Origin of the sequence: Nocardia thailandica NBRC 100428 (assembly GCF_000308795.1) — a bacterium.
Classification (GTDB): Bacteria; Actinomycetota; Actinomycetes; order Mycobacteriales; family Mycobacteriaceae; genus Nocardia; species Nocardia thailandica.
Map to the genome: position 1 here is coordinate 1 of NZ_BAGK01000206.1, position 45,666 is coordinate 45,666.

Here is a 45,666-nt window from a genome sequence, read left to right on the forward strand (position 1 = left end):
CGGCGCGGTGCAGCGCGGCGACGGCCTCGATGCTGCGGTCGACGCGCTTCTCGACCGAAAGCCGCCCGCAATGCACCAGCAGCGGCAGCCCGGGCACACCGAGGTCGGCGCGCAGGCGGCCGTCGTGTTTGCGCGGGCTGAACAGGTCGAGGTCGACGCCGAGGGGCACCAGCTCGACGTTGGGCGCGCCGATCCGCTCGAATTCGGCGCGGGCGAAGGCGGTCGTGCAGACCACGCGGTCGTAGTCGGCAGCGGTGCGGCGGTTGGCGACGTCGGCGAAGCGGCGGGCGACGGCGCCGGGCAGGACCTGCCCGAGGAGCCGGTCGAGGCGTTCGTGGGAGATCATCACCCCGACCACGTCGTTGCGGCGCGCCCAGCGCCCGAATCCGCGCAGGGTGAGCCGGTCGGACACCTCGAGCACGTCGGGTCGCAGCCCCGCCAGCACATCGGCGACGCGGCGGGGGTCGGCCGCCCGGTAGCCGCCGGTCCAGGGAATGGCCACGGCGGGCAGGGTGATCCGGACGGCGCCGGTGGGCAGCACTTCCTCGCTGCGCCGGGGGCCGGGCACGATGAGCACCACCTCGTGGCCCGCGGCGGCGTAGCCCTCGCCGAGGTGGTGCAGCGCGGTGCGCAGGCCACCCGATCGCGGGCCGTAGAAGTTGGCGAGCTGCACGATGCGCACGCCGCCGATCGTGCAGACCCACGGAACCGTGGGACCGAACGCGACGTGAACAGCGGCCGAAGAGGCGGCTAACCGCGGTCAGCTGGGCGCGACACCACGGCCCGCGCGGGGCAGGTCGAGGTCGAGGGCGATCCGGCCCTCCCGCAGGTGCGCCTCGACCTCCTCGCCGGGCATGGGCCGGGCGATGAGGAAGCCCTGGGCGCGGTAGCAGCCGAGGCCGACGAGGGTGCGCGCGGCCATCGGCGTCTCCACGCCCTCGCCGACGACGCCGAGCCCGAAGGATCCGGCCAGGCCGATGATGGACTTCACGATGGCGAGGTCGTCGCTGGAATCGCCGAGCCGCTGCACGAAACCGCGGTCGATCTTGACCGCGTCGACGGGCAGCGCCTTCAGGTGCGACAGCGAAGAGTAGCCGGTGCCGAAGTCGTCGATGGCGATCTGCACGCCCATCTTCTTCAGCCCGCGCAGGGTGACGCGCGTCCGCACGAGATCCTGCACGACGACGTGTTCGGTGATCTCGAGGCACACCGAGGACCCGTCGATGCCGAACAGGCGGAGGATGTCCTCGATGCGCTCCACGAAATCGGCGCTGACCAGCTGTACCGGCGACACGTTGATCCGGATGACGACGTTGGCGGCCAGCCCGCGGCGGCGCCAGTCGGCGAACTGCGAGCAGGCCGACCGGATCACCCAGCGGCCCAGTTCGCCGGCCAGGTTGGTCGCCTCGGCGACCGAGACGAACGCGCCCGGCGGCAGCAGACCGCGGGTGGGGTGCTGCCAGCGCACCAGCGCTTCCAGGGCGACGATCCGGCCGGTCCGCAGGTCGACCTCGGGCTGGTAGTGCAGGACCAGCGATCCGTCGGACACCGCGCTGCGCAGGTTCAGCTCGACGTCGTCCTGGAGTTCGAACTGCGCGCGCATGGCGTCGGTGAACACCGCGACCCCGTTGCCGCCGCCGGACTTGGCCGACAGGAGCGCGTGGTCGGCGCGGCGCAGCACGTCCGAGACCGACGCCTGCCCCGGCACGCCGAGGGCGACACCGACGCTCACCCCGCGGCTCACCGATTCCTGGCCGACGGAGACCCGCCGGCCGATGAGCTGCTGGATGCGGGTGGCCTCGAGTTCGGCGGCGACGGCGTCCATCGGGGCGGCGGGCACGATGACGAATTCGTCGCCGCCGAGGCGGGCGATCATGTCGTCGGCGCCGAGGTTCTGCTGTAGTCGCTGGGCGAGGGTGCGGATGAAGTTGTCGCCCGCGCTGTGGCCGAGGAAGTCGTTGAGGGCCTTGAGCCGGTCGAGGTCGAGGAAGAACGCGGCGACCGGGCCCTTGTTGCCCGCGGCGAGCCGGTTCTCCATGTATTCCAGCAGGGCGCGGCGGTTGGCCAGGCCGGTGAGGTCGTCGTGCAGGGCGATGTAGCGCAGCTTCTCCTCGGCCACCACGCGCGCCTGCAGCTGGGCGAAGAGGGCGGCGATGGCCTTGAGGACGTTGAGTTCCCTGGCGTTCCAGGTCCGGTCGCCCTGTTTGACGAAGCCGAGCACGCCGGTGGATTCCCCGCGCGAGACCAGCGGCACGCAGGCCATGGCCACCTCGGGGATGCCCGAGCCGCGGCGCACCGTGTCCTGGTAGTCGGCGCTGCCGCGGTCGGGGCGCACGATCAGCGGTTCGGTGGCGTATTCGAGGGCGCGGAACACCGAGTCGGCGTGTTCGAACTCGACCACGCGCAGCGGGTCGGGGTCGGGCACGTCGGCGCGGTGCGGCCATTCGGCGACCAGGACGGTCGCGCGGCGCTCGCGGTCGGTGTGGCGCAGGTAGCTGAAGTCGACGTCGAAATGCTCGACCAGCGAGGCCAGGACCCGTTCGCTCGCGGCCACCATGGTCGTGGCGTCGACACCCATCAGCTCGGAGGCGACCTGTGTCACCAGCGAGTCGAGCGTCTGCCGAGGCACGATGTCTCCGATCCTGCTATCCGTCGGTCCTGCTGCCGGGCACCGGCAATCGCCGACTGCGCACACTCGCAGCCGCGGCGAAGCTCAGACGAAGAACCAATGCCACGCTCTCATCCACAGGAACTCCCAGCAGATCCAGGAAATGCCCCTGAATGGTGGCAAGTGTATCTGTGAACTCGGGAGAAACGATGCGCAAATCCTCGCGCCGCCCGGCATACAGGAACACCGGGGACACCGGCTGTACCGCCAGACCCAGCCGCTGAGCGGCCAGCCAGACCCGCTCGACGGCCGCGCCCGCCCTGGCGTATCCGGCCAGATCCGGCCGCCCGCCGCCCGTCGCGAAGGTGACCGCGACCAGCGCGGAACTGGCCCTGACCCGGTCGGCGGTGAAGTCGCCGAGCGCCCGGCCCGCCTGCCAGTCGCGCAGCCGGGCCATCACGTCGGCGCGCCTGCCGACCTGGATCTCGGCGAGTTCGTCGGGGGCGGGCTCGAGCGAGCGGATATCGATCCCGGTGCGCAGATCCTCGCCGGGCCACCGCAGTTCGCCGTAGAGCTGGGCGTGCAGTTGCGGGGTCAGGTAGCGGACGCGGTCGCTCTCTCCGAGCAGGTCCGCCGCGGCCGCGAGGTCGGGCGCGGCGGTGAGGACGCGCAGGTTCGCGGACTCGGCGGCCGCGGCGGCGGCGAGGACCGTGCCCGCCTCGGGCGGCAGCGGCCGCGCGTCGCCCAGGTGCCTGCTGGTCTCGCGGGCCAGGGCGGCCGGGTAGTCGGCGGCCAGCGCCGCGTCGGTACCTTCGCCTAGGCGCAGTTCGGCGGTCAGCGGCGCGGCGCGGTCGCCGGTGACGAACCGGGTCTCGCCGAGCAGCCCGTGCGCGGCGGCCGCGGCGCGGGCGTTGTACAGGGCCGCGCCGACGGCCACGGCGCTGCCGCGCAGGCCGATGTCCATGGCGCTGGTGCGGCTCGGGTCCAGGGTGACGCGCACGAGGCCGGGCGGGGTGTCGAGCCGCCACGGCTGCACGTTGCCGCCGGAGGGTGCCCGCTGCGCGCAGGCCAGGATCGCGGTGACCGGGTCGGCGGGTTCGGGTTCGGGGGCCAGGTCGGCGGGTTCGACGGTCAGCACGGTGTCGTCGGGGATCACCGGTTCGGCCAGGGAGTCGAGGTCGGCGTCGAGGTCGACGCGAGTGCGGCCCGAGGACAGTTTGCGGCCGAGGCCGAGCCTGCGCACCGCCGCCGCGACGACGGCCGCGCCGAGGGCGACGTCCCCGGCGAGCTGCGGCCAGGTGGTGACGGTCTCGTCGATCTCGGCCAGGCTGGCCGCCATCCGGTCCGAGAGCCGGTCGGGGTCGAGGATCCGCAGCACGTGCGGCGCCTTCTCCCTGGTGGTCAGGCCGCGCAGATCCGCGCCGGTGGTGGCGCCGAGGACGCCGTGGAACGGGGCGCGGCCGGGCTCGAGGTCGTAGCGCTCGACGTCGAAGAGCCCGCCGTCGCTGGTTTCCATGAAGACCGGCAGGCCGCGGCGGCGCGCGGCCTCGCGGACCGCGAACTTCATGTCGAGGGAGTCGCATTCCTCGATGACCAGGGTCAGCCCGTCGAGGAACTCGTCGACCGAGTCGATGTCGACGCCGGTCGGCTGGATCTCCACCGGCAGGTAGGGGTCGAGTTCGGCGATGCGGCGGGCGGTCACCACACACTTGTTCACGCCGATGTCGAACAGGCCGCCGGGCACCCGGTTCAGGTTGGACAGGTCGAGGGTGTCGAAGTCGGCCAGCCGCAACCGCCCGCAACTGCCCTCCTGGGCGAGCGCGAAGGCGATGGCGTGGCCGACGCTCTGGCCGACGATGCCGATCGTGCCGCTCGCGAGCCGGCGCTGCTCGTCGAGGGTGAGCTTGTTGCGGTTGCGGTCGAGGCGGATGGCCCGGTAGGCGGGCTCGGCGAGCACGCCGACGAGCGTGTGCCGCCACGGGTAGTGGACCCAGCGGTGGTCCTCGGGGTCGATGTCCGCGGGCACGCCGACCAGTTCGCTCAGCTCGCGCTGCATGGCGCCGCGCAGGTCGCGCACGCGGATGCCCGCGGCGGCCGAGAGCAGGCGCAGGCGCGCGGCGTCGATCGGATCGGCGGGGTCGAGCACCTGGGCCCGGTACTCGGTGTCGGTGTCGTGCTCGGTCATGCGCCGATCCGTCCCTCGTAGGCGCCGCTTGTGGGCGCGGGTCTGCCGAGGGCGGCGAGCCTGCCCGCGAGCTCGGCGCGTTCGGCCGCGACGAGGATCCGCTGCAGCGGCTCGGCGTCGTCGGGGCGGTGCAGGTCCCACCACATCGGCACGGTGCGGTACCGGTCGTCGGGGTAGGGCACCGGCGGCACGCCGGGCTGGACGCGCGCGCCGGAGCTCGCGTACCGATCGACGTTGCCGTCGCCGGTGGTCACGAAGCCGTAGCGTGCCCCGAGCAGCCAGGTCAGGTGGACGACGGCGCGGGCGAGCGTGGCGCCGAGTTCGGGTCGCCGGGTCGCGGCGCGGTCGGCCCAGACGGCCTTGACCTCGACGATCCCGGCGTCGACCCGCTCGGCCACCGCCCGCGACAGCTCGGCGTGGCCCGGCCTGCCCCGCCAGGCGGCCAGGCCGTGCACCCGGTCGGGTCCGGTCACGGGCCGCTGCGCTCGCAACCCGGCCACGACCACGTCCCCGCCCGCCTCGCCGCGGGCGCACACGGCGGCGAACAGCGCCGTCCCGTCGCCGTCGGCGAAGCGCTCGTATTCGAGTGCGGACTCCACGCCATACCTGCGGTATACCCGCTGGGCGCCTGCCAGATACTGCTGCCACAGCCAGGGCCGGGTGTTCGGGGTGGATACCCGGATCACGCAGCCGGTGTGCAGATCCCGGTACCGCAACACCACCGCATCGCGCGCTGATTCGACCGCCATCGAGTTCCTACTCCATACCGCGGGCATTGCGGCTCCCGCATCCAACTCGGCGATCCCGTGCGCCGGCCGCCCGGCCGGCGCACGGCGCCAAGGGCAGTATCCGTCATAGGCGCGGAATTCGTAGCACGAATTCAGCTAACGTTGAGCTATTACACACGGATCGAGACGAACAGTTCCACGGTCTCGGCGCCCCGCCAGACCTCGATCTCCTCGCGATAGGCCCGCACGATCTCGGCCGACGCGGTGGCGTCGTCGACCTGTGCCCAGACGTCCTCGACCGGGTCGTGATAGTCGCCGTTCGGTTCGAAACGGGCATAGACGCCCTTGGGCACGGCGACCATGAGGTCGCCCACCGGGACCAGCTCGGGCGCCGCGAACTCCCGCGACACCAGGGCGTTGTAGGTGCCCGCCGGGTCGGGGACGTAGACCGTGTGCAGCGGGCCGGTCCCCTCGGGACGGTCGCGCAGCCGGTCCTTGAGGAAGTCGATGAGGTCGCTGTTGCTGACCTTGAAACTCGGGTGCACGCGGGGCACGGCGAGGCCGCCGTAGAGGGCGGCGCCCCGGACCACGATCGAATAGGTCATCGCGGATCGACCGCCAGGTAGAGGTCGATCTTGTACGCGTGCGGGTAGCACTCGAAATCCCCGGTGTAGGTGCGCCGGATCTGCTTGTGCTCCTCGGCGTAGCCGATCTGGGTCCACAGGTCGGTCATCACGCGGGGGAAGTTGCCCACGGAGGAGAACTTGGCGTAGGTGCCGCGCGGCAGCCGCGCGACCAGGTGACCCCGGGTGACCTGGTCGAAGGACGCGCACTGGTACCCGACGATCTGGGTGTTGTAGGTGCCGAGTTCCCCGGTGTAATCGGTGTAGGCGCTGGCCAGCGGTCCGCCGAGATCCTGATGCAACACCGAGGCCCAGGCGGCCTCCAGGTCGCGGTCGCGCAATTCCCCCAGCGCGCGCTTGGGACTACGAACCGGCAGACCGGCGACCCAGGTCTCGTCCCGCTCGACGATCTCGAACTGCATCGGTGGCTCTCTCGGAGGGGTCGGTCGGAAAGGCCATGCTATCAACATCACCCGGCATACGGCGGCGTGGACACCGGCGCGTGACGGCACCTGAGCTGGACCGATGTCCACTATGAATACCCACGCAGCGCTCCGAATTGTCCGGTTCACCGGACTGGTCTAGGCTCCCGCGCTCGTGGGGACACACACCGCGCTCGAATCGCGCACGACCGCCTTCCGGTGGGGCGGCATCGTCGTCGCCGGGGTGCTCGCCGGCTACGCCGCCGTGCTGCTCGCCAACGCACGGCACTTCTACACCGACGACACCGAGGCCCAGTACGTCCCGATGTGGCAGCTGCTCGGCTCCGAGCTGCGCGCGGGCCGGTTCCCGGCGATGGTGCCGTGGGAGTGGATGTCGGGGAACTACAGCCTCGAGGAGGCCGGGCTCTACAACCCGGCGCAGCTGCTGGTGTACGTGCTCGCGCCCTCCTTCGACGACCTGGCCGCGTACGCGACCGCCGTGAAGCTGGTGTTCTCGATCGTCGCGGCGCTCGGGGTGTTCCGCATCTGCCGCGCCTACGGCGCCCGCGCGCCGTGGGCCGCCGTGGCCGGCATCGCCTTCCCGTTCAGCGGCTGGTTCCTGTTCTTCGACCAGGCCAGCTGGTTCACCTCGCACACCGGCACCGCCTGGATGATCAACGCCTGGGCCTCGGCGGTGCTCTACGCGCGCGGACGCAGCGGCCCGGTGCCGCTGTTCGTCTTCCTGTATCTGGCCCTGACCATCCAATACGCCTTCCCCGCCGTGGAATCGGCGTTGATGATCCTGGCCGTCGCCACCGGCGAGTACGTGTATCGCCGCTCCTGGGGCGTGCCGCTGCGCATCGCCGCGGTGTCCGGGCTGGCCGCGCTGGCCTCGCTGCCCGCCAACCTGCCGGTACTGCTGTCCTCCCAGGTGACCTGGCGCGGCGACTTCACCATCCGCAACGACCCGTTCCTGACGGTGCCGTGGTCGGAGTCGCTCAACGCCAGCCTGCCGAGCACGGTGCCCGCGTTCACCGGCTGGTGGGGCCACGTGCAGCCGTTGCCGATGGTCTACATCGCCTGGTTCCTCGTTCCGGCACTGGCTTTCATCGACTGGAAGGCCGCGGCGCGGCAGCTGTCGCAGTGGAGCGGCATCGCGCTGTTCGCGGTCGGCATGCTGCTGTGGACCGCGGGGCCGGGCGCCATCGGCCCCCTGCGTTGGCCGGCCCGGGTGCTGCCCATGGTCGCCCTCGGCCTCCTGGTGCTCGTGTGCGTCCTGCTGAGCCACTACGGCGTCTTCGCCGCCACACGGCGCCGCTGGGCGGCCGCGGGGGTGCTGCTGGCCCTGCTGTTCGTCCGGTCCTTCTCGGCGGCACCGAAACACGTCGTCGACCACGTGATCGCGGTCGCCGCGGTCGCCGCGCTCGGGGTCGCGGTGCTGTGGCTGGCCGACCGGCGCGGCATCGCCGCGGCCTGCCTGCTCACCGTGGCGGCGATGGTCCCGATCGCCTACGTGCAGGTGGCGGTGGCGCCGAATACGCCGATGTCCTACGGCTTTCCGGAGAAGCGCTCGGAGATGCGCGCCGCGTTCCCCGACTTCGCCGGTCGCACATTGCAATTGGCCGACCGCACCTTCGTCGCGCCGCAGGACCGCACCCTGGCGGGCGCCTACGGCTCCCTGGCGCTCGGCAGCTACGCCAAGAACCTCGACCTGCGGTACGTCAACGGGTACACCCCGGTCGGCCACGCCGCCTTCGCAGGCCTGCTGTGCATGGACTGGGCGGGCGGCACCTGTCCCGACGCCTACCGCCGCGCCTTCGCCACCGAACCCTCCACCGGCGCCACCATCGTCGACCTCATGAAGATGGACCGGGTCGTGTTGCAGCGCAGCCAGTATCCGGACGCGGGCGACCACCCCGCCCCCACCGGCTGGCACTTCGCCACCTACCCCGGCCACGAACGCCAGATCTGGGTGCTCGAACGCGACGGCGGGCCCCTCTCCGCCGACCGCGACCTCATCGCGCACGAATCGGGGGTCATCGCGACCCGCATGCCCGACGACGGCCTCACCAACCGCGCCACCGTCACCTCGACGACCGGCGGCAGGCTGGTGCTGGCGCGCCTGGCCTGGCCCGGCCACACCGTGACCCTCGGCGGGCGGGAACTGCCGACCTACACGGTCGCGGGCACCTTCCTGACCGTCGACATCCCGCCGGGCACCAAGGCGGCCGAGCTGGTCGTGCGGTGGCGTCCGCCGGGCCTGACCGCGAGCGTCACCGCCGTGCTGGTGAGCCTGGCCGCGCTGCTCGCGCTCGCCTTGTACCACCGCCGCGAACGCGACGAGCCGACCGCGCCGGTGCGCCGGGAGCCGCCGCTGGTGGACGGCGCGCCCGAGGCCGGGACACCGGAGCCGGTTCCGGTCTGATCAGGAGCGCGACTCCGCGCCGAGGGCGTCGGCGCCGATGCCCTGGGCGAGCGGCTCCGGCGCGGGCGCGCCGCCGTCCAGCGACTGCAGGAAACGCACGATCATCACCGCGGGCATGACGAAGATCGCCCACATGATCTGGTGGTCGGTGGTGCCGGTCAGCACGAGGTAGCTTCCGTAGATCAGGAACCCGGCGCCCCACAGGCCGTTGAGCACCCGGAAACCGGTACCGAGCACCTTCGCCACCGCGGCCAGCACGATCAGGACGATCCCGCTCAGCAGCAGCAATACGAGATAGGTACCGAACACCGAACGCCCCCAATGGGTTTGTGACTCAATCTGATACGCCGGGGACCATATCAGTCACTCGCGCTTGCTTCCACCGACGCCGTCAGGCGCCGATCGCCGGCGCCAGGTGCGGCCACGACTCGTGCAGGTCGGTCTGGAACTGGCCCCAGGTGTGCGCGCCGAAGGGCCGCTGCACGTGGACCGCGGGGACGCCGGCCTGCGCGAGCCGCCCCGCGAACGCGGCGGTGCACGCGGCCGCCACGGCCTCGACCGGCGGCATCGGCGGCCCGCCCTGGTCGATGGCGCCGGGCACGCCGCTGGCCGCCGACAGGAACACCGCCTTGCCCGCCAGCCTGCCCGCGTTGGCGAACGCGGCGTGCGCCTGCCAGCCCGGACCGCCGGGCGCGCCCCAGATGTTGCCCGGGTTGCCGCCGCCGCGCACCGCGACCGCGCTCACCAGCGCGACACCGGCCGCGTCCGCCGACCACGGGCACCCGCTCAGCGCGGCCACCGCCTGGAACCGGCCGGGCGCCTGGATGGCCAGATCTATCGCCGCCCCGCCGCTCATCGAGACCCCGACGACGGCGTTGCGGCCGGAGGTGGCGAACCGGTCGTCGATCACGCCGGGCAGCTCGTCGGCGAGGAAGGTCTTCCACCGCGCCCGGCCGACGGCGGGATCGTCGAAGGCCCAGTCGGTGTAGAGGCTGTACGCGCCGCCGACGGGCATGACCACGTTGACGTTCTCGTCCGCGAAGAAGCGCCGCACATCGGTGTTGTCCCACCACGAGATGGCGTCCTCGCCGCCGCCCGCGCCGGTGAGCAGGTACAGCGTCGGCGCGCCCGGACCGCCCGCGGGCAGCACGCGATGGGTGATCACCCGGTCCATCGCCGGGGAGTACACGTCCACCTGCACGGCCCCGCCACCCAGCGGTAGCTCGCCCGTCACCCGCGCTCCGGGCTCGGCGCCCGCGCTCACGGCCTGCCCGGCCACGCCGAGCACGGCACACACCACGGCAAGCACCCTCGCGGCAGCATTCACCCCCTCTGCATACCCCCGCCGCCCGGCGGCCAACCCGGGCGCGCGCGGGCCGGTCCGGTTCAGGCGTCCCAGTCGACCCGGGCGGCCATCGCGAGCAGCTTCGCGCGGCGGTGCGGGTTCGTCTCCCCGATCCAGGCGATGAGCCCGTAGACGTGGGCGCGGAAGTCGGGGCGGCCGTCGCGATTCTGGGCGGCGGCGCCGTTGCGCAGGCAGTTGTGCAGCAGGGCGCGGACCGCGTCGTAGCGGTCGCGGGGCACGGCGGGCCCGGCGTTGACGACCAGACCCGCCAGGACCTGGCGCTGGTGCGCCCGGCGGACGCGGATCTTGCCCGGATGCACCGCGAACCCCTCGTCCCGCGCGATGGCGGTCACCGCCCACGCCAGGGCGTCGGCGTCGGCGGGTCCGGAGAACGCCAGATCGTCGGCGTAGCGGGTGTAGGCGAGGCCGTGCGCGCGGGCGTACCCGTCGAGCCTGCGGTCCAGGGCGCGGGCGACCAGGTTGGCCAGCCGGGGCGAGGTGGGGGCGCCCTGCGGCAGGTGGCGCGCGCCGAGCAGGGTGCGCTGGGTGTGGTCGAGGCCGCGCAGTTCGGCCACCGGCGCGGCGGTGGTGCACAGTTCGCCGAGCACGCGGGCGACGGCGGGCGCGTACCCGCAGGCCGCGAAGACCGCGCGCACCCGGGCGGCCTCGATCGAGGAGAAGAAGTCGCGCAGGTCGATCCGGACGACGACCGCGGCGCCCGCGTGCGGTGCGCCGAAAGTGGCCGTGTTGCGTCCCTTCTCGAAGCCGTGGCAGGCCGGGTGGGCGGGCACACCGGCCAGCGCGTGCCGCAGGATCCGCCGCTGGATCTCGCGCAGCCGCACCTTCGGCGCCTCGACCAGGCGCACGCCGGTGGACTTGGGCAGCCGCCGGTACCGGTAGTGCGTCAGCGGCCGCGCCGACCGGCGCAACCACCCGCCACGATCGGCGAACCACTCGAGTTCGGGCTGCGTGAGGTTCAGCAGGGCCGCCAGCGCCGCCAGGTCGTCGATCGGCGTCGCGCCGAACCGCATTCGCCGTCGCGCCGGCTCGAGCGCGACAGTACTGACCGTCAGCACCGGCAGTTCGGCCAGGAGCCGGCGCAACGTCGCGGCCCCGTCGAGCGGTTCGCTCGGCATCAGCCCGACCACCCGCCCGGCCAGTTCCTCGGCTCGCCCGGGCTCGATCACCTCGGCGAAGACCTCGGCCAGAGCCGCGCGCTCCCAACCGATCTCGGCATCGGCGTAGTGGGCCGCCAGTTCGGCGGCCAGCCCGCCGGACACGGCGTGACTCATGCGGGGAGGACGGCGACGGTGGCGTGGCGACCGAAATCTCTCGTCCGCGGTGCCGCGAGGCACTCGGTGCGTGCGCGCCGGCTCCGGACGCTGTACCCGATCGATGTGTCGTTCCCAGGGGTTGCCCCTGAGGTGGGTCCTACCGACCCGCTCTCACCCCGCCACCGTCGCACGACGACCATAGTCGCACATATGTACGAACCGCGCAGAGCGAGACGCCAGCGGCCCCGAAGACGCCGAAACGAGAACCGGCTCATGCTCTCCATGAGCATGAGCCGGTTCTCGCGTGGAGTGGAGCTAAGGGGAATCGAACCCCTGACCTTCTCGATGCGAACGAGACGCGCTACCAACTGCGCTATAGCCCCGTGCGGCTCTGGCGAACCGCGCTGTGACACTGTATCAGGCGCCGCGCCCGGACACCCAATCGGTATCCTGAGCTGCGGTTTTCCCACTGTTGCCGAGCTATTCGCCGACGGCGCGGCGCATGTCGCCGACCTTGCTGCGCAGGGCGCGCGCGGTGGCCGGATCGAAGGCGTCGAGGTACTCGAACACCGGGTCCTCGTCGTCGGTGTCGAGCAGGGTGGAACGCCGGCGCAGGGCGCGCGCGGTGTCGCGGTCCATGGTGCGCCGCGCGGTGGCCGCCTCCGGGGTCACGGCGGGCTCGCCCTGGCGCTGCTTGCGCACCAGGCGCGCCGCGCGGCGGCGGCGGATGTCCTCCTCGACCCGCACCTGCCTGCGCAGGTAGGCCAGGTACCCGCCCAGCACGGCGAGCGCCAGGCCGAAGGCCCACCAGAACATGGGGTTCAGCAGGAACCCGAACACGGCGAACAGGGTGGCGCCGATGATCAGGCCGAGCACGGCGCGCTGCCGGAAGGTGTAGCGGGCGGCGCGGGCGATGGCGTCGGCCTCGGGGTCGTAGCCGCCCCGGCCGCGCCTGCTCGGCACGAAGTCGTCGTCGTCCAGGGTGGCGGTGGCACCCGCGGTGGCAGTGGCAGTGGCAGTGTCGATGTCGTCGAGCAGCGCGGGCGGCGACGCGGCGGGCGGCACCCGGGCCGCGGTGGCGGCGACGGGCTCGGCGGGCGCCTCGTCGGCCCCGGCCGGATCCGCCTCGGCGGCAGGCGTTTCGATGTCCGCGGCGTTGTCGCTGTCGTCGGTGTCGTCCGGCGCGGCGGGGGCGGCGGTGTCCAGTTCCACGTCGGTGGTGTGCTTCTCGTCGTCGAGGTCGTTGGTGGGGTCGTCGGCCGATGGCGTCATCCGGTCCTCCGAATCATCGGGGTGGGGGCGCTTGCTCAACACGCGGGGACGGTAGTCGGGATCGCTGTCGTGACCGCCCGCCGCCCTGATGCGTATCCGTCGTTTGGACCCGCCGCGATGCAGCACCCGGGTCGCGAGCGCGGCATCGGTGGTCCGCCGGATCCGGGGGTGACGATCGGCCAGGATCGGGAACAGGACGAAGACCCACAGCACGACCAGTCCGATCCACAGGACCGAATTCGGCATCGCGGTCATCACCTCCCGTTCCCGCCTGGGGTTTCGTCCATCCATCCACGGCACGGGACCCGCTGTCACCCAGCGCATCCCGCACGTGCTCGCCTTGCGGGCGTCCGGTGCCGGCGGCACCGGACGCACCACCGACGTCCGTAGGTTAATTCGGGCAAGCCTGCGTTTCCGGCAGGCGCGCCGTGCACACCTGCCTCATGAGTAACAGAAAACTCACGGCTGCGCCGCCCGACCCTCCTGAATCAATCGTTCCACCACCGTGGTAACGACCTCCTCGACGGTGATCCCGACGAGAATATGGTCACGCCAGGCTCCGTCGACATCGAGATATCGGCGCAGCAGGCCCTCTTCGCGGAAGCCGACATTGCGCAGCACCGCTTGACTGGCCAGATTCTCCGGCCGCACGGTCGCCTCGACCCGATGCAGGCCGACCTGCCCGAAGCAGTGGTCGAGGCCGAGCGCCAGCGCCGCGGTCGCGACGCCCTGGCCGCCCAGATCCTTGGCCACCCAGTACCCGATCCACGCCGACCGCAGCGCCCCGCGCACGATGTTGCCGATGGTCAGCTGGCCGCTGAACTGGCCGTCGACCTCGATCACCAGCGGGATCATCGCGCCGCGCCGCGCCTCGGCCTTCAGGCTGCCCCACAGGGCGGGCCAGTTGGAGGCGTGATTGCGCGTCTCCCACGGCCCGCGTCCGGTGGGCTCCCACGGTTCGAGGTGGGCGCGGTCGCGCAGGCGGATGCGGCTCCACGCCGCGGCGTCGCGCAACCGCACCGGGCGCAGCGTGACCTGTCCGGCCGCGACCCGCAGCGGACCCAGCCGTGCCGGCCAGCCCGGGTGCTGGGTCGCCCGGAACACGTTCATCGACTCCATGGCCGCCTCAGCCGCGCTGAGCCAGGAACGCGACCCGTACCTCGTCACCGGTCCGGAAGTCGGTGTCGTCGGGTTCGACGACGATGAGGCTGTTGGCCTCGGCCAGCGTCGCCAGCAGGTGCGAGGAGGCGCCGTTGCCGGAGCCGAGCGCCTGCACCAGGTAGTCGCCGGTGGTCTCGTCGCGCAGCAGCTGCGCGCGCAGGTAGCTCTTGCGGCCCGGCAGAGAGGTGATGGGAGTGATGGTGCGCGCGTTGACGATCCGCCGCATCGGCTGACGCCTACCGAGCGCGATCCTGATCAGCGGGCGCACCATGACCTCGAACACGACCAGCGCGCTCACCGGGTTCGACGGCAGCAGGAAGGTGGGCACCTCGTCGCGGCCCAGCCTGCCGAAACCCTGCACCGAGCCCGGATGCATGGCGATCCGCGCGACCTCGAGCTCGCCGAGCCCGTCGAGGGCCTCGCGCACCTGCTCCGACGCCCAGCCGCCGACCGCGCCCGCGATCACCACGACCTCCGAGCGCACCAGCTGCCCCTCGACCACGTCGCGCAACCGGCGCGGGTCGGCGCTGACGATGCCGACCCGGTTCACGTCGGCGCCCGCGTCGCGCGCGGCCGCCGCCAGGGCGTAGGAGTTCACGTCGTAGACCTGGCCGGGGCCGGGCGTGCGATCGATGTCGATCAGCTCGCCGCCGATGGAGATCACCGACAGCCGGGGCCGCGGGTGCACCAGCACCTTGTCCTGGCCGACCGCGGCCAGCAGGCCGACCTGGGCCGCGCCGATGATCGCGCCCGCGCGCACCGCCACGTCGCCCGGCTGCACGTCGTCGCCGACGCGGCGGACGTAGTCGCCGGAGCGCACCGGCTCGAACACCTTGATCCGGGCCCGGCCGCCGTCGGTGTAGTCCAGCGGCAGCACCGCGTCGGCCAGGGTCGGCAGCGGCGCGCCGGTGTCGACCCGGACGGTCTGGCGCGGCTGCAACCGGATCGGCTGCCGCGACCCCGCGACGACCTCGCCGACCACGGGCAGGGCCAGGTCGATCAGCTCGCCGTCCTCGTCGCGGACGTCGGTGCCCGCGGCGGCGACGTCGACGCTGCGCACCGCGTAACCGTCGATCGCGGCCTGGTCGAAACCGGGCAGCGCGCGCTCGGAGATGACGTCCTCGGCACACAGCAGGCCCTGGGCCTCCGAGATCGCCACCCGGACCGGCCGGGGCGCCACCGCGGCGGCGGTGACCTTGATCAGCTGATCCTCAACCGAACGCATGGGTGTGTGCTGTCCTTTCCGCGGCCGAGGTCGGACCGGGCATCCGGCCCCCGGCCCACTTCGCAGTTCTTACGCGTGGTCGGACTGTGGGTCCCAGTCGGCGCTGAGCCGATGTTCGAGCCACTCGCGCAGCTGCGGGCCGTATTCCTCCCGCTGGAGGGCGAAATCGACCGCAGCTCGAAGATAGCCGCCCGGGTTGCCCAAATCGTGGCGCGAACCGCGGTGAACCACGACGTGTACCGGGTGATCCTCGGCGATCAGCAGCGCGATGGCGTCGGTCAGCTGGAGTTCGCCGCCCGCGCCGGGCTCGATGCGGCGCAGCGCGTCGAAGATCGCGCGGTCGAGCAGGTAGCGACCCGCCGCCGCGTAGGTCGAGGGGGCGTCGGCCAGCGCGGGCTTCTCCACCATCCCGCGCACGCGGAGCACGTCGTCGGACCCGGGACCGTCGACGGTCTCGACGTCGAACACGCCGTACGCGCTGACCTGGTCCTTGGGCACGTCGATGGCGCACAGCACGGTGCCGCCGCGCTCGGCGCGCACCCGCCGCATGGTGTCGAGGACACCGCAGGGCAGCACGAGGTCGTCGGGCAGCAGGACGGCGATGGCGTCCTCGTCGTCGTCGAGCACGCGCTCGGACTGGGCCACCGCGTGGCCGAGGCCGAGCGGCTCCTCCTGGACGACGGAGGTGACGTCGAGCAGCGCGGGCGCCTTGCGCACCTTCTCGAGCAGGTGGAACTTGCCGCGCTCGGCGAGGGTGCTCTCGAGCACGAGGTCCTCGACGAAGTGGGCGACGACGCCGTCCTTGCCGGGCGAGGTGACGATCACCAGCCGGTCCGCGCCGGAGTCGGCGGCCTCGGCCGCCACCAGCTCGATACCGGGAGTGTCCACGACGGGAAGCAGCTCCTTGGGCACCGTCTTGGTGGCAGGCAGGAACCGCGTGCCGAGCCCGGCCGCGGGCACCACCGCGGTACGGAAAGCGGACTTTCCGGCGTTTGCTGTCATACCCATACCCTATCCATTCCTGTGCCGGTCCGAAGTCGAGCCATCACGATCCGGCGTCGGCAAGAGCTTAGGGTGAACACTGTGGAGTTGCCCGGTGACCGCAGCAAATATGCCTGGCGTGAGCACGTTCTCAGGAGCCGAGCGCAGGTCGATCCCGCGACACACGCGAGCGAGGCCGCGGCGCTGGCCGCCGCCGCCGTCACGCTGACCGGGGCGGGCGTCACCGTGTGCGCCTATGTCCCGGTGCGCGGCGAGCCCGGGTCGCTCGCGATGCTCGACGCCCTGAATGTGCCGGGCGCCACGGTGTTGCTCCCTGTCACCGGCGCGCCGGGCCCGCTGCGGTGGGGGCGCTACACGGGCCCGGAATCGTTGCGCGAAGCGCGATTCGGCCTGCTCGAGCCCGACGGACCGGACCTGCCACCGGAGACGGTGGCGACCGCGGGCGTCGTCCTCGTGCCCGCCCTCGCGGTCGACCGGCGCGGCGTGCGCCTCGGCCGCGGCGCGGGTTACTACGACCGCACCCTGGGCGCGGCGGGCCCGGACACCCGGCTCGTCGCCGTCGTGCGCGACGCCGAATTCGTCGATCGCCTGCCCGAGGAACCGCACGACCGGCGCATGGGCTGGGTGCTGACCCCGGCGGCCGGGCTGCGCCCGCTGACCCCGGCGGCGGCGGAATGAACGGGCGATTGGCGACGTTGGCACTGTCGGCGGTAGAGTGCTAGATCGACGAGACCTGCGGAGGATCCTGTGCCCACTTATTCGTACGCGTGCACCGAGTGTGACAATCGCTTCGACGTCGTGCAGTCCTTTTCCGACGATGCGCTGACCGTGTGCCCCCAGTGCTCGGGAAAGCTGCGCAAGCTGTTCAACTCGGTCGGCATCGTCTTCAAGGGCAGCGGTTTCTACCGCACCGACAGCCGCGGCGGCGCGTCCACCGCCTCCGAGCCCGCCAAGTCCTCCTCGGACGGCAACGGCTCGGCGTCGAGCGGCGCGTCCAGCAGCACCACGACCACCACCAGCACGGCCGCCGCCAGCTGATCCGGTAGGTGTCCACAGCCGCGAGGTTGTCCACAGCGGGCGATCGGAACGGCGATCGGTGAGCCGACGGCTCCTACGCTCGCCGCATGACCCGAAGTCTGGCCGACCTCGGCCGCGGCGGTGGCTGGCGCGCGGCGCTGCACAATCGCCCGTCCTGGGCCGATACCGTCGTCCTGCGGCGCGCGCTCGCCGCCCTGCTCGCGCTGGCCGCGGTGGCGCTGTTCCTGCGTGACGACCCCGCGGGCGCCCGCCGCGACGTCGTCGTCGCCGCCCGTGACCTGACCCCCGGCCGCCTGCTCGCCGCCGACGATCTGCGCGTCGTCGCCCATCCGGCCGCCGCGCTCCCGCCCGGCGCCGTCACCGACACCGGCGCCCTGGTCGGCGCCACCCTCACCACCGCCATGCGGCCGGGCGAGGTCTTCACCGATCTGCGCGTGGTCGGCCCGCGGCTGGCCGCGGCCGCCGCCGGGACCGAGGACGCCCGCATCGTGCCCATCCGCCTTGCCGACTCCGCGGTCGCCGAGGTCCTGCGCGGCGGCGACAGGGTGGACGTGGTCGGCGTCGAGGACGCGGGCAGCCCCGGCGGCGCGAAACCCGCGCGGACCCTGGCCGCCGACGCGGCCGTCGTCCTGGTCATCACGCCGGGCGGGCAACGTCCCGGCGCCGAACGGGTGGTGCTCGTCGCCATGGCCGCCGAGCACGCCACCGCCGTCGCGGGCGCCTCGCTGCGCACGGCGCTCACCGTGGTCTTCCACTGAGGTGAATCACACGATGCTCACTTAGCGAGACATTTGCCCGACCGCTGGTTAGCATCACTTCGAACCGGCACGACTGTCATCGCAACATTCGCACAGGAGCCAGCTCCGCGGAGCGACCGGCTCCGGGACGAAGGAGCTCGGCACATGCTCAAGGGTTTCAAGGACTTCCTGCTCAGGGGAAATGTCATCGATCTGGCGGTGGCGGTCGTCATCGGTACCGCGTTCACCGCGATCGTGACCGCGTTCACCAGCGGCATCATCGATCCCCTGCTCGCGGTATTCGGCGGCGACAGTCAGCTCGGGCTCGGTGTCCAGCTGGTTGCCGGAAAGCCCGCCACCTTCATCGAAATCGGCGGGATCATCACCGCGGCGATCAATTTCGTCCTGATCGCCGCCATTCTCTATTTCGTGCTGATCGTGCCCTCCAACGCGGCGAAGAAGCGTTTCTCGAAGGAGGACGAGAAATTGTCCGACAGCGAGGTGCTCATCCAGATCCGCGACCTGCTCGCCGACGCCGCCCGCAGCGGCGGCGGCAAGCACGAGAGCTGAGCTCCCCGAGTGTGTTCGGGCCCGTCGCCGCGGCGACGGGCCCGAACACACTGCCGGACAGCGGGGTTCAGCCGAGGCTGAACGGCTGGCCCCACAGCGTCACCCAGGAGATGACGTTCTCGGTCTCGACCTCGACGCTGACGAAGGAGCGCGCCTGGGCGTACCCGCCGCAGCCCGACAGGCTGATGGTCTCGTCGGCCCAGGTCACCGACCCGTTGTTGCCCTTGAACTTGTTGTTCTTGGAGTGGTCCTCGTTGCCGTAGTCGTCGGCCTTCTCCAGGTCGAGGATGTAGAACGACTTCGCCTGGCCCGCACCGAGGGACAGGTTCCCTCCGGTTGTCACGCCCCCAGAGGGGCCACTTTCGCCACCCGCGGCGCCCTCGGCCCCGCCCTCGGCGCCACCGCCGGAGATGTTGACCTGGCAGCCCACGGTGTAGCCGGGGTAGATCTTGCCGCCGACGCCGTCGCCGGAGACCGAGACCTGCGCGGAGCCCGACACCCAGGCATTGCGGTGCGCCGGAGTCGATCCCAGCGACGGGTTGATGTTGGCCGACTCCCCGACCATCCGCACGGTGACGACGGTGCCGTCGGACAGCGTGCGGGTGATCTCGCCGCCCGGCAGCGGGACGAAGGTGTCGGCGTCGGCGGCGCCGGTGGAGAACAAGCCGATCGCCACGGTCGCGGCGGCGGCGGAGACCGCCGCCCGCGTGACGTTGCTGCGGTTGATCATGTCTGTGCCCCTCGATGGGTTGATTCGGCTGAGCGGGAAGGGATCTCGTGGAACTCGACCGGCGTCAGCCGATGCTGAACGGCGCCCCGTAGAGGGTGGTCTTGGAGTAGTCGTCGCCGATGATCTCGACGACGGTGTAGGAGCGGGCCTGCGCGTAGCCGGCGCAGCCCTGAATCTGGATCTCGGCGTCCTGGTACTCCACGGAGTAGACGCCGGGCTTGAGGATGTCCTTGGAGCTGATCTGCACGAAACCGACCTGGCCGGGGCCGAGATTCAGCCCGACCGACCCGCCGACACTGGCGCCGTCGGTGCTGAGGCCGCCGGAGACACCGGCCGAGATCGCGTCGTCGGCGATGCTCACCTGGCAGCCGACGATGTAGCCGGCGTTCAGCTGCGAGGCGCCGTGGGTGGAGGAGTTGTTGGAGCCGGGGCGATTGGAGGGACCGTTCCAGGGGCCGACCTCCCCTTCCGGGGTGACCTGCACGTCGGCCACGTGCTTGCCCGAGACCCAGGCCACGCGACCGGCGCCGTTCGCGGCCAGCGACGGGGAGATCACGGCATGCTCGCCGGTCCGGGTGATGGTGACCCCCGGACCGTTCTTCTGTCCGTCCGGCAGCGGCACGAACGTATCGGCATCGGCGGCACCGGCGGACAGCAGGCCGACGGCCACCGCGACGGCAGCACCCGCGCCCGTGATCCGGGCGACACGGCGCGTGCCGGTGGTGCGGTTCTCGCTCATACTTCCCCTCGAGGATTCGCAAACCGACCTCGACCGTCGAGGTCGATAATCTTCACGCTCCACCCGGTCCCAGCCGGTTCCACCGCGCGGGCCGTACGGCCGGAAATCGGTGGTCACCGCTGGCATCGGGGCCTCGAATGGCCCCGCCGGGGTTGATCAAGAAAAAGACGAAACGCAGATGGTGCAGAACTGACTGGCAACGAGTCGCGCACCAAGATAGTAAGCCGTGGGCGCCCGTGTCCAGTGAAAGCGGGCGGCGAATACCGGAAAAGGGGCCGTTCGCCGGAGCGAACGACCCCTTTTTCGCGAGGGTGTCGAGTGACGGTGACCGATCAGCCGAGGCTGAACGGCTGGCCCCACAGGGTGACCCAGGAGATGACGTTGTCGGTCTCGACCTCGACGCTGACGAACGCGCGCGCCTGCGCGTAGCCGCCGCAGCCGGTCAGGCCGATGGTCTCGTCCGCCCAGGTCACCGAGCCGGTGTTGCCCTTGAACTTGTTGTTCTTGGAGTGCGACTCGGAGCCGTAGTCGTCGGCCTTCTCGATGTCGAGGACGTAGAACGACTTCGCCTGGCCGGGGCCGAGCGAGAGCTCGCCGCCGGAGGTGACGCCGCCGGAGGCGTTGCCCTCCCAGTCCGAGCCGACGTCGACGCCGCCGGAGGCGCCGCCGCCGGAGATGTTGACCTGGCAGCCCACGGTGTAGCCGGGGTAGATCTTGCCGCCGACCTCTTCACCGGAGATGGTGACCTGCGCCGAGCCGGAGACCCACGCGTTGCGGTGCACCGGGGTGGAGCCCAGCGACGGGTTGATGTTGGCGGACTCACCGACCAGCTTGATGTTGACGACGGTGCCGTCGGACAGGGTCTTGGTGATCTCGCCGCCGGGCAGCGGGACGAAGGTGTCCGCGTTGGCCGCGCCGGTGGAGAACAGGCCGACGGCCACGGTGGCGGCCGCGCCGACACCGGCCACCCGGCCCAGGAACTTACGGTTGATCATAGGTTTTTCCCTCGGGGATTCGAATTCGCCGCAGCGAGAAGAAGGTTGGTTCGTGGGACCGGGATCAGCCGATGCTGAACGGCATACCGTAGAGGGTGGTCTTCGAGTAGTGGTCGCCGATGATCTCGACCACGGTGTAGGCGCGCGCCTGGGCGTAGCCCGCGCAGCCCTGGATCTCGATTTCCGCGTCCTGGTAGTCGACGGCGTAGGTGCCGGCCTTCAGGATGTCCTTCGAGCTGATCTGGACGAACTTGACCTCGCCGGGGCCGAGGTTGACGCCGAGCGAGCCGCCCGCGCTGACGCCGTCGGTGCTGACACCGCCGGAAACGCCCGCGCTGATCGCGTCGTCGGCGATGCTGACCTGGCAACCGACGATATAGCCGGTGTTCAGCTGGGAGGCGCCGTGGGTGGAGGAGTTGTTGGAACCCTCGCGGCCCGACGGGCCGTTCCAGGGACCGACCTCGCCCTCGGGGGTCTCGGCGACCTCGGCGACGGCGGTGCCGGAGACCCACACGACGCGGCCGGCGCCGTTGGCGGCGAGCGACGGCGAGATCAGCGCGTGCTCGGCGGTCCGGGTGATGGTCACAGTGCCCGAAGGGCTCACCTTCTGGCCGTCCGGCAACGGCACGAAGGTGTCGGCGTTGGCGGCACCGGCCGACAGCAGGCCGATGGCCACGGCCGCGGCAGCGCCGACGCCCGCGGCGCGGGCGCCACGACGCACACCAGTGGTGCGGTTCTCGCTCATACTTCCCCTCATCAAGTGTCTAACAGCCGGTCTCGACCATCGAGACCGGACGGGTGGACCTCACAGGCCCAGCTCAGTGTGTAGGCAGTTTGTTGCCGCCACGTAACCGACTGTTATTTCGGCGATACAGACATTCCGATGTGACGAGCCCGAGCCGGGGCTCCACCGGGCACTCACGAGATTGTCGGGCTGGTGCTGCGGGGTCCGATAGTTGATGGCTCGCTGGCGAACATTAAACGCCGCGGGAACGTTTCGGCAACGCAGGAGTTCGTAAATTTCTCGGTGACCCCCATCACAGAAGTCCGCATGCCGATATGCCTTGACGTGCATAAATGGGTTGACCAGCGACGATGTCAACCGGCGTTAACGGCCCCCGCCGTTCCCGTGAAAGCATTGCGATACGACGATGGACCGCGCCCCCCGCGCGGTCCATCGGTATTCGGGTCACGTCGGCAATTCCGACGTTCTGGACAAATATCTCAACGCAGTACTACGGAGTTGCCCAGTAGATAACGGAATGGTCACCCGTGGTGCGGCGGCACCTGCGAACGCAGCCATTCATCGTTGTCGCGACCGGCGGAACCCGGGCCACGTTCGTCGCCGGTGGTCTCCGGCAGCACCTCGCCGAAGATGCGGGCGAGGCGGGCGGCCTCGGCCGCCCGCTCCCGCGCCGAACGGGTGTCGTCGCCGGTCACCGCGACCTCATTCGTCCAGGCCGGACAGCTCGCCGATGACCCGGCTCGCCAGCGGGCCGAGCGTGGCCATGCCGTCGCGGACCGCGGCCCGCGTGCCGGGCAGGTTGACCACCAGCGTGGAACCGGAGATCCCGGCGACGCCGCGCGACAGGCCCGCGTCGAGCGAACCGGCCACCCGGCCCGAGGCCCGCAGCGCCTCGGTGATGCCGGGCAGTTCGCGGTCGAGCACCTGCTCGGTGGCCTCCGGGGTGACGTCACGCGGCGACATGCCGGTGCCGCCGACGGAGATCACCAGATCGACACCGCCGATCACCGCGGTGTTGAGCGCGTTGCGGATCTCGACCTCCTCGGCCTGGACCGTCACCGAGGCGTCGACCAGAAAGCCTGCCTCGCTGAGCAACTCGGTGACCAGCGGGCCGATCGAGTCCACTCCTCCATGCGCCGTCCGATCGTCGACGACAACCACCAGTGCACGCCCTGCGACGGGAGCATCGATTTCCATGACACTCACCGTAGCGCCTGGCGCGCCGGCGTCGCCCGGCGAAGTGATGATCATCGGCCACCGTCCGCGGCCGCGCCGGTGAGCGTGACCTCGACGGTCTTGGCGTTGCCGCCGTTCTCGTCGGTGTAGGTCAGCTTCACCTTGTCGCCGGGCGAGTGCGACCGCACCGCCGCGATCAGCGCGTCGCCGGAGTCGATGGCGCGGTCGCCGAGTTTGGTGATCACCGCGCCGGTCGGCACCCCGGCCTTGGCGGCGGGGCCGTCGGGGGTCGCCTCGAGGACCCGCGCGGCGGTGTCCTGCGGGCGCAGCTTGACGCCGATCTGGGCGTAGGTGGCGTGACCGGTTTTGATCAGTTCGTCGGCGACCCGGCGGGCCTGGTCGACGGGGATGGCGAAGCCGAGGCCGATCGAACCGGTCTGCTGGCCCGCCGCGTCGCCGCCGAGGCTGGCGATGGCGGTGTTGATCCCGACCAGCTTGCCGTTCGCGTCGACCAGCGCGCCGCCGGAGTTGCCCGGGTTGATCGCGGCGTCGGTCTGGATGGCGTCGATGACGGGGTTGACCTGGCTCGGGGCGCCCTGGCCGCTGGTCGACACCGGGCGGTTGAGCGAGGACACGATGCCGGTGGTGACCGTGCCCGCCAGGCCGAGCGGCGAGCCGACGGCGATGACCGGCTGACCGACCGCGAGCCCGGCGGAGGTGCCCAGCTCGATCGGGGTGAGGTCGGTGCGGCCGCTGACCCGGACCACGGCCAGGTCCGAGACCGGATCGGCGCCGACCAGGGTGGCCGGGGCGGTGCTGCCGTCGCTGAACACCACCTCCATCTTGGCGCCGTTGCCGGCGCCCGAGGCGACGTGGTTGTTGGTGAGGATCAGCCCGTCCGAGGACAGCACGACGCCCGAGCCCTCGCCCGAGGCGCGCGCGCCCGCGACCTTGATCATCACCACGCTGGGCAGCACCTTCTGGGCCACCGCCTGGGTGGATCCCGCCGGCGCGTTGACGGCGTTGTTGACCGTCGGCTTCGGCGCGTCGAGCGCGTTGGTGACCGGGGCGCCCACGGTGCCGGAGTCGACCGCGATCGCGCCGACCACGCCGCCGATGCCGCCGCTGACCAGCGCCAGCGCCGCCGCGCCCGCCACCAGGCCCATCCGCAGCGGCTTGCGCGGGGCGGGCTGTGGCGCCGCGAGCGGATGGCCGGGCCCGACCGGCGGGAGGGGCGAGGTCTGGTCGAAGGGCCGCGCCTGCCCGGGGAAGGTGTGGGTCGCGCCCGGGCCGCCCGGGTGGCCGGTGAACGGCGGGGACATGCCCGGCTGACCGGCGAGCGGGTCCGGCCCGTACCCGGCGCCCTGGCCCTGCGCGGCCTGCGGATCGAGGGGACGCTGCTGCGCGGGGCCGGCCTCGGCACCCGCGTTCTCGGCATGCTGACGGGGATCGGTCATCGGTGTCTCTTTCTCCTCACGCTTACCGATCAGCTTCCCCGCCGCCACTGAGAGCTGACTGAGATCGCGCCGTCAGTTCGCCCAGACTCCGCCGGGAGTTTCCGGGCCGGGTCAGACCTCGTCCGGCTCCTCGAGGTCGCCGGGACCGGGCGCCTCGCCCGGCAGCACGATCCGCACGAGCGCGCCACCCCGGTCGGAGGTGTCCACCGCGATGGTGCCGCCGTGCTTGGTCACCACCTGTTTGACGATGGCGAGGCCGAGCCCGGACCCGGGCATGGACCGCGACGCGGTCGTCCGGTAGAAGCGCTCGAACACCAGCTCGCGCTCCTGCGGCGGCACGCCGGGGCCGGCGTCGGCCACGGCCAGTTCCAGCAGCCCGGGACCGGCCGGGCGCATGGTGATGGTGACGTCGGCGTCGGCGGGGCTCCACTTCGCCGCGTTGTCGAGCACGTTGAGCACCGCGCGTTCGAGCCCGGCCTCGTGCCCGTAGACGAACCACGGCTGCAACTCGGCGACGAACTGGATGTTGCTGCGCCTGCGGCGCACCCGCTCGAGCGCGCGCTCGGCCACCTCCCCCAGGTCGACGCGCTCGTAGACGGTCTCCGGCGCGTCCTCGCGTGCCAGGTCGACGAGGTCGCCGACCAGGGTGGACAACTCCTCGATCTGGGCGACCACGTCGGCGCGCAGCTCGGCCATGTCCTCGTCGGGCACCCGGGGCGCGCCGGGGCGGCCCGCGGCGATGAGCAGCTCCATGTTGGTGCGCAGCGAGGTGAGCGGGGTGCGCAGCTCGTGTCCCGCGTCGGCGACCAGGCGGCGCTGCCGGTCCCTGGACTCGGCCAGCGCGCGCAGCATGGTGTTGAAACTCTCGGTGAGCCGGGCCAATTCGTCGTCGCCGGTGACCGGGATGGGGGTCAGGTCGTCGGTGCGGGCGACGCGTTCGGTGGCCGCGGTGAGCCGCGCGATGGGCCGCAGCCCGGTGCGGCCGACCGCCGTGCCCGCCGCGGCGGCCAGCACCACGCCGCACGCGCCGACCACGAACAGCAGCCAGGCCAGCCGGTCGAGCACCTCGCGGGTGCGGTCGAGCTTCTGGGAGATGATCAGGGTGCCGCCGCTGTGCGTGCGCGCGGCCAGCACCCGCTGGTCGCCCACGGTGCGCAGCGAGGAGCCGATCTTGCCGTCGGCCACCGCGCGCTCCTGCGCGCCGACCGGCGGGATCGTCTGCTGCGGGGGCACGTAGGACTTGGAGTCGGGGAAGATCAGCGCCACGCCGACGTCGTTGGAGAACAGCCCGGCCAGCAGGATCGACTGGAAGCCGAGCATCTCGACGTTGTTGTTGATCATCGTCGCCGCGCGCGCCTCGAGCTGGGCGTCGACGTCGGCGTAGAGCGCCCTGGCGACCATCGCGTAGGCCGCGATCGAGGTGACCGCGACCGCGATGAGCACGACCGAGGCGGCCAGCAGGGTGACCCGCCAGCGCAGCGAGACCGACCGGGTCAACGGCATGGGCGGGCGCATCTCGCCGGCGTGGGTGGGACCCACCACCGCGACCGAGCCCTTGCGGGTGGAGGCGTGGACCATCGCGCGCGCCTAGGGCGGGGTCTCGCGGAGCACGTAGCCCACCCCGCGCACGGTGTGGATCAGGCGCTCCTCGCCCGCGGCCTCGGTCTTGCGGCGCAGATAGCCGATGTAGACCTCGAGCGCGTTGCCCGAGGTGGGAAAGTCGTAGCCCCACACCTCTTCCAGGATGCGGCCGCGGGTGAGCACCCGGCGCGGGTTGGCCATGAGCATCTCGAGCAGGGAGAACTCGGTGCGGGTCAGGCTGATCGGGCGGTCGCCGCGGGCGACCTCGCGGGTGACCGGGTCGAGCGACAGATCGGCGAAATGCATCGCCTCGGAGGTCTCCCCGCCCGGGTCCGGCGCCCGGCGGCGCAGCAGCGCGCGCAATCGGGCGAGCAATTCCTCCAGCGCGAACGGCTTGGGCAAATAGTCGTCGGCGCCCGCGTCGAGGCCGGCGACGCGTTCGGAAACCGAATCGCGGGCGGTCAAAACCAGAATCGGCAGATCGTCACCGGTGCTGCGGAGGCGCCTGCACACTTCCAGACCGTCCAGTCGCGGCATCATTACGTCCAGGACCAGCGCGTCCGGGCGGGCGCTGCCGACTTTCTCCAATGCGTCCATACCGTCGACCGCCAGATCGACGGTGTAGCCGTTGAAGCTCAGCGACCGTCGCAGCGACTCCCGGACGGCGCGATCGTCGTCGACAACCAGAATGCGCATGCGAACAGTTTGCCGTTCTCAACTGAGAGGGTGCTGAGTTTCGGCGGTGACGCGCGGGACTGTGACGAGGTCAGCGGCCGCCGCCGCCACGCCGCCGGAGGGGCCGTGGGTTGTCCCCGGGAGGTACGGCGCGCCCGGATGTTCATCACCGTGCACGAACATCTTGACAAACAGCACCGAATCAGCCTCTCGCCAGGCTATATTCAGCGCGCCGGTAACCGCGTCACCCGGATTGCCGACGACCGCTGGTGAGGGTATCTTTTCATCGGTAAAAACTAGACCTCTAGTTGGTTCTGCGCTCGAATCGCACCGCGACGACGCCACGCGCGGCCAGGGTCACTTCGGGAAAGCAGAGGCACGGCAAGCGGATGGATGTTGCACACCGCTCCTGGCAATTCAGCCTGTCGAACTGGTCGGTAACTCGCAAGGTCGGTGTCGTGCTGGTGCTGCCGGTGATGCTGGCGACCGTCTTCGCGGTGCTGCGTATCAACAACGAGCTGCAGACCATGAGCCAGCTGGACGCTGCCGCCGAGCAGGCGGCCATCCTGCGTCCGGTCGTCAAATACACCACGGCCACCGAACAACTCGCCATCGCCGCGACCACCCACTGGGGAAATATCGCCGACCCCCAGGTCGATGCCGCGCTGTCGACCTACGACCAGGCGCTGGCCGAACTCCAGTCCGCGCTGCGCACCTCCCAGACCGACGCGGCCGTCCTGGCCGAACTCAACGCCGCCGCGGCCACCGGCACCACCCTGCGCGGCGCGGTCCGCAGCGGCTCGCCCGCCATGCTCGGCACCCAGGCCGACGAGATCACCACCCGCGCCAGCAACGCGCTCGCGCTCACCCCGGCGGTCGAGGACACCGACATCCAGCGCTACTTCACCCAGCTCGGCTCGCTGCAGTCCGCGCGGCGCCTGCTGGCCCAGCAGCGCATGCTCGTCGCCGACCCCGACCCGGTCCGCGCGCAGACCGTGCGCAGCAAGGTCCTGGTCGTCCTCGGCGCCGAGGCCAGCATGATCGAGACCTACAGCCACACCCTGCCCGGGCAGGCGGGCGCGGTGCAGCCGCTGGTCGACGCCGTGCAGACCCGCCTCGGCGTGTTCAGCCAGAACGCGAGCGACCCCTCGGCCAACCCGGCCGTGGTGAATTCGCTCCAGGTGTCCGACGACACCTACAACCAGACCACCGAGACCCTGATCAAGACCCTCGAGACCACCGTCGCCGAGCGCACCGCCGACGCACAGGCCGCCGCGCTGCGCGAGACCACCATCGTGCTCGGCATGCTGCTCGCCGGTCTCGCCCTGGCGCTGGCGGTGGCCCGCACGCTGGTCGTGCCGGTGCGCAGGCTGCGCCGCGACGCGCTCGAGGTCGCCCACGTCAAGCTGCCCGACGAGCTGGCGGTGGTGCGCGGCGGCGGCGCGACGCCCGAGATCGCCCCGGTGGGCATCCACTCCACCGACGAGATCGGCCAGCTGGCCCGCGCGGTCGACGAGATCCACGAGCAGGCGCTGAATCTGGCCGCCGACCAGGCGCGCCTGCGCCTGCAGATCGGCAACATGTTCGAGACGCTCTCGCGCCGCAGCCAGTCGCTGGTCGAGCAGCAGCTCTCCCTCATCGAGGAGCTCGAGCACGACGAGGACAACCCCTCGCGCCTGCAGACCCTGTTCCGCCTCGACCACCTGGCCACCCGCATGCGCCGCAACGGCGACAACCTGCTCGTGCTCGCCGGTACGGTGCTGCGGCGCGGTCATCTGCCGCCGGTGCCGCTGTCGGACATGCTGTGGAGTTCGGTCTCCCAGGTGGAGGACTATCAGCGCGTCGAGATCGGTTCGGTGCCCGACGGCGTCGTCGCGGGCGAGTCCGCGGTCGACATCGAGCACCTGCTCGCCGAGCTCATCGACAACGCGTTGCGCTACTCCCCGCCGAGCACACCGGTCGCGGTGACCGTCGGCCGGGCCGTGGACGGCGGCTACCTGGTCGAGATCACCGACCGCGGCCTCGGCATGTCCTCGCAGGACCTGCAGTCGACCAACGACAGCCTGGCCTCCGGTGGCGAGGTCACCGTCGAGACCGCCCGCCGCATGGGCCTGTTCGTCGTCGGCCGCCTGGCCAAGCGGCACACCGTCACCGTCAGCCTGCGCCGCAACTCCTCGTCGGCGCAGCAGCCCGGCATCACCGCCAGCGTGCACCTGCCCGGCGCGCTGGTCACCCCGCTGCCCGAACCGCACCACCCGCCGAGCGGCCCGCTGCCGGTGGTCCCGGCCACGGTGCCCACGAACGGCAACGGCAACGGCACCGCCCAGCACCGGGCGGCCTTCGACCCGAACACCACGGTCCTGACCAGCGCCGGTCTGCCGCAACGCCGCCCGGCCGCGCCGCCCGCGCACATCACCTCGACCACCACCACCGCGCTGCCGGTGGTGACCGACCCGGCCGTCGAGGCGGCCCCGACCGGGCTCTGGGCCGAGCACCCGCACGAGGACGAGCCGGTCGCCGAGCCCGCCCCCGCCCGGCTGCTCGGGCCGTCCGGGCTGCCGATGCGCACCCCGGGCGCCTCGACACCGCCCGCGGCGCTCGCGCCCGAGGCCGAACCCTTACCCGCGCCGGAACCCGACGCGGTTCCCGACCCGGCGTTCGACGATCCGATGCCGACCTCGAGCACCCGGCTGCAGCCGGTGACCGGCCCGGCGCCGACGCCGATCTACCAGCGCATGGTCTCGGAGTGGCTGGTGGAGCCTTCCGCCGCCGGCAGTTCCGAGCCGCCCGCCTGGACCACCCCGGTCGACCCGGGCTGGGAAGCCGCGGAGTCGGCGGGCCACCCGCAGACCTCGTCCCGCACGAGTGGCGGTCTGCCGATCCGCAAGCCCGGAGCACAGCTGGTGCCCGGCGCCACGTCCACCACCGAGGAGTCAGGTCAGCGTGATCCGGAGGAGATCCGCAACAACCTGACCCGCCATCTCAGCGGCGTCCGCAGCGGTCGCGCCGAGATCCAGTACAACGACGGAGGCCTCGAATGAGCAACGCGAACACCACGGACGAGAATCTGAACTGGCTGGTCGCCCGCTTCACCAAGGACGTGCCCGGTGTCTCGCACGCCGTCCTGGTCTCGGCCGACGGCCTGCTGCAGGCCACCAGTCCCCATCTACCGTCCGACCGGGCCGAACAACTCGCGGCGGTCACCGCGGGCCTGGCCAGTCTGTCGATGGGCGCCGCGCAGCTGTTCGACGGCGGCAAGGTCATGCAGTCGATCGTCGAGATGCAGCGTGGCTATCTGCTGGTGATGTCGGTCGGCAACGGCTCCTACCTCGCGGTGCTGGCCAACAAGAGCCACGACATCGGCCGGATCGGCTACGAGATGGCGCTGCTGGTCGACCGGGTGGGCTCGGCGGTCACCGCCACCGCCCGCACCGCTGTCTAGAGGTGATATGTCGAGCCCGCACGGCCCCGAGCACCGACCGACCACCCGTGTCCGGCCCTACGCGCTGACCGCGGGCCGGACCGAACCCGCGATCGCGCTTCCCCTGGAAGCGGTGGTGGAGACCGTTTCCTACACCGCCCACCTGGAGTGGCCGGCCGGCGATCTGCGGACCGAAATCCTGCGTCTGGGTACCCATCAGCTCTCGGTCGCCGAAATCGCCGCATACCTGGAACGCCCACTGGGTATGGTCCGGGTGATGATCGGCGATCTGGTGGTGACGGGGATTCTCCGGGTGCATTCGACGCTGACCGAAACGGCCGGCTACGACGAACGCCGATCTCTGATGGAGAGGACTTTGCGTGGACTCCGTGCCCTCTGACGGCGCCGCAACCCTGCAGCAGCCCAGCCCGGAACACCGTGTGGCATCGACGAAGATCGTTGTCGCCGGTGGCTTCGGCGCGGGCAAGACCACGTTCGTCGGCGCCGTGTCGGAGATCGTTCCGCTGCGGACCGAGGCGATGGTCACCCATTTCTCCGACGGCATCGACGATCTCGCCGACACGCCGGACAAGGAGACGACCACCGTCGCCATGGACTTCGGGCGGATCGTGCTGCCGGGCAACCTGGTGCTGTACCTGTTCGGCACGCCGGGCCAGAAGCGGTTCTGGTTCATGTGGGACGACCTGATCCGCGGCGCCATCGGCGCGGTGGTGCTGATCGACACCCGCCGCCTGGAGGACTCCTTCGCCGCGGTCGACTTCTTCGAGGCGCGCAACCTGCCGTTCCTCATCGCGGTCAACCGCTTCCCCGACGCGCCGCGATTCCCCATCGCCGAACTGCGCGAGGCGCTCTCGGTGCGCGAGGGCGTCCCGATCGTCGACATCGATGCCCGCAACGCGCTCGAGGTGCGCCAGGCCCTCGCGGCGGTCACCGAGTACGCCATCTCCCAGCTCGAGGGTCATCAGTTCGAGGGAGCCGCGCGTGGCTGAGGTGCTGGCCGACGCCGGCGCCGACCCGTTCGGGCTCGGCTTCGGGGTGGCCATCCTCGCCGCGGCGCTGTCGGTGATCGGTTCGCTGGTCGCCTTCGCCTGCGTGGGGCATTCGCGGTATTCGCACAAGTTCCGGGTGGTGTGGCTGGCAGCGGCCGCGGTCTCGCTCGGCGGCGTCGGCCAGTGGCTGGCGAATTCGGTAGCGCTGCTCGGGTTGCGGATCCCCGGTACCCAGATCCTCTACACCCCCAGCCTGGCCACGGCCGCCCTCGCGGTCTCGGTGGCGGGCGCGCTCGGCGGACTCCTCCTCGCGGGCACCAGTTTCGACCTGCGGCGACTGGTCGCGGGCGGACTGACCATGGGCCTCGCCTCGGGCCTGTCGACCTATCTCACCCTCGACGCGCTGGCGATCCGCGGCCGGGTCTCGGAGTCGCTGTGGCTGATCGGCGCCGCGTCGCTGGTGGCGATGCTGGTGAGCACCGCGACGCTGTGGATGTTGCAGTCGGTGCGCAGGCTGCGCCTGCGGCTGCCCGCCGCGCTGGTGTTCGCCGCCGGGGTGGCCGCCACCTACTACCTGGCCTTCGCCGCACTGGATTTCCACGTCGACCCCGAGGGCCGCGCGCCCGGCGGGCTGACGCTGTTCGCCGTGGTGTTCCCGATGTTCGTGCTCGGCACGCTCGGCCTGACGCTGCCGATCACCGCGGTGCTGATCGCCCCCGACCGCCGCGACCAGACCCCCCAGACGCCGACGCGACCGACGCGACCGGCATTCGCCTCCGCCGGGAAGAACAGCCGCTGAGATGGCGATGGGCGGGTTCCCCGTAGGAGAACCCGCCCTCACGCACTAGGTTACCGGCCGCGGCGGACACCCGCAGGGGTTCGGGCGAACATCCACGGGCCGAAGCCGCCACCGTTCCTGCGCATTTCGCCGCCCGGCAATCCGCCGGCAAGCCTCCGCACCGCTGTTATTCATGTGTTCCGCGCCACATCGTTTGCCGGGCAATTGCTCTGGGATGCCCCGTGCCAGCTGCGGCTTCGGCGAAAACCGGCGATAGCCCCCTGGACATCGTCACCGTCGCGGGGTGTCTCCCGGCGCGTTCGGCTGTCCCGGCGCCGCCGGTACGGCTATCGTCGGGCGCGGGGCACGCGGTTTCGCCCGGCACATTCCGATGTTCGTCCGAAGGAGTTCGCATGGCCGTCAATGTGGTGCTCGACAAGGCTCTGGACAAGGAGTTCGAGAGCAAGTCGCTGCAGGAGATCCTGGCCGCGCCGCCGTCGGCCCTGGCCGGCCTGACGTCCGCGCACGACCAGCAGCTGCTGGACGCGCTCAAGATCAAGACCATCGCCGATCTCGGCAACAACAAGTACTTCAAGCTGGCGGCGACGCTGGTGGAGCTCGCCGAGCGCGCGGGCTAGTCCCCGGAACACACGACGGGCCTGCCGACCGTGGTCGGCAGGCCCGTCGCCGTCACCGGCTCCCCCGCCCGGGTTGTCCCCTCCGAACGGCTCGACCGCGTGACCGCGTGCGCCCGGATCAGATCCGGGATGGGTCGATATGTCCCAATTGCACGGCTTTGAGGATACGACGTGGCACCCGGTACTCCACACCGGCCACCCGCACCGTCACCAGCTCCGGCGCCGTCGCCTTCCACTGGGCACGCCTGCTGCGCGTATTCGACCGCGACATCCGCCGCTTCGGCACCGCCACGACTCAGCCCTCCTCGGTCGCGCGCACGCGCCTGCCGTACTTGCGCTCGAACTTCTCCACCCGGCCCTGGGTGTCGAGCACCCGGTTCGCGCCGGTCCAGAACGGGTGCGAATCGGAGGTCACGTCGACCATGAGCAGCGGGTAGGTGTTGCCGTCGCTCCACTCGATGGTGCGGTCGGCGGTGGCGGTCGAGCGGGTCAGGAACCGCTTGCCCGTGCTCGCGTCCTCGAAAACCACCGGGTGGTAGCCGGGATGGATGCCCTTCTTCACTGGATCTCTCCTCTCGGATCGGTGCGCTCGGTCGCACCCGTCGGGGCCTGGACCGGATCGGCGCAGGGGTCTTCGTGCCAGTCGCCGAACGGGTCGGACCATTCGGCGACGCGGTCTGGCGCGCGCTCGACCAGGCGCAGTTCGTCGTCCTCGACCAGCGCCCAGTGCAGGGCGTGCCGGATCTCGGCCGGATCGGCGTCGTGGGCCAGGATCACCAGCGACACATCGCGATCGCCGAAACGCTCGTCCCAGCGCAGGGCGGCAAGGGCCCGCCGCTCGGGATCGGCCGCGGCCAGCTCGGCCTCGTCCATCGCGGCCAGCCAGCGGCCCGCGCCGCCGACCCGCAGCCCGCCACCCGCCGACTCGAGCCAGACCACCTCGTCGGGCTGGGTGGCCAGCCAGATCCGCCCGCGCGCGGTGACCACGCCGTCGAAGAGCACGTCCAGGGCCTCGTGCAGACGCTCGGGATGGAACGGCCTGCTCGCGGCGAATTCCAGGAGGGTGACGCCGCATTCGGTGTCCAGCGGCGGCTGGCCGCGCAGCAGCGGCGCGTGCGCGCCGAACGCGCGGCCCCGGCGGGCATGGGCCGGAATCCGGTGCAACAGCGACGAGATCGCCGCGCGGTCGAGGGCCGCGAGGTCGTCGGTCCAGGCCACCGGCGCCTCGGGGACCAGCCGCGACAGTACCGCGCCGAGGCGCTCGCGATCGAGCGCGTCGGCCCCGGCGGTCAGCACGACCAGCGCGTCGGCGAAGTCGACCTGACCCACCGCGACCTGGGCCACAGTGCGCTCGTCGTCGGCGGCGGCGAGGCCGCGATCGGCCAGCGCCTCGTCGCCGGTGGCGTCGGCGAGCCATTGCGCGCCGTCGACGCAGGTCAGCGTCGCCTCCACGCGGACGTTGCGCGCGGCGGGCCCGTCCACCCGGTCGGCCACGCCGACGACGTCGACGTGCTCGAGCGCGTGGCACAGCGCCTCGGCCTCGACGGCCGGGTCGAGCGCCAGCACGATCCGCCGCACCGACTCGCGCACCGCGAGCGTGCACAGCAGGGGCAGCAGGTCCGCGCGCAGCGTGCAGGACACGCAGCCGTGCGCGAGTTCCAGGACGGTAGTGGTGGCCTCGCCGTCGACGCGCAAGGTCCGGCGGACCACGCCCTCGCGCAGTTCGGCCAGATCGTGGTGCACCATCACCGTGCCCGGCTCGTCGCTCAGCGCGACGGCCACGTGCTCGACCCCGGTCATCGCCGGGCCGGAAAAGCCGGAGACCAGCACGACGGGCGTTCTCCGGTCGGACTGGACCAGCACCGCACAACCCCTTTCGATAACGATTTTCATTTGCCAATGGGCAACGGTACAGTGTCGAGACGTCATTGTCGAAAACGATTGTCATCATCGAACTGCGGTCAGGCCGCGGAAAGGACGTCGCATGTCGGCTCACTGCCAGGTCACCGGCCGCAAACCCGGATTCGGCAAGGCCGTGTCCCACTCGCACAAGCGGACCAGCAGGCGCTGGGACCCCAACATCCAGCGCAAGACCTACTACCTGCCCAGCGAGGGGCGCCGCATCACCCTGACGCTGTCGGCCAAGGGCATCAAGACCATCGACCGCGACGGCATCGAGGCCGTCGTCGCCCGGCTCCGCGCCCGCGGCGAGAAGATCTAGGAGGGGACCATGGCGTCCAAATCCACCGAGCTGCGCCCGATCGTGAAGCTGCGCTCCACCGCGGGGACCGGCTACACCTACGTCACCCGCAAGAACCGGCGCAACGACCCCGACCGTCTCGTGCTGCGCAAGTACGACCCGGTCGTGCGCCGTCACGTCGACTTCCGCGAGGAGCGCTGAGATGGCCAAGAAGTCCAAGATCGCCCGCAACGAGCAGCGCCGCGAGATCGTCGAGCGCTACGCCACGCGCCGCGCGGAACTCAAGGAGATCATCCGCAGGCCGTCCAGCTCCTACGAGGAGCGGGCCGCCGCGCAGGCCGAACTGCGCCGCCAGCCGCGTGACGCCAGTCCGGTACGATTGCGCAATCGGGATGCCGCCGATGGCCGGCCGCGTGGGCATCTGCGGAAGTTCGGCCTCTCCCGTGTACGCGTGCGCGAGATGGCGCATCGTGGCGAGCTGCCCGGTGTGCACAAATCGAGCTGGTAGCCACCCACAGATCTCGTGAGAAGGAACCCCGAACCATGGCAGTGAAGCGAGCACCGTCCAAGAAGGCCCGCGCCGAGCAGGCCCGCCGCCCCAAGAAGAACCCGCTCATCGCCGCGGGCATCGAGACCGTCGACTACAAGGACGTGAACCTGCTCCGCACGTTCATCTCCGACCGCGGCAAGATCCGCAGCCGCCGCGTCACCGGCCTCACCCCCCAGCAGCAGCGCCAGGTCGCCGTCGCGGTGAAGAACGCCCGCGAGATGGCCCTGCTCCCCTTCACCAGCCGCTGACAGACCGAACGACGAAGGCCGCCGGAACACCTTCCGGCGGCCTTTCGCGTCTCACGCACTCATCCCCACAGGCCGACCGAGCGACCTGAGCAACCACTCCGGGCCGACCCTGCGGCCTCACGCGCCCACCCGGGCCGACCCAGCGACCGCACGCAACCGCCACCAGGCCGACCTAGCGACCGCACGCAACCACCCCCGGGCCGACCTCGAGGAGGCCAGCCCGCACAGCGGGCGTCGCGGCCGTCCCGCAGAAAAGCGGAGCGAGACCATGCGCCGAAGGCGCGAGTATCGCTCCGCTTTTCTGCGGGACACAACTGGCCGCGACTCGAGCGCGCCAGCGCTCCAACACTACGGAATCGTGACGACCTGTCCGACGTTGATCAGGTCCGGGTTGTCGATGCCGCTGGCGGCCGCGATCTCGTGGAAGCGGTTGCCGTCGCCGTAGAAGCGCTCGGAGATCGCCCACAGGGTGTCGCCGGGCTCGACGGTGTAGGTCTGGGCGGCGGGCGGCGGCGGGGGCACCTCCTCGGCCTGCTGCTGCGCAGCGACCGGCTCCGGCTCCGGGGCGGGCAGCGGGGTGTCGGTGTTGGTGGCGGTGGCCCACGCGACCGAGCCGTCGGTGCCGTACAGCACGACGTTGCGGTCGGCCTGCACGGTCAGGCGCTCCACGTTCTTGCCGTTGGTCTCGGTGGACCAGGCGGCGGAACCGTCGCCCTTGTAGAGGACGAAGTTGCCGTCGTCCTGCAGGACGGCGCGCTGCACGTCCTGTCCGTGACTCTGTGCGGCCCACACGACGTGCCCGCCGGGCTCGGACAGCACCAGGTTGCCGTCCGGCTGCAGAGTCAGGGTGTACGCACCGCCGGTCAGGGACTGTCCCAGACCAAGTTCTTCGCCTACGCGCAGCGTGTCGCCCACGTTCGTCCTTTCGAAGATTCACTTGCAGAGCATCCAACGAATGACGCTCGCCGTATGCCACGGCGAGGCGTCGCTGCCGAATGTAGCGGTAGCGGAGCCGGAATGGGGGAGTTACGCGCAGGGTTCGCGGAAAGTTCACTGTGGCGGTCGTCGCGTTTAGAATGACGGACCTTGTGAGCCTAGGCTTGTCGGCATGACGTCGACGCCCCGGCGGGCACTTGCCGCCACCGCCGCCGCCCTGCTGTGCAGCCTGTCTGCCTGCGGCTCCACCGAAGACGGTGCCCCCCAACCGAATTCCACCGTGGTCCCCGAGGCCGCCGGCGGCGTCCCGGGACACGCCTTCACCCCCGATCCGACGCTGGTCGATCCGCGCCCGCTGTCGCCCATGTCCTGGAGCCGCGGCAAGGGCGATACCGTCGTGCTGGCCTTCCAGGCGGGCAACCCCGAGTGCTACGGGATCGACGCGAAGACCGTGGAGACCGCCGAGGCCGTCACCGTCACCCTCACCACCGGTACCCGCGCGGACGCGCAGGGCAAGATGTGCACGATGAACCTGGTCTTCGGCACCACGACCGTGAACCTGAAGTCCCCCTTGGGTTCTCGCGAAGTCCGCAGCACGGCCTGAAGTACGGGCCGACCACGGGGAGACCCAGCGGGCGTAGCGGCCGCCCCGACGAAAAGAACCCCGACCCACGGGCGAAGCCACGAGGATCGGGGTTCTTTCGGCCGGGTCCCGAAGGGCCGCGACCCGAGCGCGCCGGCGCTCCGGCAAGTCAGTGCGCGAAGTGGCGCGCACCCGTCAGGTACAAGGTCACGCCCGCTTCCTTGCACAGTTCGATGGTGTCCTTGTCCCGGATGGATCCGCCCGGGTGGACGATCGCGCGGACGCCGGCGGCGACCAGGATCTGCGGGCCGTCGGAGAAGGGGAAGAACGCGTCGGAGGCCGCGACCGATCCGGCGGCCCGCTCCCCCGCGCGTTCGACGGCGAGCTTGCAGGAGTCGACCCGGTTGACCTGGCCCATGCCGACGCCGACCGCGGCGCCCGCGTCGGCCAGCAGGATGGCGTTGGACTTCACCGAACGGCAGGCGCGCCAGGCGAATTCGAGATCGGCCAGGGTGGCGTCGTCGGCGGGCTCGCCTGCGGCGAGTGTCCAGTTGGCCGGGTCGTCGCCCGCGGCGTCGAGGATGTCGCGGTCCTGCAGCAGCACGCCGCCGCTGATGGGCCGCAGCTCGGCGCCCTTGCGCTGCGGCGGCGCCGCGACGAGGACCCGGACGTTCTTCTTGCGGGCCAGCACCTCGACGGCGCCGTCGGCGTAGCCGGGCGCCACGATGACCTCGGTGAAGATCTCGGCGACCTGCTCGGCCATCTCCACGCTGACCTCGCGGTTGGCCGCGATCACGCCGCCGTAGGCGCTGACCGGGTCGGTGGCGTGGGCCTTGCGGTGCGCCTCGGCGATGTCGGCGCCGACGGCCACACCGCAGGGGTTGGCGTGCTTGATGACCGCGACGGCGGGGGCGTCGTGGTCGTAGGCGGCGCGCCAGGCGGCGTCGGCGTCGGTGTAGTTGTTGTACGACATCTCCTTGCCGTGCAACTGCTGCGCCTGCGCGAGGCCGGGGGCGCCGCTGTGGGTGTAGAGCGCGGCGGCCTGGTGCGGGTTCTCGCCGTAGCGGAGCACCGCGGCCCGTTCCCAGGTCCCGCCGACCCAGCCGGGGAATTGCTCGACCTCGGTCTCGGCGACCGCGGGCACGGCGACCGAGGCCATCCAGCTCGCGACGGCGACGTCGTAGCTCGCGGTGTGCTGGAAGGCCTTCGCGGCGAGCGCGGTGCGCTCGGCGAGGGTGAAGCCGCCGGACTTCACCGCGGCCAGCACGTCGTCGTAGTCGGCGGTGTCGACGACGACGCCGACCGACGGGTGGTTCTTGGCGGCGGCGCGGACCATGGAGGGTCCGCCGATGTCGATCTGCTCGACGCACTCGTCGACGGTGGCGCCCGAGGCGACGGTCTGGGTGAACGGGTAGAGATTCACCACGACCAGCTGGAACGCCTCGACGCCGAGCTCGGCGAGCTGGTCGACGTGCTCGCTCTTGCGGGTGTCGGCGAGGATGCCCGCGTGCACGCGCGGGTGCAGGGTCTTGACCCGGCCGTCGAGGGTCTCCGGGAAACCGGTCAGGTCCTCGACCTTGGTGACCGGGATGCCCGCCTCGGCGATCTTGCCCGCGGTCGAGCCGGTGGAGACCAGTTCCACGCCGGCGGCGTGCAGTCCGGTCGCCAGCTCGACGAGCCCGGTCTTGTCGTAGACGCTCACCAGCGCCCTGCGGATCGCCTTGCGTTCACTCACCGGCGTACTCGCTCATCTGGAATTACTGCCTTTCGTCCGTCGGAGACAATGCCACGTTCGGCGACCGCGGCGACAACCTCCGCCAGCAGCCGACGTTCGACAACCTTGATGCGCTCGTGCAGCGACGCCTCGTCGTCGGCGGGCAGCACGGCGACCGCCTCCTGCGCCAGGATCGGGCCGGTGTCCACGCCCGCGTCGACCAGGTGCACCGTCGAACCGGTGACCTTGGCGCCGTAGGCGAGGGCGTCGCGCACCCCGTGCGCGCCGGGGAAGGACGGCAGCAGCGCGGGGTGGGTGTTGATGATCCGGCCGCCGAAGCGGGCGAGGAAGGCCGGGCCGAGGATCTTCATGAAACCGGCCGAGACGACCAGGTCGGGGTCGAACGCGGCGACGGCTTCGGTCAGCGCCCGGTCCCAGGCGGCGCGGTCGGCGTGCTCGCCGAGGGCGACCCGGAAGTGCGCGACACCCGCGGCCTCGGCGTGGCCGGTGGCGGCGCAGTCGCGGTCGACGCCGACGGCGACGATCTTCGCCGGGTAGCCGGGGGTTTCGGTGGCGGCCAGCAGCGCCGCGAGCAGCGAGCCGGTCCCCGAGGCGAGGACGACGACGGTGGCCGGGGCCCGGTCGGGCAGCCACTGGGCATGCGAGGGCGTCAGCGCTCTACTCCTGGTGAGGTCGGACGGCGGCGGCGACAACCACCGGGTCGAGCTTACCGAGGGGCCCCCGGCGCACTGTCCGCAGGTCCTTCGTCGACGACCTCGACGTCGACGATCTCCGCCTGTTCGCCCGCGCCCGCCTCCCCGGCGGGACGCGACACCGGGTCGTCGTCGGTCTCGTCGAGGAGTTCGGCGTAGACCTCCCCGTCCGTCTGCTCGGCGTCGGTCTCCGGGTCGTCGGCGTAGTCGTCGGGATCGTCGCCGGGGTCGTCGTCGTAGTCGGGATCGTCGTCGTCGTAGTCGTCGGAGGATTCCTCGTAGTCGTCCTCGTCGAGGTCGTAGTCGTACTCGGCCTCGGGGTCGTCGTCGTACTCGTCGTACTCGTCGTAGGCGCCGTCGGTGCCGTCGTCATAGGCGCCGGCGTCGTCATAGGCGTCGTCGTCGTAGTCGTCGTAGTCGTCGGACGGCACGGCGGCGACGGCCTCGGACGGGGCGAGGAAGCGGCGGGCGAACAGCATGCCCGCGTAGCCCCCGACGCCGAACCAGGTGAACAGCAGCGCCGCGAGCATCAGCAGGTCGGTGCCGACGTGGCCGAAGGCGCCCAGCTCGCCCCCGGCGACGAAGCTCAGGGCGAGGAACGTCAGGGTGGCGACACCGGCGGAGGTGAACGTGGCCCACGGCGCGCCCGCGCGGTCGTCGCTGACGCGACCGAGTTCGACCCCGCCGAGGACGCCGATGGCGATCGGGATCAGGGCCAGCGCGGGCCACCAGGCGGCGGCCGGGCCGGTGGGCAGCGGGATCAGCGCGGGCACCGCGGGCGCCTGCGCGCCGAGGACACCGAACAGCCCGACCGAGCCGGACCCGAACTGGATGGCCGCGCCGCTGAGCAGGCCCGCGGCGCCGACGACGACGTTCGGCAGGTAGGCCAGCGACAGGACGGTCGTGCCGAGCACGTCGACGAATCCGTCGGCCCGGCCGTAGGCGTCGCCGAAGCGGGACAGGTGCGCGAGGAAACCGGCCAGGGTCGCCACCGCCGCGCAGGCCAGCAGCCGCAACACGGTGCGCCGGGCCGCGCGCAGGCCCTGCATCGCCCACTCCGGCACCTCGACGGGCAGCAGTCCGCGCACGGCGCGCCAGTGCCGCCCGGCGAAAGCGGTTGCCGCCGTCGCGGCGTAGAGCAGCAGGACCCAGCCGAAGGCGGCCAGGGTGCCGGGCGGCTGGAGCGGGGTGACGCCCGAGGCGTCGGCGGTGACGGCGAGGCAGACCGCGGTCACCAGCAGCGGCCCGGCCAGCGTGGCCCCGGCCAGCCAGGCCAGGTCGACCCAGGTGGGCCGGGCGGGCACCGCGCGGGCCGTCTCCCGCGAGGCGAACCACAGGATCGCCGCGGTGGGCACCAGCGGCAGCAGGCCGAGCGTGGTGCGGCCGATGGTCAGCGGGATCTGGTGCGCGCCGAGCCAGCTCGCGGCGATGACCGCGGGCGCGCCGGACATGCCGGTGTCGGTGGTCAGCAGGGTCAGCAGTACCAGGACCGTGAGCACCGCGAGCACGCACAGCGACGGCCGGGCCGCGACGAGCAGCAGCAGGCGCGCCCGTTCCGGCGACAGCGACAGTGGCGACCGGCCCCCGCTGTCGGGGGGTTCGGGGGTACCGGTGGCGGTCACCCCGCCGCCGGGCGACCCGGAGGTCCGGCGCACGAGGGCGTTACGGGCGCTCATGACGATTCAGCGTGGCAGCTTCCCCGGCCTACGCGGGTCAGGCGCGCCGCGAGCCCACGGGCGTACCCGTGGGCTCGCGGAGGCTGCCTGGTACCCCCGCGCAGCCGTTGACGTGGAACTCTTCTTACTTGTTCTCGTCGCTCGGCCGGAACGCGGTGGTCGCGTCCGAGGACGGGTCGGAGGCCTGCTCGCCGCCGAAGGGCTGGCCGGGCGCGCCGTAGGTCGGCGTGCCGAACGGCTGGGCGCCCTGGGCGGGCTGACCGGCCTGCGGCTGCGCGGCGGCCTGGCCGCCGTAGTGCTGGGTGGCGCTCTCGTCACCGGCGGGCTGGGCGTGCTGACCGGAGGTCTGCGCGGTGCCGTACGGGGTCGCCACGGGCTGCGCGGCCTGCGCGGCCTGCCCCCCGTAGCCGGGCTGCTGGCCGTAGCCGCCCTGCTGTCCGTAACCCGGCTGGGGCGGCTGCTGCCCGTACCCGGCCGGGGCGGCCTGCTGCTGGCCGTACGCCTGCGGCTGCGCGTACTGGCCGCCGGTCTGGGCGCCGTACCCGGCCTGGCCGTAGCCCTGCTGCTGGGCCTGCTGCCCGTAGCCGGGCTGCTGCTGGCCGTAACCCGCCTGCTGGCCGTAGCCCTGCTGCTGTCCGTACTGCTGGCCGTACCCGGGCTGCTGCGGCTGCTGCGGCGCGGCCGGACGGGGCGCGGGCGGGGTGATGATCCCGGCGTCGAACAGGAACGACACGAGCGCCAGACCCGCGGTGACCAGGGTCAGCACCAGCACCAGCCAGCCGCCCCAGCCGACCGAGATCTCGATGAGCCCGTCGAACATGCTGTCGTAGGGGTTGAGGAAGCACTGCAGCAGCACGCCGATGAAGGCCGCGACGGCCGTGGCGGCGGTGACCGCCTTCAGGTTCTGCTTGGGCAGCAACGAGATCCCGGCCAGCAGCGCGGTCAGCAGGATCACGACGGCGAGACCGACGTTGCCCTCGATCAGGCTGGTGCTCTCGCTCTGCTTGCCGCCCTCCATGGTGAAGAACGGCGCGAAGCCGAACAGGAAGGCCAGCGCGCCGACACCGGCGGTCGCGGCGGTCAGGATGAACGGCAGCCCGAAGCCGCCCGGAGCGCCCGCCGCGGACGCGGGCGCAGCGCTGGGCTGCTGGCCGGGCGTGGCTGCGGCGGAAGGCGTCACGGGCTGGTTGTACCCGGAGCCCCCTGTCGGGTAGGACATGTCGTCGTCTCCTTGTCGAGTCGTGCGTCGGTCGCGTCGAACATGACTGGCGCGGATCGATACCTGACGCTACTGCACCGTCCGGATTCGGTCATCACCCACCGAGGGGCCACGCCGACGCCGGAAAACGGCGAGGGCCGCCTCCGGGGAGATCCCGGGGGCGGCCCTCGTTGTCCGCGGCGGCGCCGGGCGCCGCGCCGCGAATCACGCCGTGATCGAGGCGTTCTCCAGGATCTCGCGCGCCAGGGCGGCGGTCTCGGACGGGGTCTTGCCGACCTTCACGCCCGCGGCCTCGAGGGCCTCCTTCTTGGCGGCGGCGGTGCCCGAGGAGCCGGAGACGATGGCGCCCGCGTGGCCCATGGTCTTGCCCTCCGGCGCGGTGAAGCCCGCGACGTAGCCGACGACCGGCTTGGTGACGTTGGCCTTGATGTAGGCCGCGGCCCGCTCCTCGGCGTCGCCGCCGATCTCACCGATCATGACGATCAGCTTGGTCTCGGGGTCCTTCTCGAACGCCTCGATGGCGTCGATGTGGGTGGTGCCGATGACCGGGTCGCCGCCGATGCCGATCGCGGTGGAGAAACCGAAGTCCCGCAGCTCGTACATCATCTGGTAGGTCAGGGTGCCCGACTTGGAGACCAGGCCGATCGGGCCCTTGCCGGTGATGTTGGCCGGGGTGATGCCGACCAGCGCCTCGCCCGGGGTGATGATGCCGGGGCAGTTGGGGCCGATGATCCGGGTCTTGTTGCCCTTCTCCAGGTTGTAGGCCCACGCGTAGGCGGTGTCCTGCACCGGGATGCCCTCGGTGATGACCACGAGCAGCGGGATCTCCGCGTCGATGGCCTCGATGATGGCGTCCTTGGAGAACTTCGGCGGCACGAACGCGATGGAGACGTCGGCGCCGGTGGCCTTGATGGCCTCCTCGACGGTGCCGAAGACCGGCAGCTCGACGGCGTTGCCGTCCTTGTCGGTGTGCGAGACGGTGGTCCCGGCCTTGCGCGCGTTCACGCCGCCGACGACCTGGGTGCCTGCCTTGAGCATCAGCGCGGTGTGCTTGGTGCCCTCGCCGCCGGTGATGCCCTGGACGATGACCTTCGAGTCCTTGTTCAGGAAGATGGACATGTTCTTCGTTCCTTACTTGGCCGCGGCCAGTTCGGCAGCCTTGTCGGCGCCTTCGTCCATGGTCTGGGCGAGGGTCACCAGCGGGTGGTTGGCGTCGACGAGGATCTGGCGACCCTCCTCGACCTTGTTGCCGTCGAGACGGACGACCAGCGGCTTGGTGGCCTGCTCACCCAGGATCTCGAGCGCCTTGACGATGCCGTTGGCGACCGCGTCGCAGGCGGTGATGCCGCCGAAGACGTTGACGAACACGCTCTTGACCTGCGCGTCGCCCAGGATGACGTCGAGACCGGCGGCCATGATCTCGGCCGAGGCGCCGCCGCCGATGTCGAGGAAGTTGGCCGGCTTCACGCCGCTGTGGTTCTCGCCCGCGTAGGCGACGACGTCCAGGGTCGACATGACCAGGCCGGCGCCGTTGCCGATGATGCCGACCTCACCGTCGAGCTTGACGTAGTTGAGGTCGTTCTCCTTGGCCTTGAGCTCCAGCGGATCGGTGGCGTCGCGGTCGGCGAAGGCGTCGTGGTCCGGGTGGCGGAACTCGGCGTTCTCGTCCAGGGTCACCTTGCCGTCGAGGGCGAGGATCTCGTCACCCGGGGTGCGGACCAGCGGGTTGACCTCGACCAGGGTGGCGTCCTCGTTGACGAACACCTCCCACAGCTTCTGGATGGTTACCGCGGCGGCGTCCAGGATGTCGGCGGGCAGGTGGCCCTGCTCGGCGATGGAGCGCGCGGTGGCCAGGTCGACACCCTTGACGGCGTCGACGGCGACCTTGGCGAGGCGGTCGGGCTTGGTGGCGGCGACCTCTTCGATCTCCATGCCACCCTCGACCGAACACATGGCCAGGTAGGTGCGGTTGGCGCGGTCGAGCAGGAAGGAGATGTAGTACTCCGAGGCGATGTCCTTGGCCTCGGCGACCAGCAGCTTCTTGACGATGTGGCCCTTGATGTCGAGGCCGAGGATGTTCTGCGCGTGGGTGAACGCGTCGTCGGGGGTCGCGGCGTACTTCACGCCACCCGCCTTGCCACGGCCGCCCACCTTGACCTGCGCCTTGACCATCACCGGCTTGCCGATTTCCTCGGCAATGGCGCGCGCTTCCTCGGCCGTGTCGCAAACACGACCCTCGGACGAAGGCACCCCGTGCTTAACGAAGAGCTCCTTCGCCTGATATTCGAAGAGATCCATGTACTCACCGTCTCGTCTGCGTTGCTATGACAACGTCTTTGTTGGCGGCCCGACGTCGGTAGCGGGTCGGTCCGGACTCTAACCAGCCTCAGGGAGGGCCTTCCGGCCACGTTCATCCTAAGTGGCGCAGGTCACGGTACCTCCGGCACGTCCCGCAAAACCCCTGGCCAAAGCTACTGACGAGTAAAGTTTTCGCCCTTTTGCAGGTAGAGACACACATGCCGCCGGGGCCGACGATCTACTACGTTATGTCGTCGATCGACCTCACGAATTCTGGTCGCGATCCGTGAGATATTCCGTCGCGTTACGGTGACGAATCTCACAAGGAAGTGTATGTTTCCGCCCAGCGCTTGCCACCGGCGCAATCGCTTCGTTACCGTCGATGCGGTCGAAGTCACAACCAGGTCACGGCAACCAGGTCACGACTGGGTAGGTCAGGACTGAGGAGGACGACGAGCTTGAGGCAGCCGAGCAGCGCAGGCCACCGTCACCGCTACACAGACGAACACGCCACCCGGCACGATTCGGCGCCCACCTGGTCGCAGCACGAATCGTGGAATTCCGGCTGGTCCGGCACCGAGCAGACCTGGTCCCCCACCCGCGACGAGTGGACCCCCGCCGACACCGGCGACGACTACGCCGAGGGCGAGTACTACGGCGACTACGCCGCCGCCCCCGAGCCGTCCTGGAACGCCCGCCCCGAGCGCGCCGAACCCCGGACCGAGGCCCCCCGCCGCACCGAGCGTCGCGGCGGCGCCCACCGCGTCCCCGCCCCGCCCGCCGCACTGAAGGGCCGCGCCGCGGTCGTCGCCGTCGCCGCGGGCGCCGTGGTCGCCGCGGGACAGGCCGCCATGGCCGACCCCGGCAAGCCGAGCGCCACCGTCGACTACCAGGCCGCGGGCCAGATCCACGAGATCGCCGCCTCCTCGGTCAATCACGACGTCGAGGCCCCCGGCGCCCCGCAGGTCC

The 45,666-nt window shown here is 71.4% G+C and carries 48 protein-coding genes, 1 tRNA gene and 1 pseudogene; 17 read left to right on the forward strand and 33 right to left on the reverse strand.

Translation table 11 applies throughout. The features are described from left to right. The 6 genes from ON36_RS23115 to ON36_RS23140 all read right to left on the reverse strand — a co-directional run. Nucleotides 1-682: glycosyltransferase (locus ON36_RS23115; protein WP_043657499.1), on the reverse strand; the 682-nt coding region annotated here is incomplete at its 3' end. A gap of 78 nt (nt 683-760) precedes the next feature. Beyond that, nucleotides 761-2,578, reverse strand: a complete 1,818-nt coding sequence (locus ON36_RS23120) for a putative bifunctional diguanylate cyclase/phosphodiesterase (RefSeq protein ID WP_052314274.1) — start codon at nt 2,576-2,578, stop codon at nt 761-763. Nucleotides 2,579-2,645: 67 nt separating this feature from the next. Further along, nucleotides 2,646-4,793, reverse strand: coding sequence for an Rv1355c family protein (locus ON36_RS23125; RefSeq protein ID WP_043657502.1), 2,148 nt, complete (start codon nt 4,791-4,793; stop codon nt 2,646-2,648). Next, nucleotides 4,790-5,542, reverse strand: a complete 753-nt coding sequence (locus ON36_RS23130; protein ID WP_157224986.1) for a hypothetical protein — start codon at nt 5,540-5,542, stop codon at nt 4,790-4,792. The genes ON36_RS23125 and ON36_RS23130 overlap by 4 nt, the downstream gene beginning before the upstream one ends. A gap of 149 nt (nt 5,543-5,691) precedes the next feature. Next, on the reverse strand, nt 5,692-6,126 hold the full coding sequence (locus tag ON36_RS23135; protein ID WP_043657505.1) for an AraC family transcriptional regulator: 435 nt from the start codon (nt 6,124-6,126) through the stop codon (nt 5,692-5,694). Further along, nucleotides 6,123-6,566, reverse strand: coding sequence for a GyrI-like domain-containing protein (locus ON36_RS23140; protein ID WP_043657508.1), 444 nt, complete (start codon nt 6,564-6,566; stop codon nt 6,123-6,125). The genes ON36_RS23135 and ON36_RS23140 overlap by 4 nt, the downstream gene beginning before the upstream one ends. Before the next feature lie 175 nt (nt 6,567-6,741). On the opposite strand from ON36_RS23140, the gene ON36_RS23145 reads away from it, so the two are divergent. After that, on the forward strand, nt 6,742-8,991 hold the full coding sequence (locus tag ON36_RS23145; RefSeq protein ID WP_373281836.1) for a hypothetical protein: 2,250 nt from the start codon (nt 6,742-6,744) through the stop codon (nt 8,989-8,991). Here ON36_RS23145 and ON36_RS23150 read toward each other — a convergent pair whose 3' ends face one another. The 8 genes from ON36_RS23150 to ON36_RS23185 form a co-directional block, all read right to left on the reverse strand. Further along, nucleotides 8,992-9,300, reverse strand: coding sequence for a hypothetical protein (locus ON36_RS23150; RefSeq protein ID WP_157224987.1), 309 nt, complete (start codon nt 9,298-9,300; stop codon nt 8,992-8,994). A gap of 82 nt (nt 9,301-9,382) precedes the next feature. After that, on the reverse strand, nt 9,383-10,291 hold the full coding sequence (locus tag ON36_RS23155; RefSeq protein ID WP_083885329.1) for an alpha/beta hydrolase: 909 nt from the start codon (nt 10,289-10,291) through the stop codon (nt 9,383-9,385). Between the two features lie 86 nt (nt 10,292-10,377). Then, entirely contained in the window at nt 10,378-11,628 is a 1,251-nt protein-coding gene (locus ON36_RS23160) for a reverse transcriptase family protein (protein ID WP_245558173.1), read from the reverse strand. Nucleotides 11,629-11,920: 292 nt separating this feature from the next. Further along, nucleotides 11,921-11,993, reverse strand: a tRNA-Ala gene (locus tag ON36_RS23165). Nucleotides 11,994-12,090: 97 nt separating this feature from the next. Beyond that, nucleotides 12,091-13,128 (reverse strand): divisome protein SepX/GlpR, encoded by a 1,038-nt coding sequence (sepX, locus tag ON36_RS23170; RefSeq protein WP_043657606.1) that lies wholly within the window; start codon nt 13,126-13,128, stop codon nt 12,091-12,093. 213 nt (nt 13,129-13,341) lie between these two features. After that, nucleotides 13,342-13,992: a GNAT family N-acetyltransferase gene (locus tag ON36_RS23175; RefSeq protein WP_043657609.1), complete on the reverse strand. Its 651-nt coding sequence runs from the start codon at nt 13,990-13,992 to the stop codon at nt 13,342-13,344. Nucleotides 13,993-14,008: 16 nt separating this feature from the next. After that, on the reverse strand, nt 14,009-15,268 hold the full coding sequence (gene glp / locus ON36_RS23180) for a molybdotransferase-like divisome protein Glp (protein WP_043657517.1): 1,260 nt from the start codon (nt 15,266-15,268) through the stop codon (nt 14,009-14,011). Nucleotides 15,269-15,337: 69 nt separating this feature from the next. Continuing rightward, nucleotides 15,338-16,270 (reverse strand): UTP--glucose-1-phosphate uridylyltransferase, encoded by a 933-nt coding sequence (locus ON36_RS23185; RefSeq protein ID WP_085999680.1) that lies wholly within the window; start codon nt 16,268-16,270, stop codon nt 15,338-15,340. A gap of 81 nt (nt 16,271-16,351) precedes the next feature. Between ON36_RS23185 and ON36_RS23190 the strand changes: the two genes are divergently transcribed. The 4 genes from ON36_RS23190 to mscL all read left to right on the forward strand — a co-directional run bounded on the left by ON36_RS23190 (nt 16,352) and on the right by mscL (nt 18,615). After that, nucleotides 16,352-16,948, forward strand: a complete 597-nt coding sequence (locus ON36_RS23190) for a 5-formyltetrahydrofolate cyclo-ligase (RefSeq protein ID WP_043657521.1) — start codon at nt 16,352-16,354, stop codon at nt 16,946-16,948. A gap of 69 nt (nt 16,949-17,017) precedes the next feature. After that, complete coding sequence (locus tag ON36_RS23195; protein WP_043657523.1) at nt 17,018-17,308, forward strand: FmdB family zinc ribbon protein; 291 nt, start codon at nt 17,018-17,020, stop codon at nt 17,306-17,308. A gap of 86 nt (nt 17,309-17,394) precedes the next feature. Further along, entirely contained in the window at nt 17,395-18,066 is a 672-nt protein-coding gene (locus ON36_RS23200; protein WP_043657526.1) for an SAF domain-containing protein, read from the forward strand. Between the two features lie 144 nt (nt 18,067-18,210). Then, nucleotides 18,211-18,615 carry a large conductance mechanosensitive channel protein MscL gene (gene mscL, locus ON36_RS23205; protein ID WP_043657528.1) on the forward strand — a complete coding sequence of 135 codons (405 nt, stop codon included), beginning with the start codon at nt 18,211-18,213 and terminating at the stop codon, nt 18,613-18,615. A 67-nt stretch (nt 18,616-18,682) separates the two neighbouring features. Here mscL and ON36_RS23210 read toward each other — a convergent pair whose 3' ends face one another. The 9 genes from ON36_RS23210 to ON36_RS23245 form a co-directional block, all read right to left on the reverse strand. Further along, nucleotides 18,683-19,345, reverse strand: coding sequence for an MspA family porin (locus ON36_RS23210; RefSeq protein WP_043657531.1), 663 nt, complete (start codon nt 19,343-19,345; stop codon nt 18,683-18,685). 64 nt (nt 19,346-19,409) lie between these two features. Next, nucleotides 19,410-20,084, reverse strand: a complete 675-nt coding sequence (locus ON36_RS23215) for an MspA family porin (RefSeq protein ID WP_043657535.1) — start codon at nt 20,082-20,084, stop codon at nt 19,410-19,412. A gap of 332 nt (nt 20,085-20,416) precedes the next feature. After that, nucleotides 20,417-21,079: an MspA family porin gene (locus tag ON36_RS23220; RefSeq protein WP_043657538.1), complete on the reverse strand. Its 663-nt coding sequence runs from the start codon at nt 21,077-21,079 to the stop codon at nt 20,417-20,419. Between the two features lie 64 nt (nt 21,080-21,143). Then, on the reverse strand, nt 21,144-21,824 hold the full coding sequence (locus tag ON36_RS23225; protein ID WP_043657541.1) for an MspA family porin: 681 nt from the start codon (nt 21,822-21,824) through the stop codon (nt 21,144-21,146). A 521-nt stretch (nt 21,825-22,345) separates the two neighbouring features. Beyond that, entirely contained in the window at nt 22,346-22,519 is a 174-nt protein-coding gene (locus tag ON36_RS35550; protein ID WP_169334727.1) for a hypothetical protein, read from the reverse strand. Nucleotides 22,520-22,526: 7 nt separating this feature from the next. Next, complete coding sequence (locus ON36_RS23230) at nt 22,527-23,021, reverse strand: MogA/MoaB family molybdenum cofactor biosynthesis protein (protein WP_043657543.1); 495 nt, start codon at nt 23,019-23,021, stop codon at nt 22,527-22,529. Nucleotides 23,022-23,071: 50 nt separating this feature from the next. Beyond that, on the reverse strand, nt 23,072-24,457 hold the full coding sequence (locus ON36_RS23235; protein WP_245558174.1) for a S1C family serine protease: 1,386 nt from the start codon (nt 24,455-24,457) through the stop codon (nt 23,072-23,074). A gap of 111 nt (nt 24,458-24,568) precedes the next feature. Beyond that, nucleotides 24,569-26,035, reverse strand: a complete 1,467-nt coding sequence (locus tag ON36_RS23240) for a HAMP domain-containing sensor histidine kinase (protein ID WP_043657547.1) — start codon at nt 26,033-26,035, stop codon at nt 24,569-24,571. A gap of 9 nt (nt 26,036-26,044) precedes the next feature. Continuing rightward, complete coding sequence (locus ON36_RS23245; protein ID WP_043657551.1) at nt 26,045-26,734, reverse strand: response regulator transcription factor; 690 nt, start codon at nt 26,732-26,734, stop codon at nt 26,045-26,047. Between the two features lie 368 nt (nt 26,735-27,102). Here ON36_RS23245 and ON36_RS23250 point away from each other — a divergent pair, with 368 nt between their 5' ends. The 6 genes from ON36_RS23250 (at nt 27,103) to ON36_RS23275 (ending at nt 32,560) form a co-directional block, all read left to right on the forward strand. Continuing rightward, nucleotides 27,103-29,754, forward strand: a complete 2,652-nt coding sequence (locus ON36_RS23250) for a sensor histidine kinase (protein ID WP_043657554.1) — start codon at nt 27,103-27,105, stop codon at nt 29,752-29,754. Continuing rightward, nucleotides 29,751-30,155: a roadblock/LC7 domain-containing protein gene (locus ON36_RS23255; RefSeq protein WP_043657557.1), complete on the forward strand. Its 405-nt coding sequence runs from the start codon at nt 29,751-29,753 to the stop codon at nt 30,153-30,155. Before ON36_RS23250 ends, ON36_RS23255 begins: the two co-directional genes overlap by 4 nt. Nucleotides 30,156-30,162: 7 nt before the next feature. Further along, nucleotides 30,163-30,534, forward strand: a complete 372-nt coding sequence (locus ON36_RS23260; protein WP_052314271.1) for a DUF742 domain-containing protein — start codon at nt 30,163-30,165, stop codon at nt 30,532-30,534. 40 nt (nt 30,535-30,574) lie between these two features. Further along, the gene (locus tag ON36_RS23265) at nt 30,575-31,144 is read left to right on the forward strand and encodes a GTP-binding protein (protein ID WP_052314277.1); all 570 of its coding nucleotides are present in this window, start codon (nt 30,575-30,577) and stop codon (nt 31,142-31,144) included. Continuing rightward, complete coding sequence (locus ON36_RS23270) at nt 31,137-31,943, forward strand: MHYT domain-containing protein (protein ID WP_043657560.1); 807 nt, start codon at nt 31,137-31,139, stop codon at nt 31,941-31,943. The genes ON36_RS23265 and ON36_RS23270 overlap by 8 nt, the downstream gene beginning before the upstream one ends. A 392-nt stretch (nt 31,944-32,335) precedes the next feature. Further along, nucleotides 32,336-32,560: a hypothetical protein gene (locus ON36_RS23275; RefSeq protein ID WP_043657563.1), complete on the forward strand. Its 225-nt coding sequence runs from the start codon at nt 32,336-32,338 to the stop codon at nt 32,558-32,560. A 118-nt stretch (nt 32,561-32,678) separates the two neighbouring features. Here the strand turns inward: ON36_RS23275 and rpmF are convergent, their stop codons facing one another. The 3 genes from rpmF to mrf are packed head-to-tail and all read right to left on the reverse strand — an operon-like array spanning nt 32,679 to nt 34,423. Further along, nucleotides 32,679-32,852 carry a 50S ribosomal protein L32 gene (rpmF, locus tag ON36_RS33765; RefSeq protein ID WP_083885331.1) on the reverse strand — a complete coding sequence of 58 codons (174 nt, stop codon included), beginning with the start codon at nt 32,850-32,852 and terminating at the stop codon, nt 32,679-32,681. Nucleotides 32,853-32,855: 3 nt separating this feature from the next. Then, complete coding sequence (locus tag ON36_RS23280; protein WP_043657566.1) at nt 32,856-33,122, reverse strand: type B 50S ribosomal protein L31; 267 nt, start codon at nt 33,120-33,122, stop codon at nt 32,856-32,858. Further along, nucleotides 33,119-34,423 (reverse strand): ribosome hibernation factor-recruiting GTPase MRF, encoded by a 1,305-nt coding sequence (gene mrf / locus ON36_RS23285; protein WP_043657569.1) that lies wholly within the window; start codon nt 34,421-34,423, stop codon nt 33,119-33,121. The genes ON36_RS23280 and mrf overlap by 4 nt, the downstream gene beginning before the upstream one ends. Nucleotides 34,424-34,544: 121 nt before the next feature. Between mrf and rpmB the strand changes: the two genes are divergently transcribed. Genes rpmB through rpsR form a run of 4 tightly spaced genes read left to right on the forward strand, consistent with a single transcriptional unit; the run spans nt 34,545 to nt 35,558 of the window. Further along, entirely contained in the window at nt 34,545-34,781 is a 237-nt protein-coding gene (rpmB, locus tag ON36_RS23290) for a 50S ribosomal protein L28 (RefSeq protein WP_043657571.1), read from the forward strand. A gap of 9 nt (nt 34,782-34,790) precedes the next feature. Further along, nucleotides 34,791-34,961: a 50S ribosomal protein L33 gene (gene rpmG, locus ON36_RS23295; protein ID WP_043657574.1), complete on the forward strand. Its 171-nt coding sequence runs from the start codon at nt 34,791-34,793 to the stop codon at nt 34,959-34,961. A 1-nt stretch (nt 34,962) separates the two neighbouring features. Further along, a complete protein-coding gene (rpsN, locus tag ON36_RS23300; RefSeq protein ID WP_043657577.1) occupies nt 34,963-35,268 on the forward strand; it encodes a 30S ribosomal protein S14 in 306 nt (101 codons plus the stop codon). A 35-nt stretch (nt 35,269-35,303) separates the two neighbouring features. After that, nucleotides 35,304-35,558 carry a 30S ribosomal protein S18 gene (rpsR, locus tag ON36_RS23305; protein WP_043657579.1) on the forward strand — a complete coding sequence of 85 codons (255 nt, stop codon included), beginning with the start codon at nt 35,304-35,306 and terminating at the stop codon, nt 35,556-35,558. A gap of 348 nt (nt 35,559-35,906) precedes the next feature. Here the strand turns inward: rpsR and ON36_RS23310 are convergent, their stop codons facing one another. Beyond that, nucleotides 35,907-36,473, reverse strand: coding sequence for a LysM peptidoglycan-binding domain-containing protein (locus ON36_RS23310; RefSeq protein WP_043657582.1), 567 nt, complete (start codon nt 36,471-36,473; stop codon nt 35,907-35,909). 193 nt (nt 36,474-36,666) lie between these two features. Here ON36_RS23310 and ON36_RS23315 point away from each other — a divergent pair, with 193 nt between their 5' ends. Continuing rightward, nucleotides 36,667-37,098, forward strand: a complete 432-nt coding sequence (locus ON36_RS23315; RefSeq protein WP_043657585.1) for a hypothetical protein — start codon at nt 36,667-36,669, stop codon at nt 37,096-37,098. Nucleotides 37,099-37,246: 148 nt separating this feature from the next. On the opposite strand, the gene purH is transcribed toward ON36_RS23315, so the two are convergent. The 6 genes from purH to sucC all read right to left on the reverse strand — a co-directional run bounded on the left by purH (nt 37,247) and on the right by sucC (nt 44,697). Next, the gene (purH, locus tag ON36_RS23320) at nt 37,247-38,812 is read right to left on the reverse strand and encodes a bifunctional phosphoribosylaminoimidazolecarboxamide formyltransferase/IMP cyclohydrolase (RefSeq protein WP_043657588.1); all 1,566 of its coding nucleotides are present in this window, start codon (nt 38,810-38,812) and stop codon (nt 37,247-37,249) included. Beyond that, nucleotides 38,809-39,465 carry a phosphoribosylglycinamide formyltransferase gene (gene purN, locus ON36_RS23325; RefSeq protein WP_245558175.1) on the reverse strand — a complete coding sequence of 219 codons (657 nt, stop codon included), beginning with the start codon at nt 39,463-39,465 and terminating at the stop codon, nt 38,809-38,811. The genes purH and purN overlap by 4 nt, the downstream gene beginning before the upstream one ends. 53 nt (nt 39,466-39,518) lie before the next feature. After that, nucleotides 39,519-41,180, reverse strand: coding sequence for a cell division protein PerM (locus ON36_RS34990; RefSeq protein ID WP_052314273.1), 1,662 nt, complete (start codon nt 41,178-41,180; stop codon nt 39,519-39,521). A gap of 124 nt (nt 41,181-41,304) precedes the next feature. Then, on the reverse strand, nt 41,305-42,399 hold the full coding sequence (locus ON36_RS23335) for a DUF5336 domain-containing protein (RefSeq protein WP_043657591.1): 1,095 nt from the start codon (nt 42,397-42,399) through the stop codon (nt 41,305-41,307). A 204-nt stretch (nt 42,400-42,603) separates the two neighbouring features. Beyond that, a complete protein-coding gene (gene sucD / locus ON36_RS23340; protein WP_043657594.1) occupies nt 42,604-43,518 on the reverse strand; it encodes a succinate--CoA ligase subunit alpha in 915 nt (304 codons plus the stop codon). 12 nt (nt 43,519-43,530) lie between these two features. Next, on the reverse strand, nt 43,531-44,697 hold the full coding sequence (gene sucC / locus ON36_RS23345) for an ADP-forming succinate--CoA ligase subunit beta (protein ID WP_043657596.1): 1,167 nt from the start codon (nt 44,695-44,697) through the stop codon (nt 43,531-43,533). Between the two features lie 458 nt (nt 44,698-45,155). Here sucC and ON36_RS36365 point away from each other — a divergent pair. Continuing rightward, a pseudogene (locus tag ON36_RS36365) lies at nt 45,156-45,666 on the forward strand (hypothetical protein); the annotation flags it as partial.

Coding starts and splice junctions, on each gene's coding strand:
- ON36_RS23120 (WP_052314274.1), bottom strand. CDS start 2,578: ATGGGTGTCGACGCCACGACCATGGTGGCCGCGAGCGAACGGGTCCTG.
- ON36_RS23125 (WP_043657502.1), bottom strand. CDS start 4,793: ATGACCGAGCACGACACCGACACCGAGTACCGGGCCCAGGTGCTCGAC.
- ON36_RS23130 (WP_157224986.1), bottom strand. CDS start 5,542: ATGGCGGTCGAATCAGCGCGCGATGCGGTGGTGTTGCGGTACCGGGAT.
- ON36_RS23135 (WP_043657505.1), bottom strand. CDS start 6,126: ATGACCTATTCGATCGTGGTCCGGGGCGCCGCCCTCTACGGCGGCCTC.
- ON36_RS23140 (WP_043657508.1), bottom strand. CDS start 6,566: ATGCAGTTCGAGATCGTCGAGCGGGACGAGACCTGGGTCGCCGGTCTG.
- ON36_RS23160 (WP_245558173.1), bottom strand. CDS start 11,628: ATGAGTCACGCCGTGTCCGGCGGGCTGGCCGCCGAACTGGCGGCCCAC.
- sepX (WP_043657606.1), bottom strand. CDS start 13,128: ATGCCGAATTCGGTCCTGTGGATCGGACTGGTCGTGCTGTGGGTCTTC.
- ON36_RS23175 (WP_043657609.1), bottom strand. CDS start 13,992: ATGAACGTGTTCCGGGCGACCCAGCACCCGGGCTGGCCGGCACGGCTG.
- glp (WP_043657517.1), bottom strand. CDS start 15,268: ATGCGTTCGGTTGAGGATCAGCTGATCAAGGTCACCGCCGCCGCGGTG.
- ON36_RS23185 (WP_085999680.1), bottom strand. CDS start 16,270: ATGACAGCAAACGCCGGAAAGTCCGCTTTCCGTACCGCGGTGGTGCCC.
- ON36_RS23200 (WP_043657526.1), top strand. CDS start 17,395: ATGACCCGAAGTCTGGCCGACCTCGGCCGCGGCGGTGGCTGGCGCGCG.
- mscL (WP_043657528.1), top strand. CDS start 18,211: ATGCTCAAGGGTTTCAAGGACTTCCTGCTCAGGGGAAATGTCATCGAT.
- ON36_RS23210 (WP_043657531.1), bottom strand. CDS start 19,345: ATGATCAACCGCAGCAACGTCACGCGGGCGGCGGTCTCCGCCGCCGCC.
- ON36_RS23215 (WP_043657535.1), bottom strand. CDS start 20,084: ATGAGCGAGAACCGCACCACCGGCACGCGCCGTGTCGCCCGGATCACG.
- ON36_RS23220 (WP_043657538.1), bottom strand. CDS start 21,079: ATGATCAACCGTAAGTTCCTGGGCCGGGTGGCCGGTGTCGGCGCGGCC.
- ON36_RS23225 (WP_043657541.1), bottom strand. CDS start 21,824: ATGAGCGAGAACCGCACCACTGGTGTGCGTCGTGGCGCCCGCGCCGCG.
- ON36_RS23230 (WP_043657543.1), bottom strand. CDS start 23,021: ATGGAAATCGATGCTCCCGTCGCAGGGCGTGCACTGGTGGTTGTCGTC.
- ON36_RS23235 (WP_245558174.1), bottom strand. CDS start 24,457: ATGACCGATCCCCGTCAGCATGCCGAGAACGCGGGTGCCGAGGCCGGC.
- ON36_RS23240 (WP_043657547.1), bottom strand. CDS start 26,035: ATGGTCCACGCCTCCACCCGCAAGGGCTCGGTCGCGGTGGTGGGTCCC.
- ON36_RS23245 (WP_043657551.1), bottom strand. CDS start 26,734: ATGCGCATTCTGGTTGTCGACGACGATCGCGCCGTCCGGGAGTCGCTG.
- ON36_RS23250 (WP_043657554.1), top strand. CDS start 27,103: ATGGATGTTGCACACCGCTCCTGGCAATTCAGCCTGTCGAACTGGTCG.
- ON36_RS23255 (WP_043657557.1), top strand. CDS start 29,751: ATGAGCAACGCGAACACCACGGACGAGAATCTGAACTGGCTGGTCGCC.
- ON36_RS23260 (WP_052314271.1), top strand. CDS start 30,163: ATGTCGAGCCCGCACGGCCCCGAGCACCGACCGACCACCCGTGTCCGG.
- ON36_RS23275 (WP_043657563.1), top strand. CDS start 32,336: ATGGCCGTCAATGTGGTGCTCGACAAGGCTCTGGACAAGGAGTTCGAG.
- rpmB (WP_043657571.1), top strand. CDS start 34,545: ATGTCGGCTCACTGCCAGGTCACCGGCCGCAAACCCGGATTCGGCAAG.
- rpmG (WP_043657574.1), top strand. CDS start 34,791: ATGGCGTCCAAATCCACCGAGCTGCGCCCGATCGTGAAGCTGCGCTCC.
- rpsN (WP_043657577.1), top strand. CDS start 34,963: ATGGCCAAGAAGTCCAAGATCGCCCGCAACGAGCAGCGCCGCGAGATC.
- rpsR (WP_043657579.1), top strand. CDS start 35,304: ATGGCAGTGAAGCGAGCACCGTCCAAGAAGGCCCGCGCCGAGCAGGCC.
- ON36_RS23315 (WP_043657585.1), top strand. CDS start 36,667: ATGACGTCGACGCCCCGGCGGGCACTTGCCGCCACCGCCGCCGCCCTG.
- ON36_RS34990 (WP_052314273.1), bottom strand. CDS start 41,180: ATGAGCGCCCGTAACGCCCTCGTGCGCCGGACCTCCGGGTCGCCCGGC.
- ON36_RS23335 (WP_043657591.1), bottom strand. CDS start 42,399: ATGTCCTACCCGACAGGGGGCTCCGGGTACAACCAGCCCGTGACGCCT.
- sucD (WP_043657594.1), bottom strand. CDS start 43,518: ATGTCCATCTTCCTGAACAAGGACTCGAAGGTCATCGTCCAGGGCATC.
- sucC (WP_043657596.1), bottom strand. CDS start 44,697: ATGGATCTCTTCGAATATCAGGCGAAGGAGCTCTTCGTTAAGCACGGG.